The organism is Candidatus Cryosericum septentrionale, assembly GCF_003570995.1.
GTDB lineage: Bacteria > Caldisericota > Caldisericia > Cryosericales > Cryosericaceae > Cryosericum > Cryosericum septentrionale.
Genome location: NZ_QXIY01000002.1, coordinates 1 through 56,457 on the forward strand (window position 1 = coordinate 1; position 56,457 = coordinate 56,457).

At 58.7% G+C, this 56,457-nt stretch carries 55 protein-coding genes, 1 tRNA gene, 1 pseudogene and 1 riboswitch (1 of these 58 only partly in view); of the genes and pseudogenes, 27 read left to right on the forward strand and 30 right to left on the reverse strand.

All coding sequences use genetic code 11. The features are described from left to right. A partial coding sequence (locus SMC1_RS00715; RefSeq protein WP_165849100.1) for an IS110 family transposase occupies nt 1–347 on the reverse strand: 347 nt, incomplete at its 3' end. A gap of 376 nt (nt 348–723) precedes the next feature. Between SMC1_RS00715 and SMC1_RS00720 the strand changes: the two genes are divergently transcribed. Beyond that, nucleotides 724–1,995 (forward strand): PTS ascorbate transporter subunit IIC, encoded by a 1,272-nt coding sequence (locus SMC1_RS00720; protein ID WP_119084899.1) that lies wholly within the window; start codon nt 724–726, stop codon nt 1,993–1,995. Nucleotides 1,996–2,044: 49 nt separating this feature from the next. Here the strand turns inward: SMC1_RS00720 and SMC1_RS10950 are convergent. The 5 genes and pseudogenes from SMC1_RS10950 to SMC1_RS00745 all read right to left on the reverse strand — a co-directional run. Further along, nucleotides 2,045–2,893, reverse strand: a pseudogene (locus SMC1_RS10950) (DNA glycosylase AlkZ-like family protein); the annotation flags it as partial. A gap of 320 nt (nt 2,894–3,213) precedes the next feature. Further along, entirely contained in the window at nt 3,214–4,428 is a 1,215-nt protein-coding gene (locus SMC1_RS00730) for an ammonium transporter (protein WP_119084901.1), read from the reverse strand. Nucleotides 4,429–4,588: 160 nt separating this feature from the next. Continuing rightward, nucleotides 4,589–5,650, reverse strand: a complete 1,062-nt coding sequence (locus SMC1_RS00735) for a hypothetical protein (protein WP_119084902.1) — start codon at nt 5,648–5,650, stop codon at nt 4,589–4,591. Continuing rightward, on the reverse strand, nt 5,647–8,301 hold the full coding sequence (locus SMC1_RS00740; protein ID WP_119084903.1) for an AAA family ATPase: 2,655 nt from the start codon (nt 8,299–8,301) through the stop codon (nt 5,647–5,649). Before SMC1_RS00740 ends, SMC1_RS00735 begins: the two co-directional genes overlap by 4 nt. Then, entirely contained in the window at nt 8,282–9,433 is a 1,152-nt protein-coding gene (locus SMC1_RS00745) for a metallophosphoesterase family protein (RefSeq protein WP_119084904.1), read from the reverse strand. Before SMC1_RS00745 ends, SMC1_RS00740 begins: the two co-directional genes overlap by 20 nt. Before the next feature lie 296 nt (nt 9,434–9,729). On the opposite strand from SMC1_RS00745, the gene SMC1_RS00750 reads away from it, so the two are divergent. The 3 genes from SMC1_RS00750 to SMC1_RS00760 all read left to right on the forward strand — a co-directional run bounded on the left by SMC1_RS00750 (nt 9,730) and on the right by SMC1_RS00760 (nt 12,670). Next, nucleotides 9,730–10,248, forward strand: coding sequence for a nitroreductase family protein (locus tag SMC1_RS00750; protein WP_119084905.1), 519 nt, complete (start codon nt 9,730–9,732; stop codon nt 10,246–10,248). A 251-nt stretch (nt 10,249–10,499) separates the two neighbouring features. Beyond that, nucleotides 10,500–11,414 (forward strand): RadC family protein, encoded by a 915-nt coding sequence (radC, locus tag SMC1_RS00755; RefSeq protein ID WP_119084906.1) that lies wholly within the window; start codon nt 10,500–10,502, stop codon nt 11,412–11,414. A 395-nt stretch (nt 11,415–11,809) separates the two neighbouring features. Further along, a complete protein-coding gene (locus tag SMC1_RS00760; RefSeq protein ID WP_119084907.1) occupies nt 11,810–12,670 on the forward strand; it encodes a class I SAM-dependent methyltransferase in 861 nt (286 codons plus the stop codon). 158 nt (nt 12,671–12,828) lie between these two features. Here SMC1_RS00760 and SMC1_RS11080 read toward each other — a convergent pair whose 3' ends face one another. Beyond that, nucleotides 12,829–12,951, reverse strand: coding sequence for a hypothetical protein (locus SMC1_RS11080; RefSeq protein ID WP_279386555.1), 123 nt, complete (start codon nt 12,949–12,951; stop codon nt 12,829–12,831). A 297-nt stretch (nt 12,952–13,248) separates the two neighbouring features. On the opposite strand from SMC1_RS11080, the gene SMC1_RS00765 reads away from it, so the two are divergent. The 7 genes from SMC1_RS00765 (at nt 13,249) to SMC1_RS00790 (ending at nt 20,364) form a co-directional block, all read left to right on the forward strand. Then, on the forward strand, nt 13,249–13,905 hold the full coding sequence (locus tag SMC1_RS00765) for a response regulator transcription factor (RefSeq protein WP_119084908.1): 657 nt from the start codon (nt 13,249–13,251) through the stop codon (nt 13,903–13,905). Nucleotides 13,906–13,919: 14 nt separating this feature from the next. Continuing rightward, on the forward strand, nt 13,920–15,122 hold the full coding sequence (locus SMC1_RS00770; protein ID WP_165849101.1) for a sensor histidine kinase: 1,203 nt from the start codon (nt 13,920–13,922) through the stop codon (nt 15,120–15,122). 137 nt (nt 15,123–15,259) lie between these two features. Further along, complete coding sequence (locus SMC1_RS00775) at nt 15,260–17,053, forward strand: efflux RND transporter periplasmic adaptor subunit (RefSeq protein WP_165849102.1); 1,794 nt, start codon at nt 15,260–15,262, stop codon at nt 17,051–17,053. A 9-nt stretch (nt 17,054–17,062) separates the two neighbouring features. Beyond that, nucleotides 17,063–17,743 carry an ABC transporter ATP-binding protein gene (locus tag SMC1_RS00780; RefSeq protein WP_119085019.1) on the forward strand — a complete coding sequence of 227 codons (681 nt, stop codon included), beginning with the start codon at nt 17,063–17,065 and terminating at the stop codon, nt 17,741–17,743. Between the two features lies 1 nt (nt 17,744). Beyond that, nucleotides 17,745–18,974 (forward strand): ABC transporter permease, encoded by a 1,230-nt coding sequence (locus SMC1_RS00785; protein WP_119084911.1) that lies wholly within the window; start codon nt 17,745–17,747, stop codon nt 18,972–18,974. Nucleotides 18,975–19,161: 187 nt separating this feature from the next. Then, entirely contained in the window at nt 19,162–19,323 is a 162-nt protein-coding gene (locus SMC1_RS10830; protein WP_207799249.1) for a hypothetical protein, read from the forward strand. 360 nt (nt 19,324–19,683) lie between these two features. Then, nucleotides 19,684–20,364, forward strand: coding sequence for an ABC transporter ATP-binding protein (locus SMC1_RS00790; protein WP_119084912.1), 681 nt, complete (start codon nt 19,684–19,686; stop codon nt 20,362–20,364). 352 nt (nt 20,365–20,716) lie between these two features. On the opposite strand, the gene SMC1_RS00800 is transcribed toward SMC1_RS00790, so the two are convergent. From SMC1_RS00800 to SMC1_RS10290, 3 genes are read right to left on the reverse strand one after another with little or no spacing between them, the layout of a single operon-like run. After that, complete coding sequence (locus SMC1_RS00800; protein ID WP_119084914.1) at nt 20,717–21,532, reverse strand: Fpg/Nei family DNA glycosylase; 816 nt, start codon at nt 21,530–21,532, stop codon at nt 20,717–20,719. A gap of 26 nt (nt 21,533–21,558) precedes the next feature. Further along, nucleotides 21,559–22,632 carry a PLP-dependent aminotransferase family protein gene (locus SMC1_RS00805; protein WP_165849103.1) on the reverse strand — a complete coding sequence of 358 codons (1,074 nt, stop codon included), beginning with the start codon at nt 22,630–22,632 and terminating at the stop codon, nt 21,559–21,561. A gap of 43 nt (nt 22,633–22,675) precedes the next feature. Next, nucleotides 22,676–23,425, reverse strand: a complete 750-nt coding sequence (locus SMC1_RS10290) for a sulfite exporter TauE/SafE family protein (RefSeq protein ID WP_165849104.1) — start codon at nt 23,423–23,425, stop codon at nt 22,676–22,678. 168 nt (nt 23,426–23,593) lie between these two features. On the opposite strand from SMC1_RS10290, the gene SMC1_RS10295 reads away from it, so the two are divergent. After that, nucleotides 23,594–24,409 carry a DUF3298 and DUF4163 domain-containing protein gene (locus tag SMC1_RS10295; protein ID WP_165849105.1) on the forward strand — a complete coding sequence of 272 codons (816 nt, stop codon included), beginning with the start codon at nt 23,594–23,596 and terminating at the stop codon, nt 24,407–24,409. A 582-nt stretch (nt 24,410–24,991) separates the two neighbouring features. On the opposite strand, the gene SMC1_RS00815 is transcribed toward SMC1_RS10295, so the two are convergent. The 3 genes from SMC1_RS00815 to SMC1_RS00825 all read right to left on the reverse strand — a co-directional run bounded on the left by SMC1_RS00815 (nt 24,992) and on the right by SMC1_RS00825 (nt 29,060). Then, a complete protein-coding gene (locus SMC1_RS00815; protein WP_119084917.1) occupies nt 24,992–25,291 on the reverse strand; it encodes a hypothetical protein in 300 nt (99 codons plus the stop codon). Nucleotides 25,292–25,461: 170 nt separating this feature from the next. Continuing rightward, entirely contained in the window at nt 25,462–26,511 is a 1,050-nt protein-coding gene (locus tag SMC1_RS00820; RefSeq protein WP_119084918.1) for a dipeptidase, read from the reverse strand. 839 nt (nt 26,512–27,350) lie between these two features. Beyond that, a complete protein-coding gene (locus SMC1_RS00825) occupies nt 27,351–29,060 on the reverse strand; it encodes a peptide ABC transporter substrate-binding protein (RefSeq protein ID WP_119084919.1) in 1,710 nt (569 codons plus the stop codon). Nucleotides 29,061–29,173: 113 nt separating this feature from the next. Between SMC1_RS00825 and SMC1_RS00830 the strand changes: the two genes are divergently transcribed. Then, a complete protein-coding gene (locus SMC1_RS00830; RefSeq protein WP_119084920.1) occupies nt 29,174–29,476 on the forward strand; it encodes a hypothetical protein in 303 nt (100 codons plus the stop codon). A 74-nt stretch (nt 29,477–29,550) separates the two neighbouring features. Then, entirely contained in the window at nt 29,551–30,255 is a 705-nt protein-coding gene (locus SMC1_RS00835) for an aspartate/glutamate racemase family protein (RefSeq protein WP_207799250.1), read from the forward strand. A gap of 237 nt (nt 30,256–30,492) precedes the next feature. Here the strand turns inward: SMC1_RS00835 and SMC1_RS00840 are convergent, their stop codons facing one another. Next, nucleotides 30,493–31,698: a P1 family peptidase gene (locus SMC1_RS00840; RefSeq protein ID WP_119084922.1), complete on the reverse strand. Its 1,206-nt coding sequence runs from the start codon at nt 31,696–31,698 to the stop codon at nt 30,493–30,495. Nucleotides 31,699–31,916: 218 nt separating this feature from the next. On the opposite strand from SMC1_RS00840, the gene SMC1_RS00845 reads away from it, so the two are divergent. The 7 genes from SMC1_RS00845 to SMC1_RS00875 all read left to right on the forward strand — a co-directional run bounded on the left by SMC1_RS00845 (nt 31,917) and on the right by SMC1_RS00875 (nt 36,875). Beyond that, nucleotides 31,917–32,180: an RsiV family protein gene (locus SMC1_RS00845; protein WP_207799251.1), complete on the forward strand. Its 264-nt coding sequence runs from the start codon at nt 31,917–31,919 to the stop codon at nt 32,178–32,180. Nucleotides 32,181–32,265: 85 nt separating this feature from the next. Beyond that, a complete protein-coding gene (locus SMC1_RS00850) occupies nt 32,266–33,384 on the forward strand; it encodes a radical SAM protein (RefSeq protein ID WP_165849108.1) in 1,119 nt (372 codons plus the stop codon). Further along, complete coding sequence (locus SMC1_RS00855) at nt 33,381–33,698, forward strand: MGMT family protein (protein ID WP_119084924.1); 318 nt, start codon at nt 33,381–33,383, stop codon at nt 33,696–33,698. The genes SMC1_RS00850 and SMC1_RS00855 overlap by 4 nt, the downstream gene beginning before the upstream one ends. Before the next feature lie 171 nt (nt 33,699–33,869). Continuing rightward, nucleotides 33,870–34,865: a heparan-alpha-glucosaminide N-acetyltransferase domain-containing protein gene (locus SMC1_RS00860; RefSeq protein ID WP_119084925.1), complete on the forward strand. Its 996-nt coding sequence runs from the start codon at nt 33,870–33,872 to the stop codon at nt 34,863–34,865. 18 nt (nt 34,866–34,883) lie between these two features. Then, on the forward strand, nt 34,884–35,162 hold the full coding sequence (locus SMC1_RS00865; protein WP_119084926.1) for a hypothetical protein: 279 nt from the start codon (nt 34,884–34,886) through the stop codon (nt 35,160–35,162). Nucleotides 35,163–35,249: 87 nt separating this feature from the next. Next, entirely contained in the window at nt 35,250–35,837 is a 588-nt protein-coding gene (locus SMC1_RS00870) for a GNAT family N-acetyltransferase (RefSeq protein ID WP_207799252.1), read from the forward strand. A 291-nt stretch (nt 35,838–36,128) separates the two neighbouring features. Further along, nucleotides 36,129–36,875, forward strand: a complete 747-nt coding sequence (locus tag SMC1_RS00875) for a hypothetical protein (protein WP_119084928.1) — start codon at nt 36,129–36,131, stop codon at nt 36,873–36,875. An 80-nt stretch (nt 36,876–36,955) separates the two neighbouring features. On the opposite strand, the gene SMC1_RS00880 is transcribed toward SMC1_RS00875, so the two are convergent. Together SMC1_RS00880 and SMC1_RS00885 are read right to left on the reverse strand one after the other, a co-directional pair. Then, complete coding sequence (locus SMC1_RS00880) at nt 36,956–37,555, reverse strand: hypothetical protein (RefSeq protein ID WP_119084929.1); 600 nt, start codon at nt 37,553–37,555, stop codon at nt 36,956–36,958. A 57-nt stretch (nt 37,556–37,612) separates the two neighbouring features. Further along, nucleotides 37,613–38,308: a TraX family protein gene (locus tag SMC1_RS00885; RefSeq protein WP_119084930.1), complete on the reverse strand. Its 696-nt coding sequence runs from the start codon at nt 38,306–38,308 to the stop codon at nt 37,613–37,615. A gap of 76 nt (nt 38,309–38,384) precedes the next feature. Between SMC1_RS00885 and SMC1_RS00890 the strand changes: the two genes are divergently transcribed. Then, nucleotides 38,385–38,459, forward strand: a tRNA-Gln gene (locus SMC1_RS00890). Between the two features lie 107 nt (nt 38,460–38,566). On the opposite strand, the gene SMC1_RS00895 is transcribed toward SMC1_RS00890, so the two are convergent. The 4 genes from SMC1_RS00895 to SMC1_RS00910 are packed head-to-tail and all read right to left on the reverse strand — an operon-like array spanning nt 38,567 to nt 41,995. After that, nucleotides 38,567–39,565, reverse strand: coding sequence for an N-acetylglucosamine kinase (locus SMC1_RS00895; RefSeq protein ID WP_119084931.1), 999 nt, complete (start codon nt 39,563–39,565; stop codon nt 38,567–38,569). 1 nt (nt 39,566) lies between these two features. After that, entirely contained in the window at nt 39,567–40,307 is a 741-nt protein-coding gene (locus SMC1_RS00900; RefSeq protein WP_119084932.1) for a PIG-L deacetylase family protein, read from the reverse strand. A 16-nt stretch (nt 40,308–40,323) separates the two neighbouring features. Next, nucleotides 40,324–41,685, reverse strand: a complete 1,362-nt coding sequence (locus SMC1_RS00905; protein ID WP_119084933.1) for an MFS transporter — start codon at nt 41,683–41,685, stop codon at nt 40,324–40,326. Between the two features lie 31 nt (nt 41,686–41,716). Further along, on the reverse strand, nt 41,717–41,995 hold the full coding sequence (locus tag SMC1_RS00910; protein ID WP_119084934.1) for a hypothetical protein: 279 nt from the start codon (nt 41,993–41,995) through the stop codon (nt 41,717–41,719). A gap of 185 nt (nt 41,996–42,180) precedes the next feature. Between SMC1_RS00910 and SMC1_RS00915 the strand changes: the two genes are divergently transcribed. Next, nucleotides 42,181–43,284, forward strand: coding sequence for a PAS domain-containing protein (locus tag SMC1_RS00915; protein ID WP_119084935.1), 1,104 nt, complete (start codon nt 42,181–42,183; stop codon nt 43,282–43,284). A gap of 16 nt (nt 43,285–43,300) precedes the next feature. Here SMC1_RS00915 and SMC1_RS00920 read toward each other — a convergent pair whose 3' ends face one another. Further along, nucleotides 43,301–44,938 (reverse strand): alpha-amylase family glycosyl hydrolase, encoded by a 1,638-nt coding sequence (locus tag SMC1_RS00920; RefSeq protein WP_119084936.1) that lies wholly within the window; start codon nt 44,936–44,938, stop codon nt 43,301–43,303. Continuing rightward, nucleotides 44,935–46,704: a glucosyl-3-phosphoglycerate synthase gene (locus tag SMC1_RS00925; protein ID WP_119084937.1), complete on the reverse strand. Its 1,770-nt coding sequence runs from the start codon at nt 46,702–46,704 to the stop codon at nt 44,935–44,937. Before SMC1_RS00925 ends, SMC1_RS00920 begins: the two co-directional genes overlap by 4 nt. A 208-nt stretch (nt 46,705–46,912) precedes the next feature. On the opposite strand from SMC1_RS00925, the gene SMC1_RS00930 reads away from it, so the two are divergent. Beyond that, nucleotides 46,913–47,629 (forward strand): carbohydrate ABC transporter permease, encoded by a 717-nt coding sequence (locus SMC1_RS00930; protein WP_165849109.1) that lies wholly within the window; start codon nt 46,913–46,915, stop codon nt 47,627–47,629. A gap of 10 nt (nt 47,630–47,639) precedes the next feature. Here the strand turns inward: SMC1_RS00930 and mnmE are convergent, their stop codons facing one another. The 8 genes from mnmE to thiT form a co-directional block, all read right to left on the reverse strand. Then, the gene (gene mnmE, locus SMC1_RS00935; RefSeq protein ID WP_119084939.1) at nt 47,640–49,010 is read right to left on the reverse strand and encodes a tRNA uridine-5-carboxymethylaminomethyl(34) synthesis GTPase MnmE; all 1,371 of its coding nucleotides are present in this window, start codon (nt 49,008–49,010) and stop codon (nt 47,640–47,642) included. 12 nt (nt 49,011–49,022) lie between these two features. Continuing rightward, nucleotides 49,023–49,490, reverse strand: coding sequence for a protein jag (locus tag SMC1_RS00940; protein WP_119084940.1), 468 nt, complete (start codon nt 49,488–49,490; stop codon nt 49,023–49,025). An 11-nt stretch (nt 49,491–49,501) separates the two neighbouring features. After that, a complete protein-coding gene (gene yidC / locus SMC1_RS00945) occupies nt 49,502–50,662 on the reverse strand; it encodes a YidC/Oxa1 family membrane protein insertase (protein WP_119084941.1) in 1,161 nt (386 codons plus the stop codon). After that, entirely contained in the window at nt 50,640–50,918 is a 279-nt protein-coding gene (yidD, locus tag SMC1_RS00950; protein ID WP_119084942.1) for a membrane protein insertion efficiency factor YidD, read from the reverse strand. The genes yidC and yidD overlap by 23 nt, the downstream gene beginning before the upstream one ends. After that, nucleotides 50,915–51,241, reverse strand: a complete 327-nt coding sequence (rnpA, locus tag SMC1_RS00955; protein WP_119084943.1) for a ribonuclease P protein component — start codon at nt 51,239–51,241, stop codon at nt 50,915–50,917. The genes yidD and rnpA overlap by 4 nt, the downstream gene beginning before the upstream one ends. Nucleotides 51,242–51,287: 46 nt before the next feature. Beyond that, nucleotides 51,288–51,425, reverse strand: a complete 138-nt coding sequence (rpmH, locus tag SMC1_RS00960; protein WP_119084944.1) for a 50S ribosomal protein L34 — start codon at nt 51,423–51,425, stop codon at nt 51,288–51,290. A 92-nt stretch (nt 51,426–51,517) separates the two neighbouring features. After that, nucleotides 51,518–52,402 carry a DMT family transporter gene (locus SMC1_RS00965; protein WP_119084945.1) on the reverse strand — a complete coding sequence of 295 codons (885 nt, stop codon included), beginning with the start codon at nt 52,400–52,402 and terminating at the stop codon, nt 51,518–51,520. Then, nucleotides 52,402–52,956, reverse strand: coding sequence for an energy-coupled thiamine transporter ThiT (gene thiT / locus SMC1_RS00970; protein ID WP_126855129.1), 555 nt, complete (start codon nt 52,954–52,956; stop codon nt 52,402–52,404). The genes SMC1_RS00965 and thiT overlap by 1 nt, the downstream gene beginning before the upstream one ends. Nucleotides 52,957–52,998: 42 nt before the next feature. Continuing rightward, nucleotides 52,999–53,101, reverse strand: a riboswitch (TPP riboswitch). 250 nt (nt 53,102–53,351) lie between these two features. Between thiT and SMC1_RS00975 the strand changes: the two genes are divergently transcribed. From SMC1_RS00975 to SMC1_RS00985, 3 genes are all read left to right on the forward strand, one after another. Further along, nucleotides 53,352–54,479 (forward strand): BMP family ABC transporter substrate-binding protein, encoded by a 1,128-nt coding sequence (locus SMC1_RS00975; protein WP_119084947.1) that lies wholly within the window; start codon nt 53,352–53,354, stop codon nt 54,477–54,479. Nucleotides 54,480–54,540: 61 nt separating this feature from the next. After that, nucleotides 54,541–56,067: an ABC transporter ATP-binding protein gene (locus tag SMC1_RS00980; protein WP_119084948.1), complete on the forward strand. Its 1,527-nt coding sequence runs from the start codon at nt 54,541–54,543 to the stop codon at nt 56,065–56,067. 18 nt (nt 56,068–56,085) lie between these two features. Further along, on the forward strand, nt 56,086–56,457 hold the 5' portion of the coding sequence (locus tag SMC1_RS00985; RefSeq protein WP_119084949.1) for an ABC transporter permease. Its footprint extends 693 nt past the window's final position; the window shows 372 of its 1,065 coding nt (coding positions 1–372); the start codon lies at nt 56,086–56,088; its stop codon lies off the right edge, out of view.

Here is a 56,457-nt window from a genome sequence, read left to right on the forward strand (position 1 = left end):
AAGTCTTCTTCTGCGAGCAAGGCATGGAAGGCGGAGAGCGTCTTCGCATCAACGGTATCGGTCTTCGATCTGTTCCCCACTACCTTTGCGAAGTTCGCACTCTTCTTGGGGTTCACCTCAACCACCTGGACCTCATGCTCTGCAGCAAATGCACGCAGATAGTTGGAATAGGGTCCTGTGGGTTCATAGATGAACCGTACTGTCTCGTTCCACTCCCCTCCATACCTCTTCTTGAGGAGCTTCTTCAGGGTCTTCAAACCCTTCTCATTGGGAACCTCATCCTCTTGTGTTCCATCCCAGAGCTCCAACGATTGCTTTGAAACATCAATGCCGATATACTCTGTCATACGAAACCTCCCCATATGAGGAGAGTTTGCAATGGGTTGCCCTTCCATACGCGTTTCATTTCGTCCACAACCCAAGCTGGAAGAACCTTCTTCCGCTTCTGATACTACACAAACTTTGGAAGGGCGATCCATCTATCGTACAAGCTCATGAGGATCCCTCATTGCTTCAATTAAGATACGATCTACCCATTCCTCTCACCCATACGCCTCTCAATAGTATCTCCTTCCTCGTCGTATGCGGTCCTTTTCATCGTACGGAATTAAGATGATGCAACTCGACGGTTGCCGAGGGCAGCAGCGCCTGTACAATAGGAATCTATGCCCAGAGGGTGCATTGGCGACAATCTGTAGACGTTGACACGTGGAGGAGACAGGGATGCAGTCAGTATTCACGTTCATCAGGGACTTTCTGGGCACGCCGGCGGTGCTGGTCAGTATGGTCGGACTCGTCGGCCTGGTCGTGCTGCACAAATCGTTCAGTGAAGTGCTGATGGGCACTGTCAAGACGATCGTCGGCTTCCTGGTGCTCGGTGTCGGCGCAGCCACAGTCATCGGCTCACTGAACTATCTGGGACAGATGCTGCAGTTCGGGTTTCATATTCGAGGCGTCCTGCCCAACAACGAAGCCGTCATCGCGATTGCGCTCAAAATCCTTGGTTCGCAGCCCGGATGGGTCATGATCTTCGGTTTCCTGTTCAATGTTTTTCTGGCGCGGGTGACGAAGTGGAAGTATATCTTTCTCACCGGTCATCACACACTCTATATGGCTATCCTGCTGGTCGCCGTGCTGACGGCCGCCGGCATGGCCGGTGTCTGGGTCACGGTTGTGGCTTCCATTCTTCTGGGCATGGTCATGACCCTGATGCCTGCATTGGCTCAACCGTTGATGCGGGAGGTAATGGGAGGTGACGAGGTCGCCGTGGGCCATTTCGGGTCGCTGTCGTATATCGTAGCTGGATTGCTGGGCAAGTGGTTCGGCGACAGGACTCAGTCGACCGAGGACATCAGGCTGCCCAAAGGACTCGATTTCCTGCGCGATTCGCTGATCTCCTCGGGACTGGTCATGACGGTCCTCTTCATGGCGGTCACGCTGAAAGTGGGCTCCACCTTTGTGCAGGATACACTGGGGGTCACCCAGCATCCACTGGTCTTTGCGTTTGTCCAGGCGATGACGTTCGCCGCTGGCATGGCCATCATTGTTATCGGCGTCAATATGACACTGGCCGAGATCACGCCCGCCTTCCGGGGGATCGGCGAGAAGATCGTTCCCAACGCCAAACCGGCACTCGACGTTGCTATCACGTTCCCAAAGGCGCCAACGGCGATGATGATCGGGTTTCTGTCGTCACTGGCCGCCGGCGTTCTGTGTATGTTTCTTTTGCAGGTGCTGCACCTGCCGATCATCATCCCGAACCTTGTGCCGCACTTCTTCACCGGTGCGACGGCTGCCATTTTCGGCAATGCGACAGGCGGGCGCAAGGGCGCGGTCATCGGTGGATTCGCCAATGGCGTCATCATCAGCATCCTGCCCGCGCTGTTGCTGCCGTTGCTTGGGCCACAGCTGAGCACGCTGAATACGACCTGGAGCGACGCCGATTTCCTGTGGGTCGGCGTCGTGGTCGGAAACATCGCGCGCCTGTTCCACTAAGTCCGTCCTGCCAGGTCACCGTTGTGCTGCGCGCCCCTGTCCAGGCGCCCAGACGCTGGAACGCGGCCTCGACCTGACCTGCCGGACGGAACACGGCACCATGGTCTCCGCCGTCCAGAACGCGAGACGGATCTTTCCAGGCAAGAAGCATGGCGTCGAACTTGGGCAGGAGGGTGACCGGAGGAACGTCGGGCAGAGGCTTCTGGAGGACGTCCGCGTCCTCCGTCAGAGCCAGCAGGGGCGAGCTACGGCCCTCGACCGCCACGGGTACCAGGAGCCCGCCTGCCCGGGTGGCGGTGTCGCGCACCGTTGCTGCAGGCAGACCCGCCCAATGGGCGAAGTCGCTGAGGGTCGCCGGGGCGAACGTCCGCAGGTAGCGGAGCAGCAGCTCCTCGAGGGACTTGATGCGCGTGCGTGGACGGAAGTGCAGGTCGGGCAGCCACGTGTCGCGGCGGGCGAAAACGGGTCGCACGCCCTTGGTGCCGACCATGAGGAGGTCTCCCTGGTACGCAAGTCCTTTCACGTCTTCACCCCAGCCTGCCCACGGAACGTCCCGAAGTAGAGGGACGGCTGCGTGGAGTGCTGTACGGCCCAGAGGTCCCCCCGCGAGCGCATGCAGGACGTTCTGCTCGACACGATGCCATGCGACCGGGTCCATGTCACACATGCGCAGCATCACTCGCTTGACCGCGAGGTGGTACCGTTCGCCGAATGAGCCGACCAGGAGGGCGAGGTCCTCGGCCGCCAGCACATGCAGGGTTCCGCGCAGACACCACGTCTTGACAAGCGAGCGCTCGCGTGCAAGCGCATGGTCGGTCCACGTGCGCGGGGCCGATGGGCAGCGCGCGTGGATGGCAAATGGAATGGAGGCGGCATACTGCGCCTGGACGGCGACCATGGCGCGGATGCCCGCAAGCGGCTCGCCGAACGGCTGCGAGATGCCGCCCCATGCCAGCGCGAAGTCGGTTGCCTGCCGTGTAGTGATGTGCAGTGCTGCGGGCTTCACGGGAACACCAGGAGCCGGACACGACTCGGCCCATGCACGCTGTAAACATTCGGCCGGTCTGAATGTGGCATTTTTCCTCCAGTCACATGGTTATCTTGCCAGTATATCCCATGATGCGGCGTCATGCCGGCTGATGAGACACACGAGGCGGGATGCAGAAAAGGCGGGCGCAGATGCACCCGCCTGACAGTAGAACAACTGATATGTGAGATCTAGTATGCCTGCTCGCCGAACTCTCCCATGTCCAGTCCGTGGGCTTCCACAGCCTCGCTGACCCGCATGAGGCGGATGGCGTTCATGACCTTGAGGATAACCATTGTGATGAGGAAAGCATAGGCAGAGACGACGACCACGGCTAGGATCTGGACGCCGAACTGGTGCCAGTTTCCTTCGATCAGGCCGGAGATGCCGTTCACGGCTTTCTGGGCGAAGATGCCGGTGTAGATGGGACCAAAGAAACCGCCGATGCCGTGGCAGGCAAACACGTCCAAGGCATCGTCGACATGCCATTTGTGTAGCAGTGCAACCACGAAGAAGGAGATCAGTCCTGCTGTGATGCCGATGATGACTGCAGCCCATGGGAGGACATAGCCCGAGGAGGGGGTGATGGCGGCCAGGCCGACCACGGCGCCGACAAGCGGAGCCACGACGCTGACTTTCTTGTGGGTCTTCCAGTCCACAAACAGCCAGGTCATCATGCCAGCAGCGGCGGCCAGCATGGTGTTGACCCACGCATACGCTGCAACGCCGTTTGCGGCATATGCGCTGCCGCCATTGAAGCCGAACCAGCCGAACCACAGCAGAGCCGTGCCAAGGGCGACATAGGTGATATTACTCGGCGCAAGGCTCTCATTCTTGGTAAACTTGCGTTTTCCGATGACGAATACCGAGGCCAGAGCGGCTATCCCCGCCGTCAGATGGATGACGATACCTCCCGCAAAATCGACGACGCCCATCTTCTGCAGCCAGCCTCCGCCCCAGACCCAGTGCGCCACGGGGGCGTAGATTAGCAGAACCCAGATCACGATGAACCATAGATAGGTTGCAAACTTCATGCGACCTGCGAAGGCGCCGGTGATGAGAGGCGGCGTGATGATGACAAACATCATCTGGTACAGGAAGAACACGAGGAAGGGGATCGTCGTCGCATATGCAGTGCTGGGCGTCATCCTCACACCACGAAGTCCGAAGAATTCCAACCCGCCGATGACGCCGCCGATGTCATGTCCAAACGCCAAGGAAAACCCGCCAAAGAACCAGACGAGGCCCACGAGGCCCATGGCGATGAAGCTCTGCAGCACAAGAGACAACATATTCTTGCGCCGCGCGAGACCGCCATAGAAAAAGGCAAGCCCCGGGGTCATAATAAAGACGAACGCTGCGCTGACCAGCACGAGTGCAGTATCTGCACTGTTGATTGTACCCATTCTTACCTCCCAGGAAACCAAAACGCTGCCCGGGCGTACTGACAGCCCGAGTTCATAACCTTATGAATCATGCTCGGGAGGCGGGACATGTCAAGGCTAGAACCATGATTCTGCGGTATCACAGTATGGGCCGTGCTCCTGTTCGACGACGTCGGGTGGTTCATGGCTCACGTGGAGGAGCCTGTGCTAGTTTTGGCGCCAGTGTTTCATCAGCGGCGAGCGTCCGCATGATGACGCTGCGCAGAAAGCGCTGATCTCCAAGCCGGTTCTTCAGCGCTGTCTCGAGTGCTCCCACAGGATACAGGTTCTGCGGCGCCCTGGTGTCGCCCCACAGGTTGCTTGAGTAGTGCACCGCGATAGCGGAGGCGAGGTTGGCCAGGTGTATCGCCTCGGTCAGCCCCATGACAGGAAGCTCGATACGGACCAGGTTGGCCATCTGGCTGGTGAAGGGTGTGACCGCTTGAAGGCGCAGGAAGAAGCTCATCTTGCTGCTGCCCCTGCTTTCCGGATAGCGGATCTCAAAGATTGGGGTCCGTTCGGCGGTCTTGAGGCTGAGCACCGTCGCGAACTGTTCGCGCTGGAGGTAGGCCTCCTGGACGTTCTTGATGATGCCTGCCAGCTTGCCGGTCCCGGCGGCCAGGCGGTGTTCGTACGGGATGGGACCGTCTGTCACGACTGCCTGCACGTCCGGGCGGTCCACTTCTTTCTGCGCGACATCGTGTTCTAGCTCCTGCATGAGGTTGTTGAGTTCCTGGCCGAAGTCGCCCGGGTCATGGCTTGCGGCGCTGCGAATCTCATATTCGACGTCGAACGGACACGACGCATCGCTCGCCAGCTTGAGCGTCTTCGTGTCCGGGTCGGGCGCGTTGGTCACGAAGTAGTGCCGCACGGCCTCGTCGCACAGCGCCTCGGTGACGTCGTGGGCGTGGGAGCCGCACATCTGCATGCAGCCCGCGGCCACAGAACCGAAGACGCCATAGTATGGCGGATTGCCGTCGATGATGCCGTGCATGTCGATACGACGCACGCCGTCGACGAACGCGACACGAACGGTGTCGACTTCCGCGAACGCCTCGTCGGGCACGCGAACGGCTGCCCAGTGGTCAAGGTCGCGGCATTCGGTGGTCGGCACCACCTCATAGGAACGTTTCTGGTCAGTCAATGCGACCTCCGTGGAACCGGTGTAGACGCTCTGCCAGTAGTCGGGACGGATACGCATCATGCCATCTCCCGACGCGCGATGTGCGCCGAACCACTCTGATTCGTCACCTGGAGGACTGTTTCGAAGCGCTCCACGAGGTCCGCCCTGTGGGTGATGATGCCGACGAGTGAACCGTCTCGGCGCAGGGACTCCAGGACATCGGCGACACCTTGGACAGTGGTCTCGTCCAGTGTTCCGAAGCCCTCGTCGATGAAGAAGCTGTCCAAGTCCACGCTCGTCGACAGCAGGTCCTTGACGGCCAGAGCCAGTGCAAGAGAAGCGAGGAAGGTTTCCCCCCCGGACAGCGTGGCGACATCTCGCGGTCCAGAGGAGCTGAACGAGTCCTGCACCATCATCTGGTCGCCCTCGTCGAGCAGCAACTCGAAGCGTCCCTTGCTCAGAATGCGCAAATGGTCGTTTGCCGTCACCAGCAGCTGTTCGAGGATGCCGCTGCTGACGAACGCCACCATACCCTTGCTGCCGAAGTCACGGGCGACCTGCTGGTAGGTGGACAGCAAGCGCGTTACCTGTTCCTTGCGGGCCAGGCGGTCGGCGAGGAATGCTCGGCGGGCGAGGAGGTCATCCTTACTGCGGCGGGCGGCTGTCAGGTCCTCCTGTGCGCGGGCGAAGTCCGTGGCGGCAGTCTCACGTGCGGCGCGCGCTGCTTCGAGGTCCGCCTCCGATGGCAGATCGGGGCCGAGCTCCTGCTCCAGCATTTCCACCTGCGCAGTCGCGGCAGCGGTGTCGTGGTCGTACTGCCTCACCGACACCTGAAGTGCGACGAGCTGGTCGGCAGGGAGGACGGCGGTTTTCATCGACGCGATAGAGTCGAACCCGTGTGTGCCGGCCTGGGTTAGCAGGTCACGCTGCAGCGTTTCATGCTGGATTTCCGCCTGTCTGCGCTGGCCCTCCAGCGCGGCAGCCTCTGTCTGGAACCCGGCCAACTGCGTGCGGACGGCTTCTTCCTTTCGGCGCTGTTCTTCGAGTTGTGCGACGATCGTTTTCTGCGCCGTGCGGGTCGTCGTCTCCTGCCCTCGCAGCTGCGTGAGTCGCATACGGAGGAACGCCACGGGATTGCTACTGCCTTCGCGGGCAACCGTCGGGTCCATGAGCAGGCGCAGGGTCAGTTCGTGCGCTTCATGCTGGTCGTCCTTGTCTTCGGTCTTCAGAACGGTCAGCTGTCTGGCCAGTTCCTCGAGCCGGACTCTGTCCGCTTCAGATTTTTTCTCATGCACCGTGAGATTGTCCTGGCAGTGTTCAGAACTCTTGCGCGCCTCATCACGGACTGTCTTGAAGCGAGCAAAGTCCAGATGCTCGGCATGCGCGACCAGTTCTTCTACGACATGACCGCACACCGGGCAGGTGTCGCCTGGCCTGAGGCCCTGCTGGACGACGACTGCGGCGTTGTCTGAGCGTGCTCGTTCGAACGCGTCTTCGGCTTGTGTTGACGCGTCGCGCGCCCTGGCGAGCGCTTCCTGGAGCTGGATCCGGCTCTCGTCCTGTACCTTCATGGTCTCATTCAGTTGTGTGATGCTGTGTTCGAGTCCCTGGGCCTTGTTCGTGGCAGAATCGGTCTTGTGCTGGAGTTCCTCCAGCCGGGCGGCAAATGGCTGGAGGTCGCTCAGGCGCGCAATCGCAGAGGAGATCTCATCCAGTTTCTCGGCAAATGCGGCCTCGCCTGCACGCAGGGAGGTATCGGCACGGACGGCCTGCGCAGTCTCGAGAGCCTTCTGTGTGGTTGTGACAGCGGCAGACGCCTTGTCACGGTCGGCGATCAGCTTCTCCAGTTCAGCAGCCAGGCGCGCCCAATTGGCCAGTGACGGCTGCAGCGATGCAAGAGCGAGGCTGGTGGCAAGGCGCGAGCGGTCGCTGGCGACCGCGTCCGCCTTGTCGCGAAGGGCCCCAAGCTGTCCCTGAAGCTTCGCCAGCTGCCGTGCCTTTGACGCCCGCTGTTCCATCATGGCCAGTGCCAGCTCGTCAGCCTTGAGCTGTTCCTGGAGCAGCGCGACCTGGTATCCGGCGTCTGTGACGGCGTGGTCCAGGAGACCCATAGCTTCGTCGGTGATGGCGTTCTGGTCGATACCCGCCAGGTCGTGGTCCAGGCCGCCCAGTTCGCCCATCAGCGTCCCCGCATGGGTGCCGGCCGCCTTGCCGATGTGCTCGTAGATGTCCAGGTTGAGCAGCGAGATGAGGATATCCCTGCGCGCGCGGGGCGTGTCGGGTTTCAGAAAGCGGTCGAACTGGCCCTGCGGCAGAACGATGATGCGTGTGAAGACGTCGAAGTTCATGTGCAGAAGGGTCTCTTCGATGTAGCGGTCGGCGTCCTTCTTCTTCAGGAGCTGGTTGAGCTGGTCGCCGTCCTTGAAAACCTGGACGTCCTCCCTCGTGGCTGTTCCCTGCCGGATGATCCTGTACGTCGCGCCACCAAGGTCGAACGTGAGGGCGACGTGAAACTGCTTGGCGCCGCGGCTGATGACGTTCTCGCGCTGGCCGTTCTCTGTCCGGATGCGTGGGATGCGTCCATAGAGAGCATAGCAGATCGCGTCGACGATCGAGGACTTGCCCGAACCAGTTTCTCCTACGATGGCGAACAGCGACAGGTCGTGGAAGTCCAAGGTGACCGGGTCGCGGTAGGGCATGAAGTTTTCGACTTCAAGCGTCTGTATCCGCATGGGTCACCTCCTGGAACAATTCACCGACCACCTTTATGACGTCTTCTGTGGCGTCCCCGTTGTATGCCCGGTACATCGACTGCACGGTCTCGAAGCTTGTACTTGCCAGTGCCTCAATGGTCGGACGGGTCGTCGCCTCAGCCTCGGAACGCAGGAACTCCACCTTGACGACCCACGGGCAGACAGCGCGTATCTCGCCCTGCAGGTTGAACGGCGGGTCGTCGGCATGGATGCGCGCCTTCGTGTATCCACGGTCTCTGTACGGCTCCAGGCGGCTGGCCCAGTCGTCGACCGCACACTCGACATTGTGCAGCTCGATGGCGGATTTCAGCTCACAGAACTGGACGGTGAGATTGCCCTTCGTGTCCGCGTCCACGAGGTTGAACCCCTTCGGCGTCCCCTCCTCGCTGAAGTTGACGCGGAAGATACTGCCGGAGTATTCCGAGCGTGCGGGCGCCTTCACCAGCTGCTGGTGGCGATGGACGTGGCCAAGGGCGTTGTACATCGTCGAAGACGGCAGGCTTTGCGCAGGGACGGCAAAGAATGGGCTGACCGACATGGGGCGTTCCGTGTCCGTCAGCTGGGCACCAGCGATCATGAGGTGGGCGGCAAAGACGTTGATGTCGGATGCATGCATCTGCCCGGCAAGCCACCGGATAAACGTGCTGACACTGCCGGTGTAGTCGCCCTGAACGTCGTCGCCTGCTCCATTCAGCTTCATGACCACGCGTTCGTGGGGGTACGGGAGTGCCGTCACGACGACGGGCTCGTCGGCGCGCGAACGGAACCCGACTTGATACTGCTCACCAGACGGCTTCTCGAAGACGGCTGCCGTCCCCAGACTCAGCAGGCTCTTGCTGGGAACGAACACCTGTCCGTCGTGGTTGCCGGCCAGGACGACCGAGCGGATGCCCGCGCTGCTGAGGCGGGCAAAGAAGTCGAAGACGAGTTTCTGGCTGATATTGCTAGGCATCGGATTGTCGAACACGTCACCCGCGACGATCACTACGTCCACCTTCTCGGTCTGCGCAGCGGCAAACAGCTCGTCCAGCAGCTTCCCTGTTTCGTCAAACCTGTCCAGCCCAGCGAGTGTGCTTCCAACATGCCAGTCGGCGGTATGCAGTAGTCTCATGAGCTTAGTATACTGCCAATTCCCAAGACTCCACCTGCCGATCTTTCATTCCCGGGCTCGTCTCCTGTGTCCGTCATTCCCGCGTATGCGGGAATCCATCCTTGGCCTTACTCGTGGGTCCCCGTCTTCGGGGAAACGACGGAGAGATCATCTGGCCTAGATCGTTGTATACGTTGACAAACCGCCCAGCATACAGTCGCGACTATTGAAGAGTATGCCAATCGTGACACTTGGCTCGTTGAACAAGTCTGACTGGCAGCTAGAATATCAAGGTATCAGCATGGTGGAGGTCTACGATGATACTTGAGGCAATCGAGAAGCGCTACAGCGTACGACACTACAAGGACCAGCCGGTCGAAGAAGACAAGCTGGCGGAGGTTCTGGAAGCGGCGAGGCTGGCTCCCTCGGGCAGCAACCTGCAGCCGTGGAAGCTGGTCGTTGTACGTGATCGTGCGACTATACGGTCGATGGTCCACGCCATCGGTGGACAGCAGTTTGTGGAGCAGGCGGCGGTCCTCATCGTTGCCTGCATGAACGGTGAGGGGTACAACATCGGTCACCGGTACGACGGAGCCGTCGTCGACATCACCATCGCCCTGGACCACGTAACCCTGCAGGCTGCGTCGATGGGTCTGGGAACATGCTGGCTTGGCAACTACGATGGCAACGAGGTCCGTGCGTTGCTTGACATACCATCGGGGAACCCCGTCGTCATCATCCTCGCTCTGGGGTACCCCGACGAGAGTCATCCGCACCGGCCAGGTCCACGCAAGCCACTGGACGAACTCGTGTGCTGGGAGAACTTCACAGGCTGACAGGTTGCTGCTGGCTGTTGGCGGCGATGAGGACTTGCCGCGGATTGGTACTGTTTCGGAGCCGGTGTCGCCGAGCAAGGATCCTTTGGTTCGTCATTCCCGCGTATGCGGGAATCCATTCTTGGATGTTTGTGTGGGTTCCCGCTTCCGTGGGGACGACGTGCAGGGATCGCCGCTGTTGCGTGTCCCGGGGACGGTGCTACCTTGTGCTGGTGTGAGCGGAACTCACGAAAACGGTACAGGGGGAGTAGGTGGATATATCGAAACGCGAGGAAGCTGTTGCGTATCTCGTCCAGAGGGCAATGTATCCAATGTGGTCCAAAGCGGGGACTTGGTTCCGTGATGCAGACGGCGGGCGGGTAGAAGAGCCGCAAGGGATGGCCATCGTGCAGGTGCTGGACCTTGTCAGCAGCGGGGCCTGCAATGCTGTCCGCAAGGAAGTCCAGTTGCGCGTCAACGCCGAGCGCACGTACGTTTCCATCAAAGACTGGGCGATCGATGAACGTCCCCGCGAGCAGTTGGCGAAGCGTGGAGCCGACACGATGAGCAACGCACGTCTGCTGGCCATTCTGTTCAGGACGGGCAGCCACGGTAAGAGCGCCGAGGAGCTGGGTCGCGACGTGTTCAACCGGTTCGGTGGCTGGGGCCAGCTGGACCAGGCCAGCGTCGAGGACCTCTGCGACGTGCGCGGCGTCGGCCTCGCCAAGGCGGTCGAACTCAAGGCGGCCATCGAAATTGGCAAGCGCCTACAGCAGGGCCCTGCGTCCACGATGAAACGGGTCACCAGCGCCGAGGATGCCATCGACTACGTCTGCGACCGGTTCACGCCACAACTGCGTGACGCCGGCAAGGAGTTCTTCTATGTCGTCCTGCTGGACATCCGCAACAAGGTCATCAAAGACGCCGAGGTCAGTCGGGGCAGCATCAGCGCCAGCGTCGTGGACCCTGCCGACATCGTCCGCGAAGCCTGCATCCACCACGCCAGCCGCGTCGTGCTCGTGCACAACCACCCCAGCGGAGAGTGCGACCCCAGCAAGGAGGACATCGACACGACCAACAAGATTACCCAGGCCCTCAAGTATGTCGGTGTGCGCGTCCTGGACCACATCATCGTGGGCCGCGCCCGCCAGGACTACTTCAGCTTCGCACGGGCGGGGATGGTGTAGACGAGTGGGGTGCCAGGCAACACGGTGATCACGTTATCGTGCGCAAGCGATAGAAGAACTGATGGTTCGTTAGGACCGTTGAATTCCATTCGGGATTGTCTATACATATATGTGGAGACTAATGACCCTGAAGGAAGGCCACGAATGTCCACTTCCAGTGAAGCGTTACTCCCGTACGGTATGCTCGACGGCAGGCTTGTCTCTGTCGATGATATATCGGTATCTCCGGAATCAAACGATACAACGTCAAGGCACGCGTGGACAAGGTGCTGACTAGCGAAGAGCTCCAGTCGGTGTCAAGAAGCATTTTGAAGGAGCTCACACTGACGAAGACGGTGCAATGAATATGGCAATCGATGAAGGTTGGTTAATAAAAGGATGGATATAATAGGAAGATGAAATACAAAAGTAGCATAGGCGTAGAAGTTGTCATTGCACTGAATAAGTGTTTTAAAAGGCCAATTCATCCATTTAATCTCGAAGATGAAGGGAAGGAAACATTTGCAGAATGGGAATTTGAGCAGTCAAAGAGGTTAAGTAATTATTACCTTCCTGAAATAGATTTGCTTAGAGAGATACAGGGCAAAACCATTCTTGATATCGGAGCTGGTAGTGGTGGGAAAACCGCATTTTATGCGCTCAATGGAGCAAGAAAATTGATAGGGATAGATACGGAAGAAAGGTTCATAATTCAAGCAAGAGATTTTGCGTCTTCCAAAAATGCAAAAGATATAGATTTTATAGTTGCTAATGCAGAAGAAATGCCTTTTCAGAATGCTTCTTTTGATATGTGCGTAATGAACGATGTTTTTGAACATGTTTCAAAGCCTGAAGTCGTCTTAAAAGAGGTAAGTAGAGTATTAAAACGATATGGTAAAGTATTTATTAATTCTCCACCTTATTTTCATCCATATGGGGCCCATCTCACTGATCTTATTGGGATTCCGTATGTTCATCTTCTTTTTCCTGAGCCCGTTTTAATCAATGCTTATAAGAAACTTGCTTTAGAAACAAAATCAGCTGAAAAAAGAATTGATCTTCGTTTTGGTGTAGTGGATAATAGAGAACAAATCACATATATCAATAAAATGACGATTGCTCGTTTTGAGGAGATTATGGGCAATCAAAACCAGTTTAAGGCAATTCTTTACAAGCTTATCCCTCTTAAAAACCAGGTTGGATTTCTATTAAAAACACCTTTTCGAGAATTCTTTACAGAGATGCTTGTATATGTAGGGGAAAAGAATCAACTGTAAAATGCTTGTCTATTCAAAATATCTTTGATAAAAGAAATCTTAGTATCAAAGATATCCGTGTATCAGCCCATCACCTCGAAGAAGACGACGTAGTCCAGCGGGAGATATGGCAGACTCGTACGGGATGAGTGCGTATGCTTCAGGTGCCGATCTGTGCCTTACAGGGCGACGTCATACAGGATGAACAGTGCCTCGCCGAGAAGCAGCTGCAGAGGGAAGCCCAGCAGCCCACCGAGGATGTTGACTTTGGGGGCGACAAGGTTCATCAGTCGTGGGATCATAGTACACTTCCTTGAAGGGTGCGCGACAAGCAGTCTAGCCGGCCGAGTCTGGTGATCGCGTGCAACCAGATACCGTGACCACAGCGGCCGTCCGGCTCATGCGGTTCGGTGGTGGATAACATCCTGACACCATGGTCTGCAATGGTGAAGAAAGTTCAACGAAGGCTCCTGGCCGCCGGCGCTTTGCGGACCGAGCGTGGGGCGTACGGCTTGACACGGCTCCGATCGTCGAGGTGTACCGCCTTAATCCGTTCTTAGGGCATGCTGGTACAATGACAGACGTGAGAGGAGAGACGAATGCACATTCTTGTCGTTGAGGACCAGCAGGATTTCGCCCAGAACATCAGGCGGTACCTGGAGACAGAGTCCTACAGCGTCGACCTGGCCTTTGACGGCGAGACGGGGCTGCACCAGGGGCTGACTGAGGAGTATGCTCTCGTCGTTCTCGACCTCAACCTCCCGCGTATGGACGGGCTGGAAGTCTGCCGGCAGCTGCGGCAAGCCGGACGCACCATGCCCATTCTCATGCTGACTGCCAGGATTGGACACAAGAATGCCGTGGCCGGCCTGGACAGTGGTGCCGATGACTACCTTACCAAGCCGTTCGACCTCGAGGAGCTGCTCGCGCGCATGCGCGCGCTGCTTCGCCGTGGCGGCGAGACCCGTAGTCCGGTCGTTGAGTTAGGCGATATCTCGGTCGACACCAACACGCACGAGGTCCGCAAGGACGGCAAGGTCGTGGCGCTTGCGCCACGCGAGTATGCGCTGCTGGAGTTTCTTGCGCTCAACCGCGGCATCGCCAAGACACGTCTCGAGATCATCGAGCTGGTCTGGGGGGAGTACGATGAACTCATGTTCTCTCAGACAGTCGACGTCCACGTCGCCTACCTGCGGCGAAAGCTTGGCCGGGAGGTTATTGCGACTGTCCCGGGCAAGGGCTATGTCATCCGGTGATGCTGGAGCAGCGCATGCGACACCTTCAGACCAGGCAACGAACGACGAAGCTGACGCTGGAACAGCGCCTTGCCCTGAAGTTCACATGGCTGGTGTGTGGGCTGATCCTCATCAGCGGTACGGTTTTCGCCACCAGCGACGTGATCATCGGCAACTACCGTACCACGATCGTGCTTAATGACCGCGTAACTCGTATTCTGGCCAACAGTCAGGGGCAGACCGACCTGTCGTCGGCAAGCGAGTGGCTTTCGTACATAGATCGGCCCTTCACCCGCATCCTGGCGCCGGACGGCATGGTTCTATACCAGGGAGACATGTTTGCTGGATCCGGCTCTGGTCCCGTCGACCCATTCGTGACGCCGAGGCCCGTCGACGAATCGAGTGCCATCGTAACGCAGCCCATTCGACGCGACGGCCGTGTCGTCGGGTACATCCAGCTTGCCGGACGCACGCGTCAGGGGATTCGAGACCTTGGACTGAAGCTGGTCCAGATGCTGGTCGTTACGCTGGTGATGGGCATCCTGACTTACCTGCTTGGGCTGTCGTTCTCGAAGCATACACTTCGTCCTGTCCACGAGTCGCAGGACCGGCTCGAGCAGTTCACGCAGGATGCCAGCCACGAACTGCGGACTCCGCTGGCCAGCATATCATCCTCGCTAGACGTCGCCATGAAGACGGGGGAATACCGGGACGGCATCATGGCTGCCAAAGGACAGGTGAAATACGCTTCGCTCCTCGTTGAGCGACTGCTCGAGGTTGCCCAGCTGGACCGAGCGAAAGTCGACCTCGGACAGGTCGACCTGACTGCCCTTGTGACTGCAGTGGCCAGCCAGAACGTGGAAAGCTGTAAAGAGCACGAACTGACGATGCAGGCGACAATCGGTGAAGGGGTGACGGTTGAGGGAGACGGCCTGCTGCTGCGCCAGCTTGTCAACAATCTCATCGAAAACGCTGTCAAGTTCAATGCGCCGGGCGGTACGGTGAGCGTCGTGCTCAATGCAACCGATCTGCACGTCGGGAATTCCCGCGGGTTCATAGCTCCCGACGATCTGTCGCATGTTTTTGAACCGTTCTATCAGGTTGATGCATCGCGTACGCAGCGCGGATTTGGGCTTGGATTAGCGATTGTGAAGAAGATTGCAGATCTTCATGGATGGCATGTAGTCGTCACCAGCAGCGCCGAAGCCGGCACGGACTTCATTGTCAGATTCACCTGATCGCGGGGGACGGGGCGTGCTTCTTAATCCATCCTTAAATCCTGGTTGTTACAGTACATCACGAATCCAACGTGGTCACGCTGCGCAGTGAGCGCGTTGGTCAATAGATGCGGGCGCAGGCGCCCACTGGAGGAAACATGAGCAAAAAGAGTCGGCGAGTCATTGTCTCGGTCGTGTCACTGGTGGTCGTTGCGGCGATCGTCGTGGTAGGACTGAAAGTGCTGGCTGCCAAGAAAGCAGCCTCAGCATTGGCAGCGAGGAGGGGCGGAGCATCGTCCGTCTATGTCGTGGCGCCACACGATGTCGCTACCCTTACGACGGTCTCTGGAACCGTGGCTCCCTTACGTTCCGCAACGCTGACGGCACAGGCTCAGGGGACCGTCACCGCGGTCTACAAGAAGGTAGGGGACTACGTCAAAGCAGGAGAGGTCATCGTTCGCATTGACTCGGCGGCACGTGACAACCAGCTGGCTCAAGCCGAGTCCACCTACCAAACGAGTCTCCTCAACATCGAGACAGCGAACACAACAGACCTTACGGCGACAAAAACGCAGTTGGAAACTGCGGTGAAGCAGGCACAGATTCAGGAGCTTCAGGCAGAAAACAACTTGAAGAATGCAACAGTATATAACACGAGCGCCACAACTGCCAGTGCCACAGCTGCCACAACTGCCGCCAACCTGCAAGAAGCGGTGACGAGGTCTGAAGAAACCCTCTCGACTGATCAGGCCAACCTGAAGTACCTTCAGGACTCCAGCACGTCGTCGGTGTCGCAGCCTGATATTGCTGTTCAGCAAGCTCAACTCAACTTGACCGCGGCCGAGAATCAGCTTGTGACAGACGCGGCAGATCCTAAAGTAACCACTGCGGAAACCACTGCAGACCTGGCTAAGGTCGACAGTGCACGGCTTTCTCTCGAAAGTGCGAATGCAAGTGCTGCTGCCGACACCTCGGTTGCACAGAGCGACCTCAAGCTGGAGGCTGCTCAACTGCAGGTGAACCAGGATGAACGGGCTGTAACGGCTGCCAAGAATAACCTTGCGGAGAACCTTGCGGAGAACCTTGCGGAGAACCAGAAGACGGTTGACTCACAGGCAAATAACGTGACCGTGCTCCAAGCGGATGTCGACTCGGCAAAAGCTGCGGTGACGCTTGCACAGTCCAATCTTGCCGGGTTCAGTGAGACGGCCCGCAAGGCCGCACTGCAGCTCGAATTACTACAGGAGCAGAAGAAACAGGCAGAACTGTCATTGCAGGCCACGCAACTGACATCCGACAATTATGTGGTGAAGGCTCCGTGGAATGGTGTCATCACGTCGCTCAACGTCCAGGTCGGCGATCAGGCGACCAGTGCGACCAGTGCGACCACTGCGACCACTGCGACGGTGATTGCCGACACAAGCGGATGGAATGTCCAGGCATATGTTGATGAACTCGACGTTCTGCACGTCAAAGCCGGGGAGGATGCATCGGTGACAATGGATGCCTACCCCAACCAGACATTCAAGGCCAAGGTCACGTATGTTGGAACTACGTTGGTGGCGACTTCGAGTAGCGTCAACGCATATGCCGTCAAGATCCAGTTCACCAATCCCCCCACTACGCTGGTTGCCGGCATGACTGCCGATGCGTCGATTACGACGTCGTCTGCAAAAGGAGTTCTTGCTGTCCCGGTCGAATCGATCTTGTCAGAAAACGGCAAGAACTACGTGATGGTAATAACGACGGGTGCTGACAAAAAGACGATGACCACCAGGACAGAGGTGAAAACGGGCATTGAAGGCGATGTCTATGTCCAGATTATCTCGGGCCTCAAAGCAGGGGATCGTATCCTGCGCACGGCGAGTGCGACCACCACTACTACGTCTTCTTCATCGACGACCACAACAAACGGCGGAGGCGGCAGCTTCTTTCTCTCAGGCGGCCGGTAATCCATGAATCTGATCGAGTTCAACGATATCCGCAAGACCTACACGATCGGTACCGTTACGATCGATGCTCTTGCCGGCGTTTCTTTTGACATCGGCGAACATGAGTTCGTGGCTATCATGGGACCGTCCGGTTCTGGAAAATCGACGCTGATGCATATTCTCGGATGTCTGGACACCCCGACCTCCGGGGCGTATCGTCTCGAGGACCATGATGTTTCCGAGCTTCGATCGAATGATCTTGCCCATATTCGCAACCGGGACATAGGATTCGTGTTTCAGGCTTACAATTTGCTGCCGCACCTGAGCGCTCTGGAGAATGTCCTTCTTCCATGCACCTATTCCACACATATAATGAGCGGGAGAGACGAGAAAGTTCGCGCTCATGAACTGATGGAGCGTGTTGGACTCAAGGACCGCATGTACAATCGCCCTGTTGAGATGTCGGGTGGAGAACAGCAGCGCGTCGCCATCGCCCGGGCACTGATGATGAACCCACCGGTTATTCTTGCCGATGAGCCAACCGGCAACCTCAACTCCAAGGGGGCCCGAGAGATCCTTGACATCATGAAGGAATTGCACGCAGACGGGAAGACGATTATCTATGTCACTCACGATGCTATCATCGGGGCGCAGGCGGAACGCGTGATCCGTATCCAGGACGGCCGTGTCGTGGCCGACGAGAGGAACTAGAATGGACCTCAGGGACAGTTTTCGGAATGCAACGCGGGCGATTTTCGCGGCGAAGATGCGCTCGTTTCTTACAATGCTGGGAATTATTATCGGTATTGCCGCCGTTGTCATGCTCATGGGAGTTGGTAATGGGACAAAAAAGAGCATTCTAAGTAGGATGCAGAGTTCCGGCTCCGGCAATCTGTATCTGACAGCTGGTGCCAGATCAAATGTTCTTATGGGTGGTGGTGGCCCCGGTGGCCCCGGAGAAAGGTCGGGAGTATCATCCGGTGCCAAAATCACGGAGGAAGACCTGGCGTATATCGAGGCAAGAGTAACCTACTCCATTGTTGTATCGCCGACGAACCAGACTAATATTACGATCAAGAACGGGGATACCACCATGTCGGGCACCGGGATCTTCGCGACACCGACGTACTTTGAGGTCGACAATGTAACGATTGCCGATGGTCGTATGATCTCTACGAGCGATATCGACAATCGGACGCGCAATGTTGTCATAGGCGCCACCGTTCAGACAACCCTGTTCCCTAATGAATCTGCAGTGGGGCAGCCGATCCGGATAAACGGCGCGAGTTACAACGTCGTCGGCGTTGCCACGGCAAAGGGTGAGACGGTGGGAAGTTCTGTTGATACTGCAATCGTCCTGCCGTTCTCAGACGGAGAGAAGTCGTTCGGTGTCGTCCACAATGTCGTTCAACGAACAACGATCAAGTGTGTCGACCCTACTCAGAGTTCAGCAGTCACGACTGAGATTACCGACATCCTGACTCGCAAACACAAGAAAGTAGACTTCAGCATTCAGGATGTCGCAGCTATGACAGCATTATTGACGTCGTCCATGACAACGCTGACAACGTTACTTGCGGCTATTGGAGGGCTTTCCCTCCTGGTCGGTGGTATCGGTATCATGAACATCATGCTCGTTTCCGTGACGGAACGAACTCGTGAGATAGGCATCCGGAAGGCACTTGGGGCCCGTGAACGCGATATTCTTGTCCAGTTTCTTATTGAATCCTCGCTGTTGAGCATTGCAGGAGGTGCCTTGGGGATTGTGATCAGCGTTCTCGGTTCGGATTTTATTGTTTCCCGATTTACGACGACGTCAATAACTGGTTCATCTATCCTTCTTGCTGTCGGTTTTTCCATCGCTGTCGGGGTGTTCTTCGGAGTATACCCGGCTCGCACGGCAGCCCGGCTGAAACCCGTCGATGCATTGCGGTTTGAATAGGAGGCATCGTATGGTTCAGAGAATCTTTGCAGTACTCCTCATGCTGACACTTGTGGCGGGAGCGGTTCCGCTGGCGAGTGCTCAGAGCGTTTAGGTTGCGCTGAGCAACTCCTATCCAAGGGACGCCCCACAGTATACGGTTACCTTCACGCTAAACACTACTGTCCAAGCAAGCGATAGTCTGACGTTGACCTTCGACGACGGTTCACTGCATATGTGGCTGGCTGTCGGCGATAATGCATTGATGATGATAAACAGGACCGGCATCAAGGGGACGATCATTGCAATCGACAAAGTGGGCAATACGACCAGCGTACCGGTTGACATCCCTGCCCCGGCGACCTCCTGATAGGCTGCACAGATCGAGGGGCAGTGGATAACTGCCTCTCGATTCCTTCCCAGTGGCGGGCTGAGCGTTAGATCGGCAGGGGCTGCGAATGGTCCAGCACAATCTGCTGCAGGACCGCACGCAGTCCTTTTTGCATGCGCTTGCCATGGTCTCTTCGATGCTGCCCGGAGGAACGTGCGACCTTGTATGAACTCGGCATTGTCGATACATTGGTGTCAATAGTGGAATTGTCCCGTCACGGTCGTATCGTATGACAGCGCAGGTGACAAACGGCAACACAGAAGGAAGTGCAACCCGATCTTCAGCGACGAAGGAAGGACTCAAGACGGTCCCGTTCGCAGGAAGGCGATGGGGGTGCCTATGAACCTTATCCAGCTTGACGGCGTCCGAAAGACCTACAGGATCGGCGCGGTGACGATCGATGCTCTTGCCGGTGTGTCCCTTGAAATCGGAGAGCATGAGTTTGTGGCCATCATGGGCCCTTCTGGTTCGGGCAAGTCAACACTGATGCATATTCTCGGTTGTCTGGACAGTCCAACGAGTGGTCACTACGTGTTCAAAGGCCGGGACGTATCGGGCCTGCGAGCCAACGATCTTGCCGCCATACGCAATCGTGACATGGGCTTCGTGTTCCAGGCGTACAATCTGTTGCCGATGATGAGCGCTCTCGAAAACGTCTTGCTGCCGTGTTCCTATGCTACCAGGTCGGTCAAGGGCGGAAGAAGCAAGGCGGAGGACCTGCTGGAGCGCGTCGGCCTCAAAGAGCGGATGAACAACCGTCCGGTCGAAATGTCCGGCGGTGAACAGCAACGCGTCGCGATCGCACGAGCCATGATGATGGACCCGTCGGTTATTCTTGCCGATGAGCCGACGGGAAACCTGAATTCCGCGGGCGCCCGGGAGGTCGTCGACCTCCTGAAGGAGCTCCATGGCGGCGGCAAGACGATCATCTACGTAACCCACGACGATGCCATCGGGGCGCAGGCAGAGCGGGTAATCCGTATCTTCGACGGGCGTGTCGTGGCCGATGAAATGAACTAGCTGCAGGTCGATTTCGCTAGGGGCCTGCGCAAACTCTGTCCTGGAGACAGCGTCATGCCGTCGTCCGTGTCGAGCCGGTCGCGCAGTGCCCGGATGGTGGAATCTAGATGTACGACGTCGCGTCGGGTGGCCAGGCGCAGGACGACTGAGCGGCGGTCCTGCGGCGCGGGGCGCCGAATGATACTCCTGGCGACGTCGAGCCCGGTGTCAGGCGTTTCCGGTCCCGGCTCGCCCCGCATAGAGGTTCCACTGCGCCCGCTGGCGGGTCCACAAGGCTGTCATGTATGCATCTTCGAGTCGCGACGCAGTACTGCCGTTCATCCGTATGCGCGGCACCTTATCTTGGGTCATGTTACGTCTGGCAGGTTGGGCAGATGAACGACGCCGTGCTGCCGGTCCGGATCTTCTGGACGAGTGCGCCACACGTTGGACATGGCTTGCCTTCGCGGTACCCGACCAGGAACTCCGTGAAGCGCCCCGGCTGACCATACAGGTCCTTCTCGTAGGCTAGGCCACCCAACTCCAGCGCATGCCGAAGCTGTGAGCAGATCGCGGCGTAGAGTGCGCGACGCTCGGACGCAGTGACGTCGGCGGTCTTGCGCAGGGGATGCAGTCCGGCGGCGAACAGGATGTCCTGGATGTAGACGTTGCCGATGCCCGCGATATTCTTCTGGTCCATGAGAACCGTCTTGATCGCGCTCCGCTTCTTCTCTACCAGCACCTTTTCGAACGCGTTTAGCGTGAATTCGCCGTCGTCCAGTGGGTCGAGACCTAGCGCGGCTGTCATGGTATGGGAAGCTAGCTCGACGGTCTTGACCGCATGGACATACCCGAACCAGCAGAAGTGCTGGCTGAAAGCACCGCCGTCTTCGAACAGGACAGCCGACTGGCGGTTCCCCGGCAAAGGCTCATCCTTGTGGTGGAAGAGGACTTCCCCACCCATGCCGAGGTTGAGCAGGAACGTCGCTCCCGGCTCGAGGTCCATGAATATCCATTTTCCTCTCGACGTCACACGGTTCACCTGCGTATGGGCAAGCATTCGCCCGAATTCCTCGGGCGGTACGTTCAGACATCTGGGCTGGACGACGTCGACCTCGGCCACACGCCTGCCGCGGAGTTCCCGGTCCATTTGTCGTGCCAGGTTGGCCACTTCGGGTAGTTCGGGCATGGGGTTCTCCTCGTTCCTGGGACCGGCTACAGGGAGCGCACGACCTGGGCCAGGGTTCTGACTCCTTCGTCGATCTCCTCGGTGGTCAGCGCGCAGAACGGCAGCCGGACGAAGGTGTCCCCTCTCCCGTCAGCGAAGAAGTCGCGCCCGTTTGTGAGCTGGATGCCTTTCTCCAGGCCCCTGGCGATGAGGGCTTCGGCTTTGACACTCTTGTTGAGCATGACGCCCACGAAGAAGCCGCCCTCAGGTCTGGCCCATGTTCCCAGGTCAGCCATTTCCGCGTCGAGTGCGGCAAGCAGTTCGGATAGACGTGGGCGGTAGAGGTTGCGTAACTTCTCGATCTGAGCGGGCAGCAGGCCGCTGTCGATGAACTCGAAGACCGTGGCCTGTGACAGAAGGGACGGGGTGATGTACGTATCCTGCGCGGTCTTGCCGAGGCGGTCCATGTACTGCTGGGGGCCGAACGCGACGCCGACGCGCAGGCCAGGCGACAGCAGCTTGCTGAAGCTACTCAACTGGATGGTGCGATGCGGGATCATGGACTGGATCGTGGGAACGTCGTCACCGGCATATCGCAGGCGGCGATAAGGGAGGTCCTCGAGGACGAGCACGCCGTACTGCTCTGCCAAGGCGGCGAAGGCCCGGCGCTTGGCCTCCGACATCGTTGTACCCGAAGGGTTCTGGAAATCGCTGATGACGTAGGTCATCAGCGGATGGTGTTCGCGGATGAGTTCCTCACAGGCGGTGAGGTCCATGCCGTCTTCCTGCAGGGGAACGCCGACAACCGTGGCGCCCGCCCGGCGCAGGACCTTGATGACACGGTCATACGAGGGCTGCTCGACCAAAACGGTCGTGCCCGGCGTGATGAGGGAACGGGCCACGAAATCGACGATCTGCAGGGCTCCCTGGCTTAGCAGAACCTGGTCGGGCTGGAGTCCGTGGCCGGCTGCGATGAACTCACGCAGTGGGCCGAATCCCCGGAAGGAGCCATATTGCAAAATCTGTGAGCTGTACTTGGCGAGAGCCGACGCGGCGCACTCTCCCAGGGCCTCCACCGGAAACGCTTCTGTTGCGGGAACCCCTCTCGTGAATGCAATCATGTTACTTGCCTCCTGGATGTGTCTGATACGTTGATTATGCTTCCTACAGGACCATGAAGACTGCCGAGATGAGCAGTACTCCATAGATGAGCTGGGTGAAGCGTTCACCGCTGATGCGGTGATGCGCGACATCTCCCAGCAGGGCGCCGAGCGCAAGGAACGGCAGAGACGTCAGGACAAGCCTCCCTGGCACGCCGGCCAGCTTGTGGCGCACGACAATATCTACGATAATGAATATATTGAGTGTCGTCCAGATTGCAACCAGTGTGGCGCGGAACGAAGCTTTGTCCTTCAGCTTCTGAGTCGCGTAGATGATGACGGGTGGACCACCCGAGGTGAACGCTCCCTGCATGGCGCCTCCGATGAACAGCAGGGTGTCGAGAAGCCATGCAGGCCATGTTCGCGGCGTACCTCTGCCCGGCCGGAACTGCGTGACCAGTCCTTGGACGCCGACGACGACCATGAAGATGGCGAGGATACGCATCAGCGTCGTGCGTGGCAGGACATTATAGGCGACCATGCCGATAGGAAGTCCGGGCAGAACAAATGCAAGGATGCGCAGGTACTGCCGCCAGTCGACGTGGTTCCACGAGACGACCAGGAGGTAGACGTCCAGCACAAGGGCCAGGACGGTAAGGACGGGGCGAGCCGTGTCGATGCCGGCCAGGAGGATGCAGAACGGCATGGCCAGCACGGCGCAGCCGAAGCCGGTGATCCCCTGGATGAAATGAGTCGCCAGGACGATGAGGCCAAACAGGACAGCAGTCAGGGCAAAGGGCACATCTTCCTCCACGCGTCCTCTCGGGGCGCACTCGAACAGTATACGCGGAATGCGGTGGTTGGCTCGTCGACGCGGGCTGAAGCCAGCGCTCCTGTGCGCGTTTGCGTGCGTGCAAAGGCGAACCATACTGTGCTGGAACGTCAGTGTCGTCCGGCGACATGGCAGCGGAGGGGAGGAACCATGAGACTGAAGAGAGCAGTGGCGATCGTACTGACGGTGGCAGTGGCGGCAGTGACGTGTGCGGGATGCCGCCCGAAGGCAGTCAGCACACCCGAGAATGGGCTGCCGTCCATCGTCGTTCGGACCGTCCGCGAGGAAGACATGACGCTCAACTATTCCGTGAGAACCAGTTATCCGCAGTTCGAGGGCAACCGGCCTGCGGGCGCTCTCGAGAAGGCCAACAAGGCTGTCGCTGCCATGGTACTCCCGGACATTGCGGGAGTGAGGCAGAATGCCGCTCACGACGCCGCCGCATGGGCCGCCGAGAACCCCTCTGAGGCTGCCCAGTGGCTTGCAGACCACAGCAGGTTCCTGAACGCCGACTACGAGATTCCCTATCTGACCAACGACCTCGTCAGTGTCCGCATCCGGTTCGAGACGTACTCCGGTGGCGCACACGGCATGTCGTATACGCGTGTTGTCAACGCGAGGCTCAGCGATGGTGAGATCATCGACACCGAGGGCCTGTTCCTCGACGGGAAGCAAGGCCTGCAGTGGCTTTCGCAGTACTGTGCCACAGATTTGAAGCGCCAGTACGGACCAGACTACGAGGCGCTGAAGAAGTTCGTCGACGATGGAACTGCGCCTACGGCGGACAACTTCACCAGCGTGTCGCTGGAACCGAGCGGGCTGGTCGTCTCATTCGACCCCTACCAGGTTGGCCCGTATGCCGCCGGTCCGCGAGAGGTCCACATTCCGGCAGGCGAGGTCCAGTCGATGCTGGCCGTCACCCTGTCGCCGGATGCCTTCAACCTGGTGCTGGAACCAGGCGACTGAGGTCCAAGACGCTTGGCCGGTCATCCACCTTGCCCATACTGTGCATGTTAGCACCGTGTACTGAGCGGGTTCCGTCCGTAGCGGCGTTCTTCGTGCGGATGCGACGTGCACAGCGTATGGCGGAACGCCGCCACGCCCTGCTTGCAGCAGAAGGGGTCCACCGTGCCGCCGTTCATGATCATCAGCGTGATGGGCCGCTGCAACCTTGCGTGCGCAGGCTCAGCAATGCCAGGAGGAGTCCGACATGACGCCCACGGAGCTCCTTGGCGTTGTCCGGCAGGAGCATGACCTTGGCGTTGGTATCATGCTGCTCGCTGGCGACTCGTGTTCTGCTAACCGTGAGGGCGTGGCATACAAGCAAGACCGTTGGCTGCCAGCCAGAAGGTCGTCTTGGCGCCGGGAACTTCCTGGGGGCTAGTTCTCGGCCCGAAGAGGGCTATCGACATTGAAGCTGAAGCGGTAGCTCCAATACACCCTCCCAGTCTCATCCACAAATTTGCCTCGCAGATTGACAATTCCGTGCGTGCCCGATTTCTTGAGGTTCTCTGCGATGCGAACGGGATTCATGAAAACCTTGCAGCTTCATCTTGGCTGTAGATCGTGTGGAAACGCGTCGCTGCCTGAATGTGGAATCGGGACAATCATCGCTCTCTTTCCATAGCACGGTGAAGGAAGACTCCCGAAGCACACAGTCCGAGTCCCGGCGTTGGCGGCTTGGACACTTAGTTCCTCGTCGCTGAAGCATCCGTCGGAGTCGGAGATCCAAACCCGCTGGACAGTCACGACGACATGAGACCTCGATTTCTTGAACTGGTCGACAGCTACCAGCGTGGCAACTACAGCGCCATAAAGGGCTATCAGATTGGTCAGAGTGAAATTCATGCTGCTGGCCTCCTCTCAGAACATGGAGTTGGCTCTCTACCACGTATCACTACGCAGTCTATGGCATCAGGCGCTTATTGTGAAATGCTGGTCGAGACCATGCGAGTTGACTGATATCGTCAATATCTGCTCCATGTACGGCCTCCTCTTTTTTAGTTTTCCTTCAACTCTTATCCTATGGTCTTTTCCAAGAATCGAAGGAAATTTCCACCGATAAGTTTAACCATATCAGCTTCACTATATCCCCTGGCCAGGAGTTCTGCGGAAAACTCTACCGAATGGGGGTGCCCCTTTATGCAATCGTAATTCCGATGGGGCCCGGGCTTCGTGAAATCTCTCATCTCGTCGCAAAAATCAAAACCAAACCCCACGTAGTCAGTCCCTACCAGATCGCGAATATGATCTACATGATCGGCCAAATCTTTCTCGTCTAGTTTCTTTATGTCCGGGTTACCCACAAAGGTACTACATACATTCATTCCCATAACCCCACCGCTCGACGCCAATTTACGAATCAAATCGTCCGTGAGATTTCTCATGGAGGGGGCTAGAGCTCTACAGTTAGAGTGAGAAGCCATGACAGGCCCCTGGTAAGAATGGAACAGGTCCTCCACTCCCTCATCATTGAGGTGGCTTATATCGAGATACATACCTAAACGGGCGGCTTCCCGCGCCACCTTGACTCCAAACTCCGTCAACCCGCCCTTCTGCCCCTCCTCCACCGGATTAAAGAAACACCCGTCCGCTGCATAATTTCGGCGGCTCCACGTCATCCCAATGCCCCGCACTCCCAGCTCGTAGAAGATGCGCAATAAGGCGAGATCATTCCCGACAGGCTCAAGGCCCTCAAAAGAAAGAAGAATAGCAAGTTGCCCCTTCTGCCGGGCGTTCCGTATCTCTTGAGTGTTACGGCACAAGGTGAAAAGGCCGGGACTTTCCTCCATTTCCGCATGGAGAGCGCTTACTTGATCCAGAGCTCGACGAAGCCCCATCTCGGGTAGGTACTCGTTGGGGACAAACAGAGAGGAAACCACAAGACCGATGCCCCCCTCCCTCAGAGACGAAAGATAATCCCGTTCAATAACCCGGGTCTCTCCTCTCAACCGTTTTCCCAGCACCAAAGGCAGAAGATCGAAGTGGGCATCGACGACCAAATGTTTCTGGTGAAGGTCGCGAGCTTTTTCGTAATAAGGAAGAGATATACTGCCCTTTTCGTTCATAAACAACGCCTCCATGAATGAAAATTCGTATCACTGGTGTTCGAGGCTCGAAAGGATCTCCTCCCCATGACGCACCTTAACTCTATAGAGAGTGGCCCCCTTTGTCAAAGCAGAAAGCGTCAATTCCTAAGCCATTTTGTAAGAATATTGCACGCATCTTTTGTCAACTCATATCGTCTCGTTAAACCTCCTGCATAAACCTGAGCTGGCGTCTTGTACCTCGGCGCCTGGTGCGGACGGCGATGATATAGTGCTCCATGTACTCCGCCGTCGAGCGCGGACATGCCCGAGGGCTTTCATAGTCTTTCAAATGCACCTTCTTGTACTTGCAACTCAGCCAGACTCGCTTGGTGAATATATTGTCCATACAACGACCATGACAACACATAGCGCGAATACCAGTCCAATACCACCGTCGGGTACATAAAACCGCCTTTCAGCGTGACATAGGTGATGCCCGTTCCCCAGATGTGGTTGGGATATTTGGTGCTCACGTTACGCAAAAGATACGGATATTTCGAGTTCTCGTCCTCCCCCTCAACCCTTTGGGGGTGGGATAAATCGCCAACAGCTCCATGTCTCTCATTTGGCTTGAATTGATATCGAAAGTTGCTTGTTCGCCCAGTCTATGAACGCCCCTCGGTCATTGAGAGATCGTGTCGACACCACATTTTGTTGAGCCATTCAAGCTGCATCGAGAGCACCCATCGCAGAATGAACTTGAGCATAGGACCTCCAGGGATACAACAGCGGGGCGGCTCTCCAGCTTCAAGAGCAGAGCCGCCCCGCTTCTTTTCCTGTCTAAATCGTGTGTACCGCCGTCAAGAGGTTTCGGACAGCTACCCCATGTAAGCGTTCTTCCAGTCGACCATTCCCAGCGTCGACTGGTAGAAGTTCTTGATGCTCTTGCTTAGGAGCACCGGGTTCGTGTAGTAGTAGATTGGAAGAATGGGCATATCCGTCATGAGGATCTTCTCTGCGGCATGCAGTGTCGCCATACGTGCCTTCGGGTCGACAGTCACCTTGGCCTTTGCGATGAGAGCATCGTAAGACTTGTTGCTCCAGCCACAGTTGTTAGTTCCGCTACCCGTTATCCACATATCGAGGAACGTGTTGGGGTCCATGTAGTCACCGATCCAGTTCGCTCGCCCGACATCATAGTTGAGGAGATGCCGATCAGCCCTGTAGACGCCCAACTCCTCGCTCCTGAGGGTGCAGGTGATACCAAGGTTCTTCTTCCACATCCCCTGGATCGCCTCGGCGATGGTCTTGTTTGCTTCGGAGATGTTGTAGAGGAATGTGAAGGCAGGGAACCCCTTGCCATTGGGATAGCCGGCCTGAGCAAGCAGCGCCTTTGCGGTGGTGATATCGTTATCCTTGTAGAAGCTCTCCTGGGAACCCTTGCGGAAATCGCTGCCAGGAAGCGCGTCTGCAATACCGTAGGGAACCCAAGCCAGCGCAGGAATCTGTCCGCCCTTAGTGATGGACGTAGTGATGCTCTTGCGGTTGATGGCCAGATTCAAGGCTTCGCGAACGCGGACATCCTTGAACGGCTTCTTGGTGACATTGACCATACAGTAGTATGTCCCAAGGTACGGAAAGATTTTCACATCGCCTGAGGCGACCAGCTTGGGCAACTCTGACAACGGTACGAAGGCCGCGGCGTCCAGCTGACCGGTCTGATACATCGAAAGCGCAGTTGATTCATCCTCGACCATTAGGTAGGTGATCTTCGTGAGCTTGACCTTGTCCTTGTCCCAGTACGTCGGGTTCTTGACAAAGACCAGCTTCTCATTGTGCGACCACTCCGTGAGCTTGAACGGTCCATCGGTGACGAAGTTTGTGACATCGGAGGCCCACTTGTCATTTGTGCTGACAACAGCCTTGCAGACCGGCATCAGGGTAGGAAACGCGGTCAGATTGAGAAAGTAGGCGGTGGGCGACTGGAGATAAACCTTGAGCGTCTTGGCATCCAGTGCCCTGACGCCGACGTTCTTGCTAGGGTCAATCTCTTTCGCCATGTTCGGCACGGGGACGTCCTTGCCCCCTACTTTCTTCGTAAGAGGATTGCCTTTAGCGTCGACAGCTTGGACATAGTACTTGCTGCCGACCTTGATGGACATGTTGAATGCCTGACCACCATAGACGTAGTACAGTTGATATGCATATTCTGATGCCAAGTCCGGGCTCAGCGCGCGCTTCCACGCATACTCAAAATCGTATGCAGTGACTGCCGTTCCGTTCGTCCAGTACGCATCACGAAGCGTAAACACATACGTTTTCAGGTCCTTGGAGATCGTCCAGCTCTTCGCAATTGCTGGCTGCGGCGTATTCTTGTTGTCGAGACGCGTCAACCCGTCAAAGACCTGCATTTCGACGTTGCTTGCTGGAATGCTAGTTGTAATGGCTGGATCAATCGCTTCGGGTTCAGTCCCCAGGTTGTACGTTACCTCCTGAGCAACTGCCTTGGCTGATGGCACATTCGACAATCCACCAAAGAATGAGACCAGGAATACCGCTATCAAGACAAGTGACAGTGCTTTCCTCATACACCAGCCTCCCCTTTCCAAGAAAATTTGTCGCTCGCGCGACTAATGCTAATGCTACCAACTGGCGGGAAAAATGCAACGGGGCGAGATCCAGCCGCATCGACTCATCCAACATGGAGGTGAACTGGTTCCTTCCCAGCCAGAAGCTCGTGCACAAGGTCAGGACCGGGAGTCACATCACCAAGATGCACGACAACGCACAGACACCATGCGCACGGATGCTGGCACGGAAGGATGCATCCAAAGAGACGAAGAAATGCCTCCGGGCCATCCGTGCGGAACTGGACATCATAACGCTGCTCCACGAGATCTTCCTCTGTCAGGAACAACTGAATGAAATCACTAAAAGGAAACAACCTCTAGTGATCAAGAAACGTGGTAACTACGCCTCCGTTTCTGGTGAGTTCACGACCTGATGGTTCACGTACATTCTTAGTGAGTTGACACGGACGTGCCGTGACAATACGATATATTCATGCGGGACACAGAAATGACTAACCTTACGATTGGCGTCTTGGGCGGCATGGGGCCTGAGGCCACTGCCGGATTTTTCTTCACGCTGGTGAGCTGCGACGTGGCGAAGAATGACCAGGACCACCTCCACATGATCGTCGACAGTACCCCTTCTATTCCAGACAGAACGGCGTTTTTGCTGGGGAGAGGCCCCGATCCGCTCCCCGGAATGTTGGCCTCGGCCAAGCGGCTCGAAGTCGCCGGGGTGGACATCGCTGGTATTCCGTGCATGACTGCCCACGCATTCCTCCCACGACTGACGCCGCTCACAGCAATCCGCTTTCTTTCGGCGTTCGAGGAGATGGTGGGCACACTCACCCGTGATTTCTCCTCTATTCACGCGCTGGGAATCCTGGCGACCTCCGGTTCAAAGAAGGCTCGACTCTACGAAACCCATCTCGACCGTTTTTTGATTCTTTGGCCGAATGAGGAAAGCCAGGAAACATGTGTGATGGAAGCGATTTATGGAAAGAGGGGAATAAAGGCGGGAGAAAAAGGCGAGTATCCACGAGGGCTTCTCATCAAAGCGGCCCGCGACCTTCAGGACAAAGGGGCCGAGGCTATCGTCGCCGGCTGCACGGAGGTGCCCCTCGCGCTCTCGCAGAAATATGTCGGAATACCTTTCATCGATCCGATGACGCTCCTCGCGAAAGCGCTCGTCGCGGTGGCACGCAACGTCTAAGCGGATTCAATTGACATATGTTAGAATCCTGCCCCTCGCGCGCGTAAAGGAATTCGGAGCGTAAGGGGTCTAGAGCGTTCTAGCTTTTCTTGCGCCCTACCCCCGCGCACTTGAAGGAATTTTTAAGCTCCATTGCTCACCTGCTGTTAACAATAGTGGCGGCTCCTTGAGCCAGCCTACGCGAACGACATCCGGCTTGCTGACCTGAGGTGCCAAGATATCGCTGATTTCTCTCGGTCACGAAAGGCCGCCGAATGGGGGCAGTTTCTGCGCCCAGCCGAGGCTGTCGTGCTTCTTGAGGATGTGGATGAGGTCATCGATGTCAATGCCGAGGCGCGTGTTGCCGTCACGGCCGACCATGGTCTCGGCGGTGGTAAGGGAGTTGATCACGGCCTCTTCGGTCGCCTCCACGATGGCGGCGAAGATGGCCGACATCGCGTCGTTGCTGACGGTAGGGTAGGTCGCGATGGGCGCGCCAGAGTGCGGGACGCGGTATGCCGTGGAGAAGGCGATGAAGAAGTCGCCCGACCCGTTGCTCGAGTAGAAGCCACTGCGGGCCATTCCGAGGCCCGCGCGCTTGGTGACGCGCGCGAGGAGGCGCTGGTCGAGGGGCGCGTCGGTGGCGATGACGACCATGCAGGACCCGTCGCGCGCGGAGGCGGCGTCAGGCTGCGATGGCGCCGCGGAGACTCCGGCGGGGGAAACTTCTTGGGTCTGGGATCGTTCCGCGGCCGCCGCCCCGCCGAAATCGAACACGCCCAGTTCGCGGCCGACCGGGGCGCCGTTGACCGTGAGCATGCCGCCGAAATTGGTCTGGGCGAGGACGCCGACCGTGTAGCCGCCGAGCCGCGCCGGCAGGACGCGGGAGGAAGTGCCGATGCCACCCTTGAATCCCATGCAGGAACAGCCCACGCCACCACCCACGTTGCCTTCACCGACGGGGCCGCCGCCCGCGGCGCCGAACGCCGCGAACACGTGTTCCTTCTTGACGTGGCGGCCCTGGATGTCGTTCAGGAACCCGTCATCGATGTCGCCCACGACGGGGTTCACGGTGCCGGTGGATATGCCTATCTCGGGGCTTTGGGCGAGGGACCACTCGATGAGCGCATCGGCCACGAGGGGCACGTTGAGTGTGTTGGTGAGTGCGATGGGCGTTTCGAGAGTGCCGAGCTCGTTGATTTGGTGTAGGCCAGCCGATTTTCCGAAGCCGTTGAGAACGAAACTTGCCGCCGGGGCTTTTTCGCGGAAGATATTGCCATCGTGCGGCAGAATCACCGTGACGCCGGTGCGGATGGGGCCCACGCCGGGGACGAGGGGGCCACTCCCTTCGATCAACGTGCAGTGCCCGACCTTAACCCCCCCGACATCGGTTATCGCGTTGCGCGACCCAGTCTTGAATATCCCGATATCTATACCGATATCCCGTACCCGTGGACGATTCATCGTTGTTGCTCCTTTTTGTGCGTGGCGGTGCGGTGGTTCCCCGACCGCGGCGACCTTTCGTTTCCCGTGCGGAATAATCCTGTAGTCCGCTGTTTCCGAGCCTACTATTGCATTCCGGGTCCGTCATTCTTTGCTCGTGAGATATTGTCCTACTCCGTTAGCGATAGTCAAGTTAGGCCAACCGCTGCACGAGTCGCCGCACGGGGACATTTCAGATCGTGACAGACCTGAAGAGCCAGTATGGGGCAGACTACGAGGCGCTGAGCAGCTTCGTGGAATATGGAACGGCGCCAGCGGCGGACAACTTCAAGAGCGTGTCGCTGGAGCCAGGCGGTCTGGTCATCTCATTCGACCCGTACCAGGTTGGTCCGTATGCCGCTGGTCCACAAGAGGTCCACATTCCTGCCAAGGATGTCCAGCCGATGCTGGCCATCACTCTGTCGCCGGACGCGTTTAGCCTGGTGCTGGGACCGGGCGACTGAGGTCCAGGACGCTTGGCCGGTCATCCACCCTGACTATACTGTGCAGGTTAGCCCCGTGCACGCCACGGATTCCGAGGAGCATGACATGAGCGAAACGACTGAATATGTCCACTTATTTGACGATACTATCAAGGCACTGTTCTCCGATGCCGTGCGCATCACGCTGCGGGACCCGTCCGTGGCGGCGTTCTTCGTGCGGATGCGACGTGCACAGCGCATGGCAGAACGCCGCCGCGCCCTGCTTGCAGCAGAAGGGGTCCACGTGCCGCCGTTCATGATCGTCAGCGTGACGGGCCGCTGCAACCTTGCGTGCGCAGGCTGTTATGCCCAGGCTCAGCAGCGGCACGAGGAGCCCGACATGACGCCCACGGAGCTCCTGAGTGTCGTCCAGCAGGGGCATGACCTTGGTGTCGGCATCATGCTGCTTGCCGGCGGTGAGCCGATGACGCGGGTGGACGACCTGCTGACGATTGCGCGCGAGGTACCTGACGTCGTATTCCCAGTGTTCACCAATGGGACACTCCTGGATGATCTGTTGGTGCGCCGGATCCGCAAGCAGCGCAACGTGATTCCCGTCATCAGCCTCGAGGGACATGAAGCAGCAACAGACGCGCGTCGGGGTCAGGGTGTCGCCGCGCAGGCGCAGGCGGGCATCGCGCTGATGCGCAGGGCGGGCGTCTTCTTTGGGACGTCGCTGACGGTCACTCGTCTGAACATCGACGCTGTGCTCGATGAGCAGTACCTGTGCGGACTCATCGACCTTGGGTGCAGATTGTTCTTCTTCGTCGAATATGTTCCGGTACGGGAGGGAACCGAATCGCTCGTTCTGGACAGTGCCCAGCGTGCGCGACTGGTGGCGGTCGTTGCTTCGCTGCAGAAGCGGTTGCGTGGCTTGTTCATCGTATTCCCCGGCGACGAGGAGGTTTTCGGAGGATGCCTTGCAGCAGGGCGCGGATTCATCCACATCAGCCCGTCAGGGCGGGTGGAGCCATGTCCGTTCGCCCCATATTCCGACGCTAATGTCCGGGACGTGCCGCTGCGTGATGCGCTGGCGTCGCCCCTGCTCGCCACCATCCGCACCAACCATGACAGGCTGACCGAGACCAGCGGAGGGTGCGCCCTGTGGTCACAACGTGAGTGGGTGCGGTCGTTGCTGCCTGGTGCGGAGGAGGCAGACGCCACCGATCGAGAAACAACCACATGAGGACGACAGACACTCTCTTCGAACGCGTCTGGAGCGTCGCGGCGAAGGTACCACGCGGCAAGGTGACGACGTACGGAGCCATTGCGCGGGTGCTGGGGAGTCCTGGGGCGGCGCGGACGGTGGGCTGGGCGATGCGGGCAGCGCCGGTAGGATCGGAGCTGCCGTGCCACCGCGTGGTCAACGCGGCGGGTGAGCTCTGCCCCGAGGACACGTTTGGCGGGCCTGGCGTCCAGCGGTCACTGCTGGAGAGTGAGGGAGTTACCTTCGACGTGCAGGGGCGCGTCGACATGAAGCGCCATCTCTGGATCCCCTAGCAATGCTCAGTGCAGTTCATGCACCATCCACACGTTTGGCTCGACGTATGTGACTACTGCGAAATCGTCCCTGTCCATACCATTCCTCGTACCAGCACTACGGGAGGTGGAAGCAGTCTGTCAACGCATACCCTTCATTGAGGCGCTCTTGAGTTTCTGAGGGATGTGCCCATGATGTTGAGCATCATGGAGGACTGGGTGAACGATGCAAGGCAGCGACTGGAGTCCATAGACGAGTTCAGAGGGTTTTCCATCCTGCTCATGGTGTTGGCCAACTATCTGGCCGGTCCCCATATTGTTCCGGCGTGGCTGAAGCACGCGCCTGGCATAGGATTCACCGTCATCGACATCATCGCTCCGATGTTCATTGCGGCCATCGGACTCACATTTGGCGCCTCGTTCCGGGCCAGGCTGACCAGAGACGGCAGGCGCCGGACCATTGAGCATTTCCTGTCCCGGAACCTTGCTCTCATCGGTATTGGGGCTCTTTTCACGGTGTTGGGAAACCTCTCGGGACTTGCTGTCGACCGGTCGGACTGGGGACTGTTACAGGCTATCGGCTTCGCGGGGCTTATCACGCTTGTCTTCATCGCGGTGCCGGCGCGCCTGCGGTGGCTTGTAGGGCTCTTGTTGCTGGTCGCCTACCAGTTCCAGCTCAACAGTTTCTGGCTGGCGAATGTCCTGAGTTCCACGCACGGTGGGCTTGAAGGCGCCCTCTCCTGGGGGGCTATGCTGGTCATGGCGACCGCGCTGGGAGGCCTGTTCCATGATGTCCCAAAAGGAAGGAGGTGGTTTCCCGCCGCGTCAGCGGGTGTCCTCACTCTTGGTCTCCTTCTGGCATTCATCGTTCCGGTGAGCAAGAACCGTGTCTCAGCCAGTTATGTTCTGATTGCATTGGGCGCAAGTGATCTGGTTTTCTGGTGTTTCCATGTGTTCGACGAACGTTTTGGCCGCTCGATACCTATCCTCAGGGAGTGGGGGCGCAACTCTCTGTTGCTCTATGTCATGCACGGTGTTCTTCTGGGCATATTCGTCGCGCCTCGGATACCCGGCTGGTATGAACTGGCCCCCGTGTGGCTGGTAGTCCTTGAGGCACTGTTGATGGTCGGAACGCTGAGCTGGGTCGGGTGGGTGCTGGACCGCAGGCATTTTCATGTTGCCTTGTGATGCCGGCAAGGAGGAATGATGGATGAGTACGCGGAAGTCATTGTTGTTGCAGGGCAGGCTGAGGCTGAGCGCATCGTGCAGGCTCTTGGAGCTGCGGGCATAACCGCGTTCTTCCGCGCGACAACGGGCCTCGAAGGGATGTTCCAGGTCATGGCCGTCCAGTCAGGCCTTGTTGAGGCACGGGAGGTCGCGAGCATGTTTCAGGGTTGTGAGTGCCAGCAGGAAGGAAGCCGTGACGAACCCGAGACTCGCAGTCAGACTGGAAAGCGCGTGCGCCGTCGGGGAATCGTCGAGTAGAGGCGTGCCGGCTGGCAGTCGAGCAGGGTTCTGGCACTGTGCAGGACATTCATGGAGCACACGAGGTGACACATGGAGACATCAGGCATGCTTGCGGGTATTGTCTGCCGCGAACTGGAGCCGAGGCTCTGGCCGCAGCTGGAAACACTATTTGGCAAGAATGGAGCATGTGGTGGCTGCTGGTGCTGGTGGTGGCGGCTTGCGGGCGTGGAACGCTGGGACGACGTGAAGGGCGAGGTAGCGCATGAGCGACTGTGCCAGGCGGTTCAGTCCGGCGGCGTTCACGGGGTGCTCGCGTTCGATGGTGAGACACCGGTGGGGTGGTGCTCATTCGAGCCGCGTGCTTCCCTGCCACGGCTGGAACGCTCGCCAAGGTTCAGAGGCACACCCGCGGAAGGCGTCTGGTTCGTCGGATGTTTCTTCATCCAGCGTGGCTGGAGGCGCAGGCGACTGGCGGAGGTCCTTCTGGGAAAAGCGATCGAGGTGATGGAGCGTGAAGGAGCTCGTGCGGTCGAGGCTGTGCCGAAGGAGACGCACGGGCGCCCACAGGCGGACGCGTTCCTGTTCACGGGCACGTATGGGATGTTTGAGCGGCTCGGGTTCCGCACGGTCCCGGGCGCAGGCGGCAAGACCACCATCATGAGACGGGAATTCATTCCAGGAGGGCAGCAATGACCACGACTGATGTCCCGTGCATCGTTCCTGAGACACCGTTCTTCTGTTCCTGGAGCGGAGGCAAGGACTGCTACCATCCGTCCCTGCAGCATGGGTTGTTGGCGGGGTGCTCCAGACCATGGCACTGCCGTTCATCGGCATGCCTCGCAGCAGGAGGACCGTCAGCGATGCCGGGGGGGGGTAATGCGAGGTGGTGAGGTCGCAGTAACCTTCGCAAGGGGGCGGACGTAGACAAGGTGGACAGTCGGTCAGTATTCTCAGAAGACCGGCTGCGAGGGGTAAGGAGAAGATATGACTGACCAGGACACTCGTAGGACCCGTTCCTCGATGGCGAACCTCGGCATTCTGCTAATCGTCGTCGGCATCGTCATCCTCGCACTGCAGTATGTTCACATCGACCTGAACTGGTTTCCGGAGCGCTGGGCGGAGATGTCATGGCCGCTGCGCATCATCGTCCCCGGGCTTGCGTTGTTCGTGGTGGGTCTGGTGCTGCCGGACCGGGCGGGCGAGGGTCTGTCCGGGTTCGGGTTTGTGGCCGCGGCAGTGGGCACCCTTCTCTGGTATCAGGGTATCACTGGCACATGGGAAAGCTGGGCATATGCATGGGCTCTCGTGTTCCCCGCCGCGGGAGGACTTGCAGGCATCATCCATGGGACGCTGCACGCCAACTGGCGGCACGTGCGTGACAGCGTTGGCGGCTTCGTGTTCGGCATCGTCATGTTCGTTGTTCTTGGCTTCGTGTTCGAGGGCTGGCTAGGGTTCGAGGGGTTTGGACTCAACCGGATTGCTGCCTGGGTTCCAGGAGTGCTCCTGCTGGCAGTGGGCGTCACCGTCCTCTTCGCCGGCACCCCCGGTGAACGCAGCTCAAGACGCGCCGAGCGTCAACAGCGGCGCATTGAGCGCGAACAGAGATGGGCAGAGCGTCGCGCGGCGCCCCAGGGATGGACGAGCGCTCCGGTCGTGCCTCCCGAGGAGAAGAAGATGGAGACCATCACGCCTGCCGAGCTGACGAAGCCCGACGACAAGCAGCCTCAGTAGACGTTGAACACGTCGTTCCTTGTTGGCTGGCCTCGCCATATGGTCGGGCGAGGAATGCAGCTTCCACGGCGGGGCAGAGCCTAGAAGCGTGAGGCCAGGAGGCGGGCGAGAGCCTCGAGCGCGACGATCGGTCGGGGCGTCGTGGTGGTGGTAGTGGCGTTCAGCGTGTACACGATGGTGAACACGGTGTCCTTTTTGCGTACCAGGATGGCAGCGACAGCAGGATCGTCGTACCGGGCCGAGGCCTCGCCGACGATTGCCGCCCCCGCGTCATCGATGAGTCCGTCGGCAGCGAGCTTGCCCCTGTACCAGGCATACGCCCGGTCACGCAGCGCGTGATCCGGATCGGGAGTGAACTGCCCGCCGAGGAGCGTCAGGGAGCCCCCACCACGGAAATCGATGGTGATACCGTTTTTTGCCCTGGCCAGTTCCTTGCCCTGGCCGTTCGTGCCTTGATCAGGGAAGAACACGAAGGTCTGGTCAGCGTACCCGACGTCCACGGCTGTCCCCAGCCCCGTCTCCTTGAAGTCCTGCGGGCTGAGCGTGACGCCGGGCAGTACGCTGATAGGCTCGTCCACAGTCGTCCCTCGCAGAACAGAGAAGAGCGTGGCTGCGCCCCCGCTGACGAGGGCGAGCACGATGACAATGGTGACGAATGTACGCATGCGTTTGCGGTTCACGGTTGCCTCCAGGTACTGAGGATCAATATAGGACGGCCCACTGCTCGAGCAATGCCCTCAGCGCATCAGAAGATGGCGGACGAGGACGAGGACTGCGAGGTGAGCCGGGTAGTATGCATAGAACAGTTCCGGCAAATGGCGCAGATGCAATCGGGGCGGCCAGAGAATGAACGGGATGCTGGCCAGTGCGTAGACCTGAGACGGCCAGAACATGATCCCGGCGAGCACGTGCAGGAGTCCATGAGCGATGACGAGCTGCTCTCTATGCTGAAACAGCATGAAGCTGGCTAGGCACAACACAACGCCATAGAGGCCATAATCTGGACCCACGGCTGGCAGCCAGAGCTGTATGGCAGCCAGGCTCAGTGCAAGGACGACCGCCCACCACCGGCGGTGGTCACATCCCCAGATAGCCAGTAGTCCCAGCAGCAATGTGGCAAAGATGTTGAGCGTCCACGGGCGCACGCCGAACGCGATCATGTAGACCGGCTGTGCGATGAGACCCCAGATGGCAAGCCTGAGCGCATAGCGCGAGAGGTTGTGCGTGTGTAGATAGCCGGCGGCAAGCTGGTAGGCGAAGAGGGGAAAAGCCACGCGCCCGATGATGCGGAGCCAGCCCACCTGTGGTAGCAGAATGGCTCCCACGTGGTCGACGGTCATCGAGACGATGGCGACAAGCTTGAGGGCGTCAGACTGTGCGAGGGTCGGCTGCCCGTCTCCCAGGGAGGAAATACCTTCATCGTGGTTCGTCATTATCAACGATTCATCGCCTCGCTCTTCTTGACAGCCCCCTGAGGCAGCACTAGAATACTGCAGCAAAGCCACGTGTTGGGGCGTCGTCTAATGGTAGGACACTGGCCTTTGGAGCCATGAATTGCTGGTTCGACTCCAGCCGCCTCAGCCATCTTCTTCTGACACAGACAAATGCCTCGATCCTGGGTTGACGCGGTCGAGTCAGCACAGCCTCAGGACAGAGGCGTATCCGTAGTGTAGCAATCCCATCTGTTTTTTCTAGACCACCTGGCCGGCGAGGACCGCATAGGTGTTCGCCGCGTCAAACTTGCCCATTTTCTGCAACGCCATCACGTACGCGCCGAGGACCGGGTCGAGCAGTGGCGGTCCCAGCCGTGCGAGTGGGGCGACTTCATGTACCAGCAGTGTCAGCCTGTCGATGAAGGTAGGATTGCTGCCCCTGAAGACCAAGCCTCCCAGGACGACATCAACCGTCTCGCGCTCGAAGCCCATCTTGCGGACAAGCCCCGTGATTCCCTCCGCCAGAGACTCTGCCTGAAGCATGAGGATGCGCTTGCAGGCTTCGTCGCCGCCCGTCGCGCCGTCGAAGACCAGCGGTACGATGGCCAGAGCCCGATGCAGCAGTTCTCCGTGTCCCACCATGTCTTGTACGGCCTCGAGGAACAGGAGTTGCAGCGTGTCATAGTCGGGGGCACCGGTCACGTCCAGTACCGTCTGCTCCAGCACGGATTTTGGCCCTGTCCCGTCGTGGGAAAGAAACGCATAGTGCAGGATGTCTCTCAGCATAGCCAGTCCGCCGCCTCGCAGGCCGCTCTGATAGCCCAGGCCCCGGAGCGTGACCCAGGTCCCGTCGCGGCTGCAGGCACAGGCATTCGCGCCTCCGCCGCACACCAGGGCAATCCCCCAGCCCTTGTCGCTTCCGGCCTTGAGCATGATCCATGTATCGTTGACAAGGTCGAAGATGAGCCCGGGGAATGTGGTAACCAGAGCTGCACTAAGCACCTCGCGATGCATGGGCAGATCCATACCGGACAGCCCGAACACGGCGCGCTCGACCTGCGTTAGCAAAAGGCCCGCAGCCGCCAGCGCATCCTGAACGGCGTCGGTGATGCCTGATATGGCCGCTTCGAGTCCCACAACCTGGTAGTTGGAGGTGCCCCCTTCGCCGGATCCGACGATATGGCCGGCATCGTCACCGACGACAGCCTTCGTCCTGGTCGTCCCCCCGTCGACGCCGAGATAGTACGTCACAGCCATCCTAGATGGACTCCGAGTCAACGCTTGTATGAAGGTGGAGGGAGGTCAGGACCTTGAATCCCTCTGCCAGCCGCATGCCGTGTGCCCTGCCCAGCTCCGAGGCCTTGAGGGTAGTGTACTGCGTCGCCCTTTCCAGCGTCTCCGGGGTAAACTGGCTCTGAAACAGGCTGAGAGCTGCTAGCTTCGCCTCATGCTCGGCTGCGGTGTCGACAAACTGGTTTGGCCTGCCGGTGAGGTAGAACGCGATGAAGCGGACCGAGTGGGGCGGCAGGTCGGGCATGTACAGTGGAAGGTCACAGTAGATCATGCTTTCTGCCGCTGACCAGCCGCAGTTGAGGTGGTCCTGATGGGCCTCATACGTCAGCCACGGGTCGGGCGCCAAGATGGCGTCCGGTTTCTCCTGCCGGATGATGCGGACCATCGCCGCGGTCGTTTCCCCGCAGTGGGGCAGGGAACCATCGTGGAACGGCAGATACAGGTGTTTGTGAACGCCGATGGCCTCGCCGGCACGCTGATCCTCGTCCCTGCGGATTACGACCAGGCGTTCGCGTGTCATCGAGACGTCTGTGCTGCCCAGGCGTCCGTCGGTCATCGTGGCGAGCGTGATGTCTTTCCCTGCCTTGGCCAGCTTGAGCAGGAGGCCGCCCGCGAACCAGACCGCATCATCGGAATGTGGTTGAAACACGACGTAGTTCTGTGCTGAGTCGATGGGCGGGATTGGTAGAAACTCGTTCCAGTTCATTGTCCATGGCCTCCGTTCAAATGGCAGGCGTGCCGGTAGAAGGAGCTCCCGGATCGGGGCACGACGCGGTGGTGAGAGCACACTGTTTCTTGACAGCCTCCAGCTTCTTGCCGTACAGGGGATACATGAGGATGAACACGAGCGCAATAAGCATGAGCACTGCAGGGATGCCGCTCATCAGGGCACGAAAACCGACCACTGCCGTGTGAGGTTGCAGTGTCGGATCGGTCAGTTTGGCGACGTAGTGTGTCCTGATCTGGACGAAGGCGATAATGCCAGCAGAAATGGCGACGCTGCTGCGCATGATAAGGGCGTTGACGCCGTAGTACATGCCCTCGCGGCGTGCGCCGGTCTTGAGGTAATCTTCGTCGCAGATATCGGCAATCATCATGTCCTCCACGAGAAGAAGAGCGCCCAGCCCGACCCCCAGAAGGGCGAAGAAGGTAATGCCGACACCAAGGGTCTTCACAAATGCGAGAGGTATGAGAAAAACGGTGAACAGGCCAATACCGATGATGGCTGTACTGCGCGTACCCACCCTGACGACGACCTTGTTCCAGAGCAACTGCGAAATGATGGCCATGAGGAACACAGCCAGCAACACAAATGTCTTCTGGGTGTCAGTGAGCAGCAGCGCAAACTGGGTGTAGAAGGGAATGACACCCTGTACCATGACTAAGACGGTCTGGAAGAACAGGTTGAACAGTACAAAGGTCACGAAGGACTTGTTGACCAGCGTATTCTTGATGGCCGGGCCGAGCGACAGCGATTCGCCACCCTGTATCCGTGGGTTCTCTTTGGAGCCAAGCAGCGAAACAAACATGACGAGCGCAGTGCCGCTGCCGATGATGACGCCCAGTCCTTTCCAGCCGAACTTGGCGATGAGGATGGGAGCAAGCGCGACGCCGACGATGACGCCGACGATACCGAGGACCTGGCGCCACGCATTGACGACACTTCGATCCTGTGTCGTCGCGTACATCTCAGGGTATAGTGCTGTCCAGTTGAGGATGACCAGTGTGTAGAACCCGTCGAACGCAAAGATGATGGCGAGATAGTACCAGAACATGGCTATGCCGGTGATGCCCGCCGGCGGGACCCAGATTAAATAGAAGGCAAGCGCCAAGGGCAGCGTTCCCAGTGCGATATAGGGAATCCGTCGCCCCCACCGGGTATGCGTTCGGTCGGACCAGTAGCCGAACAGTGGGTCGTTGAGACAGTTCCAGGCTGTGTAGATCAGCATTGCTGTGGCAAAGAGCCTCGGCGAAAGTCCCAACTTGTCCACGTAGAAGTACATGGCCCACGTCGTGAAGCAGTTCTCGGGCAGGCCGGCGCCCATCGAACCGAAGCTGTATGCAAGCTTTTTCCAGAAGTTCATGCTGCCTCCAGCGAATTGCGGATGCGTGCGGCTACTTGAAGCTGTCGAAGTATGGGGCCTCCTGTTCCTTGAACGCCAGGACGAGATCTCGTGCCACGGCCGGCGAGGGTACCAGCGGATTGAGTGCCAGAGCCTCGATGAGAGCTTTGAGGTCGCGGTACGCAACCGCGTCGACGAGGGACCTCTCGTACAGTTTCACCTGCTCGATCAGCGAGATCTCCGTGAGGCCGAGCCGTTCCTGAAGGTCAAGGAGAGCGCCCACGAGAATCGGGACTCTTGTCCCCCCTCCACCAATGATGCTGACTTTCATCGTTGCCTCCAGTCGGCGCGAACCGGCACGCCATGGCGCATCCGCCAGAGGGTATCCGCCAGCGTTTCTTTGTCCGGCGATATGACGGGCAGTCCTTCCCATCAATGTTCTAGCGGGCCCTCTTCCTTTGTCAAGGAGAGGCTCCGGGTGGTCTATGCTGTTCGGGCGCGTTTGACAGGTCATCCATGACGGCTACGCTCAAAGATGTCAAGAGAGAGGGTGGACGGATGAACCCGGACAATCCAGTAACCAGCAGTCATCGTAACGGAGCAGGTGCGACAGGAAGGCCGAAGTGGTGGTTCAGGCGGGCGAGGACCGGAGCCACTCTGGCTGCATGCTTGTATGTGGTCGTGTGGAGTGCACTCCTGGGCAGTTTTGCCGACAACCTGACCATTGGCCAGGAAGTGCTGATGGCGGTCGCCGTCATCGTTAGCGGCGTTTTGATATGGGCGGCGGTTCGCGCCCTCATCCTCCAGCAGAGGTTCCTTGCCCGGCAGGAGAACATGGAGGCACTTGAGGAGTCACGGGCGTTCATCCGGGCACTGATGGACAATCTCCCTGCCGCGGTCTGGCTGAAGTCGAGAGACCATCGGTATCTCGCGGGCAATCTGCCAGGGGTACAGACCAATCCGATGCTACCTCGTTGGCAAAGCAGAAAGGTTGAGGACCTGATCGGTCACACCGACAGAGAACTCTTCGCGCCCGAGCACGCATCGGAGTTCGAGGCAACGGATGATCTGGTGTTCGAAACGGGACAAGGGTGGGCACATGACTACGACGACGTCCACGACGGCGAACACCGGCTGTACCACATGGTCAAGATGCCGGTGTGGGACATCCGCGGGTCTGTCGTAAACGTCGTCGGCATTGGGTTTGATGTCACCGAGATGCGCAGGAACGAACAGGAGCTAAAGAGGAGTCGGGAGCAGCTGGATGTCTTCCTGAACAGGTCGTCTGAGCACATCTGCATGGTCGGCCTGGACAGGCGCATCATCTTGGCAAATGCCCGTTTGTGCGAGTTCCTTGGCGTACCTGCGCCTTCGCTCGTCGGCCGGGACGTGGTCGATGTGGTCGTGCCTGCCGATCGCGGTCGCGGCGCGGTATTCCTTGACCGGTTGCTGCTCGGAGGATCTGAGCCCCTTGAGGTCTTCGATGTCCAAGATGTCTCGGGTTCAGTCCGACGGGTCGAAGTCAGCGGCGCGCTGGTCAGGACGGGCGGGAGTCCTGACACGGTCGTGATCATTGGTCGGGATATTACTGGGCGGAAGAGCTCCCACGTAGCGGAGTGACCACCCGTCCTTCGGGTTATGCGGAAGTGTCCGCTATCCTGACCTCCCAGGGAGCCAGGCTGTCCATGGATGGCTGCTCCTCTGTGTTGAACAGGGGAGTCTGGTCTGACGTGAAGCTGCCCCGTGGGATCGCGACGGTCTGGTCGGACAGGTTTATCGTAATCGTCAGGTGTTCTGCTGAGGATCTGCGCGTGAAGCAGAGGCAGGTGTCCGACGGACCGGCGACGATTGACATATCGCCCGCATTCAGCGCAGAATGGTGCGACCTGAACCAGCTGAGCCGTCTCGTGAAGCTCAGCACCGAGGTCGGGTCTGCCGACTCTGCACTGTACGACATGGCAGGTGCGCTGACGGGCAGCCACGGGATTCCTGTGGTGAAGCCGGCGTTGGGCGTCGCATCCCACGGCATTGGCGTGCGTTCGCCGTCCCGGCCGACTGGCAAGGGCCAGTATCTCTTGGCCACGGGGTCCTGAAGGAGTCTCCTCGGGAGCAGCGTGTTCGCAAGCCCCAGTTCCTCTCCATTGTACAGGAACGGGGTCCCCTTGAGCGTCAGAAGTAGTCCTATCATGCTCTTGGTCATCGGGGGCGAGCAATGATAGCGTGATACCGCGCGGATGACGTCATGGCTGCTCAGGACCCAGGCGGGCCAGGCGTCCTCGGGCAGCAGGTCGAGGGTTCTCTCGATGATGTCGCGGAAGTCCTTTGCGCGAAAACGTCGAACGAAGAAAAAGAAGTTGAACACCAGGTTGAGCTCGTTTTGACCGTCCCCATAGTAGGACAGCACCTGATCGAGCGTGTGCTGCGCGATCTCGCCCACCATCATGCGCCCGGGCTTCTCGTCGATGACGCCGCGCATTTCCCGCAGGGCGTCGTGCGTCTCCGGCTGATCCACGGTGTGGTCGTAGACCTCGCGTGACATCGGGATGAACAGCGTCTTCGAAGGGTTGCCGGGCATGGGCTGAGCAATGACAAACTCGTGAGAGTTGCCCCGAAGCTGGGCGTCCTTGACGTAGTAATTGGCGACGTCGAGACGGAAGCCGTCGACACCCCGGTCCATCCAGAACCGCATGATGTCGTGGATATCCTTACGAAGCCGGTGGTTGCGCCAGTTCAGGTCCGGCTGTTCCTTGAGGAAACTGTGCAGGTAGAACTCATGGGTCTGCTCGTTCCATTCCCAGGCCGAGCCTCCGAATGACGAACCCCAGTTGTTGGGAGGTTTGCCATTGGTTCCGTCGCTCCAGAGGTAGTAATCGTGGAACGGGTTCTCGCGGGAGGTGCGTGCCTGTCTGAACCAGGCGTGCTCGGTCGAGCTGTGATTGACGACGAGGTCCATGATGAGGTGGATGCCCCGTGCGCTGGCACCGGCCACGAGGCGGTCGAAGTCTTCCATCGTACCATACATGGGGTCGATCGAGCGGTAGTCACTGATGTCGTATCCGAAATCGCGGTTGGGCGACGGGTAGACAGGCGATAACCATAGGCCCTCAATGCCAAGGGAAGAGGGCGTACCGTTGCGCAGGGCGTCCAGCTTGCAGGTCAAGCCAGGAAGGTCTCCTATGCCATCGCCGTTGCTGTCCAAGAAACTGCGGACGTAGCAGTGATAGATGACGCCCCGTTTCCACCACGGTTGGCTCTGAGCGTCAATTGCGGTCATGTCGGTTTCTTCGTGTCACGTCGCTGGTGCACTGAAGCGGGAGGATTGAGAGGTGGCACCGAGGACACTGGAGGCCTCGTCTCCTGCCCGAGGCGTGTCTGGTAGAGTGTGAAACCCGTGTCCGAGAGGAAGGGCTGCCGCAGGACTCCATTCATGCGGTCAGCCATGCCGGGGGCCATCAGGCCGTGCGACAACCGGAAGAAGGCTTCAAGGACCTGGAACGACATCTTGGACAGTGCGTCCAGGGGTTGATTGCGGTGGATGAGCTCGCCCAGCTCCGATTGGGCCAGACCCTCGATGCCGTACTTGTGGACGTATTCGATGACATGCCCGATCTCGACGCCATAGCCGGTCAGGAAATGCAGCTCGCGCAGGATGCCGGCGCGTGCCGCGATGGTCCCCGCAAGTGGCTGGAACAGCCCTCCGAGTTCCGGATACCAGAGGTTCAGCAGGGGGCGCGCGGTCAACTCCGTGACACGGCCGCCGCCCACTTCCACGAACTCGTTGACGACACGCACGGGTCTGCGGTAGAACCCCTTGATAAAGTTCAGGCGCTCGTCCAGGAGAAGAGGCCCGACAAGTCCGGTAACAAGTGACGGGTGGGGATTGGACAGGTCGGTGTCGACGAAGACGAGAATGTCTCCTTTTGCGACGAACAATGCTTTCCACATCGCCTCGCCCTTGCCGGCATAGGTTCCGAGGTCCGGGCGTACCTGCTGGTGGACATAGACGGGGATGCCGCGTGCGGCCGCTATTTCGCGCGTGTTGTCACCACTGTCGCTGTCCATGAGGATGATCTCGTCGAGGAGCGGCCGTTCCTCCATCAGTGGTCCCTTAAAGGCGTCGATGACCTGTCCAACCGTCTTTGCCTCATTGAGCGCCGGCAGGACGAGAGAGATCGATACATGGCGGTCACGCTTGGCCTGGAGGAGCCGGTCGATGTCCGCAAACTCGTCCTGGGAGAACGTGTTCTTGAGGATCCAGGGCTCGATGGTTTTCGTCGTGGCTGATAACTGCTCAACCTCTGCGCCGCGAGCGTAGACGAACACCACTGTCGCGCGGAGCAGTCCTGCCGTGACCTGCGCAAGCAGGTGCTCGGTCACCGAGTGTTTTCTGAGATGCTGCGGCAATCCAAGGACGAGCAGGCCGTACTGAAGCGAACAGTGTTCGATGGCGGATTCCACGCGTTCCTCGGCCTGTTCGATGGCGAGACGGGCCTGTGGCAGTTCAGCCTTCACCTTGCCATACGCTTCGAGGACGCTGTCGTCGACGGTCGCAGACTCGCCGGCATGGGTGACGTGAACAAAGCTCGTCCTGTCCACGACTCCGGCTTCAGTAAGCCGACGCACCACCGTTCCGGCAAGGGCAGAATTGGAGTCGCCGCGGGCGAAGATGGCGGCTGTCGTTTTGGAAGGGTTCTGGTGGAGTTTGTAGCCAATCACCTGCGAGCTCGAACTACAGGCGGACTCGAGCAGACCGATGTTCTCCTGATGCAGGAGGTCGAGGTCGATCACGAGTGCCCGGGAAGGATCTCCCGACGATGCCAGGCGGATTGCCTTATCGATCTCGACGATCTGGAAGGGTATCGATTCAGCTCCAAGAGCCTTGCGAGCCGCCGCCACCAGACGGTGGACACGGCCGATTTCCTCATCCGGTGTTCTGGGAAGGACAAGGACAACATCTCCGGCGATGCCGGCCGAGCGAGCAAATGCGACCTTGGCCATGAGCCGCTTCGGTGCTGTGAGCTCAATAAAGTGCTGTGTCAATTTCCCACCCCCTCTCTGCAGGACGAATCCTGCTTCGGAAAGTATAGCAGAAGCACGGTTTCTTTCACTCCGAGACTACATGGTAAGGGCTACCGAGGTGCTCACAGTCTCTTTTGACTTGCAGGTTGCCAATGGTATACTAAGCACCTAAGTCCACTTAGCCAAGTTGCTTATGAACTTGAAACTTCGTTCTCGAGATGTTTGCAGTATGGACAATAAACTCACGCCGGCAAGACGAAAGCAGGTTATCCGCGACAACGTCGCTGGGTGGCTCTTTACTCTCCCTTCGACACTGGTGCTTCTGGTCTTCACCTTCCTTCCGGCGTTCATCGTGGTTGGCCTCAGCCTGTTCGACACGAACCTTGTCGGCCAGAGCGACTTCGTGGGGCTTGGCAATTTCAGGCAGATGCTCACCTCAGGTGATTTCTGGGGCTCGGTGTTGAGGACACTCTATTTCACGGTAGGTAGTGTCCCGGTCGCGGTCGCCGTTTCACTGCTGATCGCCGTGCTCCTCAACGCGAAAATCCGGGGGCGGACATTCTGGCGCCTGGGGTTCTTCATCCCCTATATCACGCCCCTGGTTGCCACATCCATCATCTGGATCTACATCTTCAACCCCGACTACGGCATGCTCAATGCGACACTGCACTTCGTGGGTCTGCCAGTCAGCAGGTGGCTGACGGACACGGTGTCGGCGATGCCCGCGATGATCCTGTACTCGACGCGGCATGACATCGGGTTTGCGGTCATTATCTTCATGGCCGCCCTGTCGAAGGTACAGACCGAACTCCTCGAGGCTGCACAGATCGACGGAGCCGGCGGATGGAAGACCTTCTGGCATGTCATATGGCCGATGGGTTGGCTTGAGGCAGGGCGGGCACGAAGTCCTGTCGGTTGGCGGCCGGTCCTGCCTCTTGATGATTGACGGGCTCCGACTACTTGCCGATACAGAAGGTGCTGAAGACGGTTGCGAGGATCTCGTCGGGGGCGATGTGCTCGCCCAGAAGCCGTTGCATCGCTTCACGGGCTTCGCCGAGAAGATACGCGAGGACGTCTGCCGGACCTGTCGCGGCTGAGCTCATGAAATCGCGCAGCGCGCGGTCGGCGGTCATGAGCTCTGCTGCTTGCCGGAACGTTACCATCTGCTTGGCTGCGACCGTCCCGGCGACCGTCTCGACTAGGTTCGTCAGGCGCTCAGTGAGAGCGTCGAGTTCGGTCCCTTCCGTGGCGGAGATGCCCAGCACCGGTTCGCCGACTTCTGCCTCGAGACCCGCGGGGACGGGTCCGGCATCAATCTTGTTCACAGCCACGAGATGGGGCAGCGAACGGGCGCGATGGAGAAGGTCGCGTTCGTGTGGTTGGAGTCCTGTTTCGGCATCGAGGACGATCAGGACGATGTCCGCGCGTTCGATGGACTGACGCGCCTGTTCACCCGCCAGACTGTCGAGGACGTCGGCAGGGGTTGCACCTATGCCGGCGGTGTCGACGAGGGTAACCCGATGTTTTCCCAGGAGGATATCCTCCGCCACCGAGTCACGGGTAGTCCCAGGGATTTCTGAGACGATGACTCTCGGGTACTTGAGCAGGGCGTTCATCAGGGAGGACTTGCCGACATTGGACGCGCCGGCGATCACGACAGTGATGCCGTGCTGCAGCCGCGCGGTTGCCTGCGCGTCCACAAGCAGTTTCTGAATCTCCGCGTGCGCCTCTGCAGCAAGACTCGTGGCCCCACGCAGGGCGCCTGCCTCGTCCTCCTCCGTGAACTGGTCGGGGAAGTCGACAGGCCCCTCGATGGACGCGAGGGATTTCGTGATCAGGCTCAGGACCCCGCGAAAGGGCTGAGATGCATCCGTGAACAGTGACTTCCTGGCCAGCGAGAGCTCTTCGTCAGAGCCTGCGTCCACGAGGTCGCGCACCGCTTCGGCCTGCAGGAGGGACAGCTTGCCTGCCAGCAATGCCCGGAATGTGAACTCTCCCGGACGGGCAGGCTCTGCCCCAAGTTCCAGGCAGGCCCCCAGAACACTGTCCAGCAGAAGAGGACTCCCGTGCAGCTGCAGTTCGACGGTATCCTCACCTGTGTACGAGTGAGGGCCGCGCATCGGCAGGACGATGCCCTGGTCCAGGACTTCTCTGGTAGTCGGGCGACAGATGCGTCGCAGATTGACCATGCGGTCCACAAGCGTGGGCTGACCTGGGGTCAGCTGCTCGGCGATTGCCCAGGAGTCCGGGCCGCTGAGTCGTATGATGCCGATGCCGCTGCTGCCACGGGCGGTGGCAAGAGCGGCAATGGTGGAAACGTGCGGCATGCGCCGCTCCCGTTACCTCGTGAGCTCGACGATGACCCTGCGCTGTGGGTCACGGCCTTCGCTGTGCGTCGTGATACCCGGATAGTCCTTGAGGGTCATGTGGATAATGCGTCGCGCCTTGGCGCTCATGGGCTGGAGCATGACCGACTGTTTCTCACGCTTGACACGCAGAGCGGCATCGATGGCCATGCGCTTCAGCATCTCGCGCTGGCGCATGACGTACCCGTCGACGTCGACGGTGACGATGCCGGGGGCACCCTCGCGGTCCTTGTGTGCGACGACGTTGACGATGTGCTGCAGGGCGGATAGGCACATCTGGTCCCTGGTGAGGAATGTACCGTTTCCGGTGAGCCCGGTGATGTTGATGTATGGGTCGCCGTCCGTATATGCTACCTGAATCTCAGGGTTCTCGTCGAGTGCCTTGAAGAAGTCGACAAGGAACTCCGTGACCAGTTGCTCAGCATGTTTGGAAAGCCTCATGGTATTGCCTCCTACTTCTTTGCTGACTTCTTGAGGACTGGTTCCGGGACGGGCATATCTTTGGTGAGACGCCTGATGACCAGGTACTGCTGTCCTGCCGAGAACAGGGAGAAGAGGGCCCAGTACAGCGCGAGGGCGATACTAAAACCGTACGCCCAGTAGCCGAGCAGCAGTGGCATGAAGTACGTCAGCATTGCTGTCTGAGACCGATCCTGTCCCGGGATGAAGGAAGTGATGGACTGCACATAGGTCGAAGCCGCAACGATGATGGGCATGATGAACCTGGTGGCCAGTGGAAGCCCGCTCGAAGCCATGGAAAGGGCAGGCGCCCAAAGGAACGGTGCACTGTTGAAGGGTGAGTAGTTGTTGATGGCGGTGAACAGGGCGAGGAAGATGGGCCACTGCACCAGGAGCGGAAGGCACCCGCTGAACAGGTTGACGTTGTTGTCCTTGTACAACTTCATTGTCTCCTGATTCAGCTTGGAGGCGTCATCCTTGCTCGGATACTTTGCCTTGAGCTTGGTGAGCTGGGGCTGCAGCTTCTGCATGTCGACCGTCGACTTGAATTGCATGCGCGTGAGCGGCTCGGTAATGAGCTTCAGCCCAAGGGTAAGCAGGATGATGGCGAGCGCATAGTTGTGGACAAGGTTGTTCAGGTGTTCGATGATCCAGCGGATACCGTTGGAGAGGAAGTTGATGTTGCCGACCCTGACGATGCCGGCATTCGTGATGGTCTTGGTCACTGCGACGCCATCGCCATCCTTGTAGGAGACACTGACATTGACGGCGTAGGACTTGATGGTGGCCGGAGTTTTCTGCTGCAGGAGCAGCTTCACCTGCGCGGTCTTGCCGGGCATCAGGGGAGCGCTGAGCGAGACCGAGGCGTCGGGGGTCTGCCAGAGGTCGAAGGGAGCAATGCCCGGATTGCCGTCGATGGCGACAATCTGGACCTTCACGTCGCTCACGAACTTGGTCATATTATTCTTGATGGTGATGATGATCGGGACGTTCTCAAGCGGGCGCGCCACGGCCGAGAGGCCGATGCCCACGGGGTCGGAGCTCGTGACAGGCGCGGCGGCGCCGATGCAGCCGGAAAGCGTCAGGACGCCAAGGAGCAGGGTGACGACGAGCAGCAGTCTGTACGTGCTCTTACGGGAGCTTTTCTGAATCAATGGAAACCTCCAGGGTGTGAGTTGAATGCGCGCAGTCGCGGTGCAGGTCGGGTACAGGGTCGAACCCTCCCCGATGATACGGATGACACCGAAGAATACGCTTGAGGCCGAGCCATAGCCCGGTCAGGACACCGTATCGCTCGACAGCCTCGAGCGTGTATTCCGAACACGTTGGATAGTAGATGCAGGTCGCGCCCTTGAGCGGAGAGAGGAATCGACGATAGAAACGCAGCAGGAGCGTAACGACCGTTTTCATCGCTGGCGGTACTGGGCCGTAAGTCGTGCCAGCTCACGCCGGACATCGTCGACAGAAGAGGCGACGATGGGCTTGCGAGCCACCAGGACATAGGCAAAGTCGGGCATGAGGCTGGGCGAGACCGAGCGGAACGCTTCCTTCATGAGACGTCTGGCACGGTTGCGCTCAACAGATTCTCCTACTTTGCGGGAAGCCGTGAAACCCACCACATGCGTAAGGGCGGGAGATACAAAAACCACCATCAACGCACCATGATAGGCCTTCGAGTTGTCGAAGACCTTTTTGTATACGCTGCCTGGAATTCGTTTCCACAGTCTTGCCAACTGCTACTGCACCAACAGGTCAACCATCCGCGGAGCGGACGGACGCCTATGCGACGATGAGCTTCTTGCGCCCCTTGAGTCTCCTGCGGGCGAGAACGTTGCGTCCACCATGGCTCCTCATGCGGTTCAGGAAACCAAGGGTGCGATTGCGCTTGCGGTTCTTAGGTGAGTAAGTAGTTCTCATATATCGATACCTCCACTGATAAAACTCCTCTATATCATAGAGGAAAGACCGTGGTTGTCAAAGCGACCGCGCATCATGAGCGGCACAGAGCTTCATCTGTCTGCAAGCGGGTTCGCAATGACAAGTCCGGCAAGAATACCGGCTGCTCCGAGCATCATCAGCGGCGTGAGCAATTCATGAAGAAACAGGACGCCTGACGCGGTGCCGATAAGCGGGTTGAGGTAGACAAACATGCCGGTCTCGGACGCCTTCTTCGTCTCCAGTGCCTTGAACCACACGGGGTATCCCAGCAGGATCGCCAGGTACGCTAGGTAGGCAACGCTGGCCCAGGCTATGAACGGCATGCTCACGACTTGTGATACCAGAGAAGGGGGGCGAAGCCAGGGCAGCAGGAACAGCGTCCCGAGGAAGAGGCCCCAGACGGTGACATCGAGACCGCGATATTTCGTCACCAGTGGTTTGCCCAGCACCGTGGAAAGCGACCAGCAACAAGGCGCGAGACAGGCGAGGAAAACGCCAAACAGGCTCGTCAGCTCGACATGCCCATTGATTCCCAGGACCAGCACGACGAGACCGGCAAGAGAGACGACGAGGCCGACGACCCGTCGTCCCGGCAATCGCTCACGAAGGATAAGGGACGACAGGACACCGGTGAAAATGGGGGTGAAGCCGGCTGTCAGCGCTGCCACACTGGCGGTCACGCGCGTTTCGGCGGCATTCAGGGCAAGATGGTAGCCTGCTACCATGAGGAAGCTGACAAGAAGCAGACGGGGCCAGTCGCGCGGTTCAAGCTTACGCAGCCGGTACAGGCCCGGAAAGAGAAACAGGAAAGGCCACACAAGGGCAAACCGGAGAATTGCCAGGTTGGCCGGCGTCAGCGAGCGTGTCGCGATGCGTACGAACGTGAAGGTATTCGCCCAGACGAGGAACAGCCCGACCAGGCTGAGATTGACCAGCGCTGCCTTCCGGTCGTGCATCAGCCCGTTTCCGGTCTCCAGAGTGCTTTCACTCGGCGGAGCGGGACAAGGACAAGAATGCCGATGGCAATACTCGGCACGACGTATGCTGCGTTATAGGCAAGAGAGTAAATAAGCGGTGCCATATGCCAGTCTTTTGCATAGGAAGCGAAGAATACGACGCCCGATACGACGTGGCATATGTATCGCAGAGCCCCTGCCGTGAGGATGCCGATCCACCAGTTATGCCCACGACGAAAGACAGGAAGACCTGCTAACCCGAGGACAATTCCAGGGAGTGGATAGTCTAGGATAATCTGCACGGGATGAACAAAGTACCAATCAGTGGCCATCGTCACAAAACCAAGAGCAAGACCGGCGATAAGCCCATCACGCCATCCCCACTTGAGCGCGATGTAGAGAACTGGAATAATACCTAGTTCGAGCGTCCCCCCCATGGGCATGGACCAGATTGCTTTTGAAAGATACGAGAGCGCAACGCCGAGTGCCACGGCAATTCCCATCTCGGCCATTTCCTGCGTCGTCATAATCCTTGATGCTGCTGAATGTTCCACAGATACCTCCTCAATCTGTATGCGTGATAGATTGCGGGGCGTCGTGATACTCCTCTGTCTCCCTACGCTGGCATTATCCAGGTCAGGTTCAACGAGTTGAGCCGTATGACTCTCTCAGCCCTTTCGGGCACCCCATAAAAGCATAACGCCTGATCATCCAGAGTCAACGGCACCATGTCGCGCAAGGGATTCTGCAGGTGAGGGAGCAGCGTACGGCAGGTCAGGGGTTCGGCTTTACTTGCAGGGTGATGTTGGTACAATGGCGTATGAACCAAGGAACGGGACTGTGCCGGGCATGAGGGTTTTGTCGCAGGAAAAAGGGACATGCCTGGACCAGGGGAACATGCGGAAACCGTGCTTCAGAACGTCAGTCTTGTAATGGGAGGCTAGAGAGTATGAAGTTCCTGAGAATCTCACTGATTGCACTGCTTGCTATCGCGTTCGTCGTAGGTTCGACCGGCTGTAAGACAGCGGCAACGCCGACGCCGACTCCTGCTGCCAAGAAGCTGAAAGTAGCCTTTGTCTATGTTGGACCGCACAACGATGGTGGATACTCGCAGGCGCACGAAGACGGTCGCCTGTACCTGCAGCAGAATGACCCGAACGTCGAGACCACCTACTCGGAAAGCATACCCGAAGGTTCTCAGTCTGAGAAGACCTTCCGTGATTATGCAAGTGCAGGTTACAATCTCGTCTTCGGCACTAGCTTCGGCTTCATGGACGCCATGGTGAACGCGGCCAAGGACAATCCTACCGTCAAGTTCATGCACGCGTCCGGGTACAAGCGTTCCGACAACCTTGGAACGTACTTTGGCCGCATGGAGCAGCCGGACTACCTTTCCGGCCTTATCGCCGGCAAGATGACCAAGACCAGCAAGATCGGCTTTGTCCTGCCGTTCTCCATCCCCGAGTGCATCCGCGAAGTTGACTCCTTTACCGTCGGCCTGCGCGAAGTCAATCCCAATGCTACTGTCACCATCGTTTACACCAACTCGTGGTTCGATCCCGCCAAGGAAGGCGATTCGGCCAAGTCCCTGCTTAACAAGGGTTGTGACGTTATTGTGTCCGGAGTCGATTCTCCTGCACCTCTCGATGAGGCGTTCAAGGCTGGCAAATATGGCATCGGCTACGACATGGACATGGCTGCCGGGATGAAGACGCCGGAGGAAGCCAAATCTGTGCTGACGTCCCGCATCTGGCACTGGGGTCCCTACTATCTCAAGGTTGCGAAGTCTGTTGAAGACGGAACGTGGACCAGCGGGGACTACTGGGGAGGCATGGTCGACGGCATCGTCGACATTGCTCCCATCAGCTCGGCCGTCCCGCAGGACGTCATCGACTACGTGAACACCCGCAAACAGCTTATCCTTGACGGCAAGTACACGCCATTCGACGGACCCATGATCAACCAGAAGGGTGTGACCGTGGTTCCTGCCGGCACAACCATGTCCGATGCTGACCAGTTGAACCTGCAGTGGTTCGTGCAAGGCGTCATCGGCCAGATCCCAAAAAGCGGTTCATAGAGAACAGTCACGGCTCCCCGGCGCAATGCCGGGGAGCCTTTCTTCTTCTGCGGAGGAAAAGATGGAAGGCCAGGAACAACTGATGCTCGTCATGAGCAACATCACCAAGCGTTTTCCGGGCATCGTGGCCAATGATCACGTGAACTTCGCATTGCGGAAGGGCGAGATCCACACGCTGCTTGGCGAGAATGGAGCTGGCAAATCAACGCTCATGAACGTTCTCGACGGTATCTACTATCCCGACGAGGGCGAGATCGTCATCGAGGGGAAACGCGTCGACCTGCGCTCGCCGCTCGATTCCATGAAGCACGGTATCGGGATGATCCATCAGAATTTCATGCTGGTCGATTCTCTCTCTGTCATCGAGAATGTCATCCTGGGGCTGGAGTCTCAGGGTTTCTACATAGACAAGAAGTCCGTGGCCGATCGAATTGAGGCCATAGCAAGGAAGTACAATTTCCGCGTCGACCCCTATGCCAAGATCTGGCAGCTGTCCGTGGGCGAACAGCAGCGTGTCGAGATCATCAAGACACTGTTCAAGGGCGCTCGCATCCTGATCCTGGACGAGCCGACCGCCGTACTGACGCCGCAGGAGTCCGAGGAGCTGTTTGGCATCCTCCGGGAGATGAAGTCGGAGGGCAAATCCATCATCTTCATCAGCCACAAGCTCAACGAGGTCATGTCGGTTTCCGACCGCGTCACGGTGCTGAGGAAGGGACTGCTCGTGGGTACGGTCGATACGGCCTCCGTCACGGAGCGCGAGCTCGCAAAGATGATGATCGGGCGCGACGTCCTGTTCCGCCTGGAGCGCAAGGAGATCGAACAGGGTCGGGAGGTCCTCAAGGTCGAAGACGCTCAGGCCCACAATGACCGTGGCATCATGGCGCTCAACAAGCTGAGCATCAGCGTCCACGGAGGCGAGATCATGGGCGTCGCCGGTGTCGCCGGCAATGGGCAGGTCGAGCTGGCGGAATGTATCACGGGATTGCGCCACCTCGTCAGCGGACACGTCACGGTCGAGGGCATCGATGTGACCAACGCGACGCCGTGCACGCTGGCATCCGCAGGCGTGAACTACATACCGGCCGATCGACTTGGCGTGGGCCTCGTGCCCAATCTCTCCACCGTCGACAACGCCATGCTGCGGAAGTACAGGCAGAAGCCCATGTGCAGGGGGACATTCATCGACTATGGTGCCGCCTGCACGTATGCGGACGGACTCATCGAGAAGTTCGACATCGCCGTGCCGCTGCGGAATGCGCCAATCAAGGTCCTTTCCGGCGGGAACATGCAGAAGTTGCTGCTTGCCCGCGAGATCGCGGAGAACCCGAGGCTCCTGATTGCAGAACACCCGACCCGTGGCCTCGATGTGGGCGCTACCGAGTTCGTGCGCAAGACGCTGCTGGAGGAGCGCGACAACGGGGTGGCTGTGCTTCTCATTAGCGAGGATCTGGATGAGATTCTCATGGTTGCAGACCGGGTGGCGGTGATGTACGAGGGGCGCATCGTCGGTATCGTCGACACGCACCACGTGGACATTGCACAGATCGGTCTGATGATGGCGGGTGCCGTGGGTGCCAAGGCTTGACCGGAAAAGGGGTCTGAGATGCTGCGATTCGAGAAACGCGACAAAACACCGGTACAGCTTCGCGTTCTGGTACCTATCTGCTCAGTCCTGCTTGGCCTTTTTATGGGGTCTGTCGTCATGCTGTTTGCCCGTGTCAACCCGCTGAGAGCCTATGGAGCCATCATCAAGGGAGCGTTCGGGTCGGCCTACACCTTCTCGGAGACCCTGGTCATCGCGGTTCCCCTCATCCTCATCTCTGCCGGGCTTTGCCTGGTATACCGCATGAAGTTCTTCAACATCGGGGCAAAGGGTCAGTACATCATCGGGGCCATCTGTGGGTCCTACCTGGCGCTGTTCGGCCCGGCGACGATGTCCCGGCCGCTGCTGCTGACACTGATGATGGTGCTCGGT

Bases quoted from the DNA above. Each gene is read 5' to 3' on its own strand.
- SMC1_RS00770 (WP_165849101.1), top strand. From the start codon at position 13,920: ATGCGACACCTTCAGACCAGGCAACGAACGACGAAGCTGACGCTGGAA.
- SMC1_RS00785 (WP_119084911.1), top strand. From the start codon at position 17,745: ATGGACCTCAGGGACAGTTTTCGGAATGCAACGCGGGCGATTTTCGCG.
- rpmH (WP_119084944.1), bottom strand. From the start codon at position 51,425: ATGAGAACTACTTACTCACCTAAGAACCGCAAGCGCAATCGCACCCTT.
- SMC1_RS00775 (WP_165849102.1), top strand. From the start codon at position 15,260: ATGAGCAAAAAGAGTCGGCGAGTCATTGTCTCGGTCGTGTCACTGGTG.
- SMC1_RS00830 (WP_119084920.1), top strand. From the start codon at position 29,174: ATGGAGGTGAACTGGTTCCTTCCCAGCCAGAAGCTCGTGCACAAGGTC.
- SMC1_RS00855 (WP_119084924.1), top strand. From the start codon at position 33,381: ATGAGGACGACAGACACTCTCTTCGAACGCGTCTGGAGCGTCGCGGCG.
- SMC1_RS00735 (WP_119084902.1), bottom strand. From the start codon at position 5,650: ATGATGCGTATCCGTCCCGACTACTGGCAGAGCGTCTACACCGGTTCC.
- yidD (WP_119084942.1), bottom strand. From the start codon at position 50,918: ATGAAAACGGTCGTTACGCTCCTGCTGCGTTTCTATCGTCGATTCCTC.
- SMC1_RS00760 (WP_119084907.1), top strand. From the start codon at position 11,810: ATGAAATACAAAAGTAGCATAGGCGTAGAAGTTGTCATTGCACTGAAT.
- SMC1_RS00820 (WP_119084918.1), bottom strand. From the start codon at position 26,511: ATGAACGAAAAGGGCAGTATATCTCTTCCTTATTACGAAAAAGCTCGC.
- SMC1_RS00965 (WP_119084945.1), bottom strand. From the start codon at position 52,402: ATGCACGACCGGAAGGCAGCGCTGGTCAATCTCAGCCTGGTCGGGCTG.
- SMC1_RS00850 (WP_165849108.1), top strand. From the start codon at position 32,266: ATGAGCGAAACGACTGAATATGTCCACTTATTTGACGATACTATCAAG.
- SMC1_RS00905 (WP_119084933.1), bottom strand. From the start codon at position 41,685: ATGAACTTCTGGAAAAAGCTTGCATACAGCTTCGGTTCGATGGGCGCC.
- SMC1_RS00730 (WP_119084901.1), bottom strand. From the start codon at position 4,428: ATGGGTACAATCAACAGTGCAGATACTGCACTCGTGCTGGTCAGCGCA.
- SMC1_RS00860 (WP_119084925.1), top strand. From the start codon at position 33,870: ATGATGTTGAGCATCATGGAGGACTGGGTGAACGATGCAAGGCAGCGA.
- mnmE (WP_119084939.1), bottom strand. From the start codon at position 49,010: ATGCCGCACGTTTCCACCATTGCCGCTCTTGCCACCGCCCGTGGCAGC.
- SMC1_RS00920 (WP_119084936.1), bottom strand. From the start codon at position 44,938: ATGACCGCAATTGACGCTCAGAGCCAACCGTGGTGGAAACGGGGCGTC.
- SMC1_RS00840 (WP_119084922.1), bottom strand. From the start codon at position 31,698: ATGAATCGTCCACGGGTACGGGATATCGGTATAGATATCGGGATATTC.
- SMC1_RS00765 (WP_119084908.1), top strand. From the start codon at position 13,249: ATGCACATTCTTGTCGTTGAGGACCAGCAGGATTTCGCCCAGAACATC.
- SMC1_RS00720 (WP_119084899.1), top strand. From the start codon at position 724: ATGCAGTCAGTATTCACGTTCATCAGGGACTTTCTGGGCACGCCGGCG.
- SMC1_RS00885 (WP_119084930.1), bottom strand. From the start codon at position 38,308: ATGACGAACCACGATGAAGGTATTTCCTCCCTGGGAGACGGGCAGCCG.
- SMC1_RS00915 (WP_119084935.1), top strand. From the start codon at position 42,181: ATGACGGCTACGCTCAAAGATGTCAAGAGAGAGGGTGGACGGATGAAC.
- SMC1_RS00875 (WP_119084928.1), top strand. From the start codon at position 36,129: ATGACTGACCAGGACACTCGTAGGACCCGTTCCTCGATGGCGAACCTC.
- SMC1_RS00835 (WP_207799250.1), top strand. From the start codon at position 29,551: ATGACTAACCTTACGATTGGCGTCTTGGGCGGCATGGGGCCTGAGGCC.
- SMC1_RS00895 (WP_119084931.1), bottom strand. From the start codon at position 39,565: ATGGCTGTGACGTACTATCTCGGCGTCGACGGGGGGACGACCAGGACG.
- SMC1_RS00900 (WP_119084932.1), bottom strand. From the start codon at position 40,307: ATGAACTGGAACGAGTTTCTACCAATCCCGCCCATCGACTCAGCACAG.
- SMC1_RS00740 (WP_119084903.1), bottom strand. From the start codon at position 8,301: ATGCGGATACAGACGCTTGAAGTCGAAAACTTCATGCCCTACCGCGAC.
- SMC1_RS00980 (WP_119084948.1), top strand. From the start codon at position 54,541: ATGGAAGGCCAGGAACAACTGATGCTCGTCATGAGCAACATCACCAAG.
- SMC1_RS00750 (WP_119084905.1), top strand. From the start codon at position 9,730: ATGATACTTGAGGCAATCGAGAAGCGCTACAGCGTACGACACTACAAG.
- SMC1_RS00940 (WP_119084940.1), bottom strand. From the start codon at position 49,490: ATGAGGCTTTCCAAACATGCTGAGCAACTGGTCACGGAGTTCCTTGTC.
- SMC1_RS10295 (WP_165849105.1), top strand. From the start codon at position 23,594: ATGAGACTGAAGAGAGCAGTGGCGATCGTACTGACGGTGGCAGTGGCG.
- SMC1_RS00805 (WP_165849103.1), bottom strand. From the start codon at position 22,632: ATGATTGCATTCACGAGAGGGGTTCCCGCAACAGAAGCGTTTCCGGTG.
- SMC1_RS00865 (WP_119084926.1), top strand. From the start codon at position 34,884: ATGGATGAGTACGCGGAAGTCATTGTTGTTGCAGGGCAGGCTGAGGCT.
- SMC1_RS00790 (WP_119084912.1), top strand. From the start codon at position 19,684: ATGAACCTTATCCAGCTTGACGGCGTCCGAAAGACCTACAGGATCGGC.
- SMC1_RS00910 (WP_119084934.1), bottom strand. From the start codon at position 41,995: ATGAAAGTCAGCATCATTGGTGGAGGGGGGACAAGAGTCCCGATTCTC.
- SMC1_RS00870 (WP_207799252.1), top strand. From the start codon at position 35,250: ATGCTTGCGGGTATTGTCTGCCGCGAACTGGAGCCGAGGCTCTGGCCG.
- SMC1_RS11080 (WP_279386555.1), bottom strand. From the start codon at position 12,951: ATGATCCCACGACTGATGAACCTTGTCGCCCCCAAAGTCAACATCCTC.
- SMC1_RS00930 (WP_165849109.1), top strand. From the start codon at position 46,913: ATGGACAATAAACTCACGCCGGCAAGACGAAAGCAGGTTATCCGCGAC.
- SMC1_RS00825 (WP_119084919.1), bottom strand. From the start codon at position 29,060: ATGAGGAAAGCACTGTCACTTGTCTTGATAGCGGTATTCCTGGTCTCA.
- SMC1_RS00745 (WP_119084904.1), bottom strand. From the start codon at position 9,433: ATGAGACTACTGCATACCGCCGACTGGCATGTTGGAAGCACACTCGCT.
- SMC1_RS00975 (WP_119084947.1), top strand. From the start codon at position 53,352: ATGAAGTTCCTGAGAATCTCACTGATTGCACTGCTTGCTATCGCGTTC.
- SMC1_RS00815 (WP_119084917.1), bottom strand. From the start codon at position 25,291: ATGAATTTCACTCTGACCAATCTGATAGCCCTTTATGGCGCTGTAGTT.
- SMC1_RS00800 (WP_119084914.1), bottom strand. From the start codon at position 21,532: ATGCCCGAACTACCCGAAGTGGCCAACCTGGCACGACAAATGGACCGG.